A 55,404-nucleotide genomic window follows, 5' to 3' on the forward strand; every position below is an offset into this window, starting at 1 on the left:
ATTTTCGTGAGCTTTTCGCCATCGGAGCGGCGACCGTCTGAGCGGTCGCAGCGGCGTGTTTCTCAGATATAGAAATAGGACGGTGCCAGCGTCGAAGGCGCTGCTGCCGTGGTTCAGCTATCTGGAAGTCGCGCGATGGCGGGCATCTATTTCCGGACAAACTGCGTAGCCGTGCGGTTTCTCAATTACGTGGCGCCGACTGCGCTGACACGGCACCTGACCGCATCCATCGATCTTGATCCGTCGCAACGTTCTGACCCTGCCCCTCGGTTGAATACAACATACGGGTCTTCCCAGGGACTTTCGGCAGTGGTTATTCTTGTATTGCGCGACGGCTCCTACGCTTTTCCATCCGACAACCCTGCCGGTTATGGCTCTGATCTGTTGGCGCAGCCTCCGGGAGCCGTGCGCCCCCCATATCCAACTGACTGAGCATCGGAACCGCACGACCCCAATTACCAAAATGGGTTATCCGGCAAGCAGAGCGGCCGCACAAGCGGGCACCGTCCTTTGGCCAGCCGACCCGGCCACGTGCATCCACTTATTTGGGGCTTCGCGAATATTTTTCCGTTCCGCGGGAATAAAATGCATCCCCAACACGTTAGTCACGCATGAAGCTGCTGCATACCGTGGAGTGCAAATGCTTCGAACCACGGGAGGAAAGACATGAAAATCATAGAAAACGTAAAGCGTCGGCATTTCCTGATCGGATCAGCGGGCACGATGGTGGCTGCTGCAGTCGGGGCACCGGGGATGGCGCAATCAGACGGGGAGCCGTTGCCAGATTACGTCGCATGGAAAGACGCCGAGGACATGATCGTCCATTCCAAGCAGACGCTTGAGACGAAGCGCGCCGCGCAAGGTTCGGAGCTGATCACGCCCAGTACCGAGCTTTACATACGCAATAACCTGCCCGCCCCACCCGACGAGATCGTCGCAGATCGCGATGCCTGGGAGGTCGAGATCGACGGGGTCGCGAACCCGGGTAAGATGACTGTGGGCGAGATGAAGACGCTCGCGGTCGAAACCGTGGTTTGTGTGCTGCAATGCTCGGGCAACGGGCGCGCTTTTTTCGATCATGAAACCAGCGGCTCGCAGTGGTCGGTTGGTGCTGCGGGCAACGTGGTGTGGACCGGCGTGCCGGTGCGCGCCGTGATTGACGCGATGGGCGGTGCGAATGCGGGCGCCGTGTTCCTGACCGGTACAGGTGGCGAAGAGATCCCCGAAGGTCTTCCACCCGAGACGATCCAGGTCGAACGGTCGGTTCCAAAGGCCGCGATGGATCAGGCTATCCTGGCGTGGGAGATGAACGGTGAGCCTTTGCCCCTCGCCCATGGAGGCCCCCTGCGGCTGGTCATTCCGGGGTATTATGGCGTGAACAACGTCAAGTATCTCAAACGTCTGGCAATGACGGCCGAGGAATCGCCCAATAAAATCCAGCAAACCAGCTATCGCGTGCGCCCCGTGGGGGTAAAGGGCGATCCCTCTCAGCCGTCGATGTACGAGATGGCCGTCAAATCCTGGATCACCGGCCCTCTGATGGATGCGGCGACCGGCAAGGTGCAGGTCCACGGCGTCGCCATGGGCGGTGTCAGCGGTCTGGACAAGATCGAGGTGTCCACCGACGGGGGGCAAAACTGGGCAGAAGCGCAGTTCCTTGGCCCGGACCTTGGCCCCTATGCATGGCGGCCATTCGTGCTGATCACGGAGCTGTCCGAAGGCACACATATGCTGGCGAGCCGTGCCACCAACGAAGCGGGCGTTACCCAACCCGAGTTTTTTCCGCCCAACGAACGGGGTTATGGCAATAACGGCTGGCGCGCCCATGCCGTCGACGTGACTGTCAGCTGAGCTGACTGACCGGCGGCATCCTCTGCCGCCGGTTTGACAACAAAAAACCGGAGACATGAACATGACCACCCAAACGACGCCACGACTCGGCGGCGCAGTTTTTCTTGCCTTGATGGCCGGTGCTGCGAGCGCCGAGGCTGATCTGGATGCTGGCCGTAAGATCTTCACTGAAACCGCGCAACCTGCCTGCGCCCTTTGCCACGCGCTGAAAGATGTGGGTTCGGAGGCCGAGGTCGGCCCCAACCTCGATGAATTCAAACCGACAGTCGATCAGGTGCGCGCAGCCGTGACCAGCGGAATCGGAGTCATGCCAGCCTTTTCGGAAACCCTGACCAAGGAAGAAATCGAAACGGTTTCGAAATACGTGGCCCAGGTCACGGGCGGATCGGAGAACGCAGCCGGATCAGATGCCGCTACTGAAGCGACAGATTCCGCAGATGCGGAGGAGGTTGAAACTCCCGGCGCCGAGATCCTTGCGCAGGGCGACCCGGCTGCCGGCGAAAAGACGTTCAGGAAATGCAAGGCTTGCCATACGGTAGACGAAGGTGGGTCCAATCGCGTCGGTCCCAACCTTTATGGTATCGTCGGGGCACCCGTGGCAGCGGTCGACAACTTTCGCTATTCCGACGCGCTGGTTGAATACGGGGGCGATTGGACCCCAGACCGTCTTGCCGCGTTCCTTGCAAATCCGCGTGGCGAAGTCCGTGGCACCAAGATGGGGTTCGCAGGCTTGCGTGATGCGCAGGATCAGGCCGATGTCATTGCCTATCTTGACAGCTTGACGGACACCGCAAAAACCAACTGACCTAGCCGACGCAGGACCGTGCCGTCCGGGTTGCCTCCGAAAGCGACGCCATCACGCTTTCGGAAACACGTTCGCGGGTTTCAAGCATCAGATAACTGGCGATAGCATCGAACCGCGTGCGGTCCATCCCTGTCGCGACGACTATATGACGAAGGTGATCCCCGGACAGCCAGGTTGCGATCTGCTGACCGGGTGTGTCGCTGCTCTCTGGGAAAACGGACGCGCCGCGAAAATAGGTCAACCTGCATCCATTCTGACCCGCATAATGCATGACTTCGCCGTTGTCCGATGTGCGGAAGGCAACAGCCGTCAGGTTTGCGACGGACAGGTCGGGTACGCCCACCGCACCGCCTGTCGCGGCGGGCCGCAGATCGGCGGTTTCGACGTCATACATCTCAGCGGCCAGTTCAGCGTGAATGTCAAAAGCTGTCGGGGTGGCGACAAAAGCGGGTCCGAATACCACAGCCAAGGCAATTCCCGCAGCGACAGCACCGCCCGCCAGCCAGCGCCGGGGGTGCCAGCTACTATTTGCGGCACTAGTTTCCGGCATAGATTCCGAATGCACGAGGTCCGGTCGCAAGGCCGCCAAGCTGACGGACACGTTCCGCACGTCCTCAAGCGCTGCGGCAAGCGCGGGCTCGGATGCAGGCCGCCCCTCGAACGCGCGCATGTCGGCCGCGCACAACTCACCATCGTGGTAAGCGTTGACCTGTTCCCAGTCCTTGTCGTTCAGTTCATTCATGTCTTCCGCGTCACTTCCTGCTTTGCCGTTTCGGCCCCATCGACGATTTCCAGCAACGCCTTGCGGGCACGGCTGATCCGGCTCATCACCGTTCCGTTCGGCACATCCATCACTTTCGCCGCCTCGGCGTACTTCAACCCCATGATATCAACGAGGCACAGAACCTCGCGGGTCTCGGGCGGCAGTTTCTTAAAGGCCAGCCGGATCAACACATCCCGCGCGGTGTCCGACGCACCCGCTTCATTGGATAGACGTTTTTCGGCCGCGAAATATTCCCGACGCACGCGCCTTTTTCTCAGCTCATCGTAATGCAGGTTGCGAATGACACGGAACATCCAGGGCCGTAGTTCCCCGATCGGGTCTGGCCTCCCACCTGATCGCAGCCCCCGTTCCACAGCATCCTGAACAAGATCTTCAGCCTCCTCGCGGGAATGGCAAATGGCTATCGCATAGGCCCGAAGTTCAGGCAATAGGATTTCAATGGAGGTCAGCTGCGCCATGACGAACCGTACCGCGTTTGCAGGTAGGGTCAAAGCAAACAAGGCGCGCTGGAAAAATCCGGTCAGGGCTTAAAATAAATTCATACCGTCGCATATGCGAATATATGAAAGTAAAGCAGATCCAAGAAAACGCGGACAAGGCTGAGGCGCTGCTCAAGGCGTTGGCCAGCCGGAATCGCCTGTTGATCTTGTGTACGCTTGTCGAAGGCGAAAGGTCGGTCGGCGTCAGGCTGGTGCAGGTGGCTATTCCACAAGGCTTCTACGTGCGCTCGACCCCAAGCGGCAGCCATGTCGAGGAAAGAAGGGGTATGGAATGACGGGCCGTTGGTACTACCGTAAGGTGCACACCCGCCGACTGTCGACGGGGCGAACAGTCTCGGTTCGCGGCTGTTGGGCAGTTCGGGGCGATCGCAGCAGGAAGAAGGGAGCATCATTCAAGCGGACTTGTCCAATACGCGGTGCGCTGATCGTAAGCGTGGGCATGCCCAGAGGGGGCTGGGTCCACTTTGAGGGCTGCAAAGGCCTGACACGAATTAAGCACCCTTGTCTGCATCTTGGCGAGGATCTTAGCAGGCGGCGCGACAAGGATACACCCGATCTTTTCGAAAGGCTGCCATAGCTCGCTGTCGGATCACAAAGAGCGATTCTGACCAAAACACTTAGGTCGATGTTCAAACCACGACCCTTTGGCGGCATCGATGAACGTAAGCGTTGGCGGCAAGCGCTCCTCCCTCAATGAACCGAGAAGGTCTTTGTCGCTGGATCTGATCCCAACGGTCTAGTCCTTGATCCGCCACATCCTGAAGCGTCCTTGTTGCGTCACTTCTCGGATCAGGCCCCTCTCTTCCATCCAAGCGAGGTTCCTTTGAACAGCCGCGCGACTTGCGCCTGTTAAGACTTCCGCCATCGGGGCCGACACCAAAGGCCACTCTGTCAACGCCGAACGAAGAGCGGCCGGAGTCCGCCCCGAAAGCTGAGACATGACTTTTTCCGCCCGAGCACTCCATGTCTGGGTATCATCTAGATTACGCATCGCCGTTAGAATTGCGCTGTTCATCCCATCCAACCAGCGGGCCAAGCGTTCAGGTGGCAAGCCCGAAGCACGCAGCCCCCCTGCCCCGCCCATAGCGAGCGGAGCGAAAATGGCGCCGCTTCCGTCACTGGCCGCGATCCTAGACGCGGTGACGGCGGCTTCCATCTGGTCGCCGTGCTGTCCGAGGCCCGCCAGGTTCCAGAGATGAAAGCCCATGCAAGCCCGCGTGATTGGGTGGAGATTGGCCGCGGCTGCCATTACGTGCAACCATCCGCCCGCGCGATCTTCGAAACGCTCAGCGCTGTCTTCAATGCTGTCGGGATCGCGGCGATCCAAGAAGGCGGCCAAGTCACCTTTTGGTCCTGGACCGCCTGTCAGTCGCCGAATAGCCCATCCAACTCTTGCCAGGGCATTTGGGTCATCCTGTGCGCCCGAGAGCCGCATCGATACCCAGAGCGCCAGACGATCAGCACTCACCCGATCTCCTGCTGTCGCGTTGCCCTTAAATCTGAGATGCTGCGCTTTCGGCATCGAGTTTTGCCCTTAATTGCGAGATACGGCTGTCATGGGGCCTTTGCTTCTCGCGCGCTTTTGCCCGATGTGATCGACCGCGGCTAGCAATCGATGCTCCTTCTCGAAGGCGCGCAAGAGAGCAACCCTGGCAAGGTCGTCTATGGCGGAGCTGACGATGGCTGCCTTAGCCAAGGGATGAGATCGCGCGGCGGCGATTGCGGCAAGGCAAAACAGCCTCACTTCTGGTCTGTGGCTCTGAAGAGCGAACAACGGCTCCCCGTGGCAGCCCTTAAGTGACATGGCAAAGGCGACTGCACGCATTGCACGCCGAAGTTGCTTGGGGCGGCGTGATCGCGCGGCGCACTCAAGCATCCCTGCCCCGCGGCGCGCTCGGTAAATCAGTTTGTCGGGTATTTGTTCGTCACCTGTTTTGCCAAGGGTCTGCACAAGTCTCGTCCCGCAAACCTGACAGTCGAATGCCCAAGCCCGCCTCCAATGCCTGAGCGAAAGGCCCTCTCGGGAGCATTGCAGACAATGCTGGAATGGCATCTGGGCCGTCAGCGAGGCTTCTCGTGGCGTCATTGCCGGAAAGGTCAAAGATCGCACGACATCAGGGGCGACACGTGCAGCGCTGGCAATCTTCTCTGTCGCCGCCGCGTCGATGTTGAAGTCCAATGCGGTGCCATGCGCGGTATCGATTTCAATATGAGCCAGCAGTTCCGCGTCATTACAGTAGTTGGCCGCAGCCAACCGAGACAACCAACCTGACAACAACTCGTCTGGCACTGGCGCGACAGTCTTGGGGAGCGGGCGCGGTTTCAAACCCCGGACGGCTCAAACCGCCGCTGGACGGTCGCGTGGCGCGACCAAACCGGCGTCCATCTGTCGATTGCGTCATCGGTGATGCATTCCTCGCCTGTGATAATGGCGTCGATGGCTAGATCCTTGACCAGAGCGAAGATGCGCGAAGTCACCCCACCGGTCAGTGCCAAGACCTGCTTGAGAGATTTGACCTTCAAGTTGGACTTCTTTTCCAGTGGCATGGCAGCAATAAGGGTCTGGATCATGTCCGAGAACTCGGCATCGTCGCGCCAGTTTGGCAAGTGATGTTCGTCCAGCCGTCGGGCAAGCTGGATATCACCACGGATGGCGTCGACGGCCTCGCTGACCCCAAGACAGACCAGTGACACCTCGAGCTCATTGCTGAGATAACGAAGAACATTGAGAAAGCGTCGCTGTTCGCGGTGGGTCCCGGCCAAGAGGTTGTGGACCTCGTCGATCATGATCATCCGCAGGCCAAGGTCGCGCAAAAGCGCAACAACACGGACTTCGAGGGAGGCCACATTTTGAGCGCGCGCGCTCAGTGCCGTGGCCGGTGCCCCGACGGACGCCAGGATGTGCAGATAGAACCGCCGTTCGTCGGGAGCTGGCGGTGCTTGTAACAGCAAGAGCGGCGTTCGCGTAATTCCCGATGCTGGGTCATATTCCGGTGCATATCTGCGCGACAGGTTGCGGGCGATCATCGTCTTTCCGATCCCGGATGCGCCATGCACAAGAAGGCCAGGCATACGGGTTTGCCTTGGCGCTTCGATCATACCCTGCAAACGGTCCAGAACTTGTTCGGCCCGCGGAAAGCCAATCCAGATATCCGATTGAATGAGGGCGATCCGACCGTCTTCCTCTGTTGTCCCTGCCCTCAATTCACCATCTCTCCACTTTGAACAATGGGCGCGATGTATCACCCGTGTCGATCGGGCGCAGCCCTTCGGTTTTCGAGACAGCCGAGTTGGCGCCCTCCAATGTCCCTTTTCTTTCACGGGATCGGCGTTCGGCCTTCGTCAGGCCCCGGCTCTCAGCCTCGATCTGGCGTTGTTGTCGGATCAGCTCAGCCAGGACCAGCTCATTGGACCCGGACTTGCCAAGGGCACGGGCCTTCCTCATGGCTTCGCGATATTCCCAGAGCGGCACGGGCGGAATTTCCAAGTTTCTGTAACGCGCCTCAACAAATCGGCCATCGTCCAATTCGACCCAGATCATTGAGATATCGCGAGGGTCGTAGCGAACGACCACCTTCCCATCCCCGCGCCCAATGTGACCTGCAAGGGCATCGGACCAGTACCGTATTTGGAACAGATGGATGCCGTCACGCCTGACCTTACGCAATTCGCTCGGCAGGAAGCTCACCCGAAAGGCTTCCATCTCGAAGGGAATGTCGCCCATCATCTCCGCTGAGAGCGCCTCCCATTTGGCAACGGGCGTACAGCCAAGACTTGAATGAATGCTGTTGTTGTAGCGGCAGATTTCCAAGGCAAACCAGCGATCGAAGTCGCTTAAGGTCATCGTGGCCATACCTTCGGCGTCATAGTCGCCCTTGGCCGCGACTGACGATTGCGTTGTCCCCGGCAACAGGTGCACGGCCCCCATCATCGTCCCGATCAACCGTTCGATGTGACCTCCGAAATGGGGACTTCCCGGCGGCCGATAGACCAGATTTATCCCCCATTCCGCACATGCCGACCGAAAGGCACGCGACCGGAAATCGCGACCGTTATCGACGTGAATGCTGTGCGGTTTGCCCTGTGCGGGCCAAGGAACATTGCACACCAACGCCGCCAGAAGTTCCGCCTTGGGGGCCACCGCCTGTGTCAGGCAAAGCGCCACTGACAGACGCGAAGGTGCCTCGAGAGAGGTGTAATATCCGGTCACCATCCGCGTTGCGACGTCGATCGCCAGCGTGACCCAAGGCCGCCCAATTGGTTGGCGTTCAAAACTGTCGACGAGAATGATGTCCGCAGGCGTATGGTCGATTTGCACGACCTCTAGTGGCTGGTTTGCCTTGTTTTCGCCTAAGACCGGCGCAAATTTCTGGCGGGCCGCCTTTGCGCCTTCGCGTGCCTTGGCAATTTCTCGGGCGTCCATTGCATCCAGCCTGCGCTGAACCGTACGACGCGTCGGCGGTTGCAAGCCGTGCTGCCAGCAGGCGCTGCGGATTTCTGTCACGACGCGCGACAGGCTCGAACGCTCTCGGCGCAAGAAATAACGGCGAAGATGTTCTTCAATCACCGCTTCGATCTTGCTGGATATCAAGGTTGTACCGGTCGGGCGGCCCCGTTTCCGAGAAGCCAGCGCGCTGGTGCGCCCACCCTCTTCGGCCAGACGCTTTATCCAGCGCCAGACCGTCGCCCTGCTGACACCAAGCTCCCAAGCGGCGTCATTGATGCCACTTTCCAGACTGCCAGTTCCTTTGAGATATGCCTGAACAAGCGGACGCAGCACGGCGGCCCTTCGCGCCTCTTCAGCACCAGCGGCAGCGGAGTCTTCACCATCGTCATCCATCGATATTTACTGCACAATTCTGTGAACTCTGTCTCAAGTTTAAAGGCAAAAATATCGGAATTAAAGGCAAAATCTCATATTTAAGGGCAAAGGACAGCCGTTGGTTTCGTTGGATTTCTCATCTCACAATTAAGGGCTATGCGACAGTTGGGTAAGGCGACAGGAATCGGGTCGAAGCAGCTATTTTGCATAAATAGGGTTGGGGTCGGACTTCCCCCTGCATCGGACGGATTTAGCCCACGATGACGGAACGCCGTGTACCAAGAGCTTTCAAATTATTTAGAATCGCGGTGCAGGTTAGGGAAATGGTCGATATCGTTGCGCTCGCCTTACACCACGATGAGCAAGCCGTGCTGACCCCCGTAGAACTAACGCTGGCCGAGGGCTTGCCCACCAAGACCCTTGTGCTGAACCTGCTGCACCGCTTGGTCGACGCTCCTTCGGTATGGTGCGCTGGAACGCGGCGAAGCGCAAATCGTCCTCAAGACATCCAAGCGCACGGCGCGCAACACGCTGAGCAAGCTAACATAAGTCGGCTACCTGTCATCCGCCTCACCGAAGACGCCCGTGCGTTTGGCGTTTCCTCTCGACTACCGGGAGCGACTTTTCCCTAACCTGTTCGCTGACGGGGACCTGCCTCAATAATAAAAGAGGATCTGTTCCGTCAGGGGGGCAGGATGATGGTACGTTGACACCGAAAGCACTGTCCGTAAGAGGTCCCGTTCTGCGTTACAATCGCCCGTCACCCTAGACTTGGGTGAAATAGGCGACATTGGTGTGCCATATGGCTGGTACGATGAAATTCTCAGAAGCTCCTCCGTATCCGTACAACTGCCGTTGGCTGCGGCCCACACGAATTGGCAAAATGCGGGACATAGCAGGCGTTGAGTTTCCACTTCCGAAGGTTCTCTATCTGCGGCCCTAAATTCAAGGGTGTATTTCAGTCTCATCGGGCTCATGGTTCTCTCCGAGGTCGGCGATGCCGCCTCATAATGGCGTCGGGGACTGGTGCCTCAAAAAGGTCCGCTGCGAGGTCGCCTGAGTTCAGGCGCATCGACATTCGACAGCGAGGTCATCCGGCCACCGTCCCGGTGGGACGTCTTTACACCCGGACGGGCGTATTCGGGTTGGGCTATCTCATACGGGCAGCTCCTCTTTGGTCCACGCGAAGGTCGTGCCATCGCGCCAAATGCGGGTCATGATGACGGCCAGCTTTCTGGCGGTCGCAACAATTGCTTTCTTCATACCTCGGCATGCCACGAGCCGCATGGCCCATGCTTTGAGCGGTGAGAAGCGCGACACACGTTGGATCAGGATGTTGGCTGCCTCATAAAGCAGTTTGCGCATGGCCCCATCCCCGCGTTTTGAGATGCGCCCCGACCAATCCGTTTCGCCGGATTGATACCGTCTCGGGGTCAGGCCCAAGTACGCCCCAACATCGGTCGCTTTGCGGAATCGTGCGACTTCGTCGATTGTTGCGATGAAGCTCAGGCTGACGATGGGGCCTACCCCAGGGATGCTGGTCAGTCGCCGCGCCAGAGGATCGTCTTTTGCCAAGCGTTGCACCTTGGCATCGATCGCAGTGGTTTCAAGACAGACCGTTTCATGCACGGCAATCAGTGAGGCGAAGATCATTTCCAAGCTTGGAACGCCTTTGATGGCCATCCCAAGCTGATCGCGGAAGCTCTTCCTGCTGTAGCCTGCATTCACCGGACCAAGTCGGATTCCGTAAGCCTTCAAAAGGCCGCGCACTTGCCCTTCGATGTCCATCCGAATCCGGATCAACCGTTCTCGTGCCGACAGTATGAGACGCAATTGATCGCTCGCCTCACTCTTGATGTGCACTTCGCCATACCAACCCGTGCGGGCCAGTTGCGCCAGCCCGACAGCATCTGATTTGTCAGACTTGTTCATCCGCGCGGACAGCACTTTGTGGGCAGCCCGCGCGTCGATGCAAACAACTGGAGCGCCCCGTTTGACCAACTCCCTCGTCAACCAAATTGAGAGCGGGCCGGACTCGTGAACTATATTCTCTACATCATCGGCCTCAGCAGCGATGATGCGCACAATTTCGTCAGGGTCTGTCACACACGTCCCCTCGAACAGGACCGCGCCTGCATCATCCACAATACAAAGCGCACATTCTTTTTGGGCAACATCAATTCCAACGTAGCGTTTCATGGTCGTTCTCCTCTGGCTTTAGGGTTCCACCATCGACAATAGCGATGTTTGAAACCTCACAAGCTGGATTCGCCGCAGATACGCCATGTCCGCTTTTTGATCACCTATTGGTAGGGCTTATTGGCGATTTTCGATTTTCCACACCATCGCTCGACGTATGCGCCGCTCAACGCTCGGATGGGAATAAAACAACATTTCTTCCAGCCAGTGTGGCGACGGCGCCCTGTAGTTGGCCGTTTTGATCAACGCGCTCGCCAAACCATCCGGTTCATCTGACAGTCGCAGGGCGTAGACATCGGCTGTGTTCTCCAACAGGCGCGAATATGTATTCGTGACTGGAGTGGCCAAAAATAACAGTGCCGTGAATATGGCGTACATCAACGGCAAGGAACTGGGGTCTTGGATCATATGATTTAAACCGCCGGTTCGCCGATGCGCGATTGCGCAAAAAATCCGGTCCGTCAGAAAGAAGACCAACCCCGCCAAACCACTATAGAAGGCGAGCGTCAGCAAGACGTGGTGTTTAACGTAGTGTCCGAGTTCGTGAGCCACCACCGCCCGAATTTCCGCAATATCTGCGCCTTGTTGAAACATCGTATCGCTCAAAGCGATACTGGAAGTGCCAAACAGTCCGGACACATTCGCAGTGAAACGATCCGATTGTCGGCTGCCGTCATAGATATAGATCATATCGTCCGGGATGCCCGTCGATGCTGCAAGCTCGGTCACAGCACTTAAAACATCGCCCGGAGGCGCAGGCGTAAAGGTGTTCAGGCGGGGTGCGATCAATGCCGGCGCCAGAACCGTGACAAGCAACAGGCTGCTTGCCGCGAGGGCGCTGGCCCATATCCACCAGAACCGCCCCGTTCGCCTGATCAGCACGTAGATACACATGAGCAGAACCGCGCTGAACAGCGTCGTCAAACCCGAGATCAAGAACCACTGACTGGCCCAGTCCGAAAAGGGTTGGCGCGACAGATCGAACACGCGTTCCCTGTGCCAGTCGAAAAGCACTGAAAATGGGAACGTCATTAAGGCAAGCACTGCAAAGAACACCAGCGCCGCCGAGAATGCGGATAGTTTCTGTCGGTGTTTGTGTCGAAGTGGCCTTTCGACTGCCCAGCGGAACAGAGGCAGCCTCGAAATCACAAAGCAAGCGGCAAGAGTAATGATGAGCTGTACAAGCGATATCCAGTGGTTGCCTTGGGTGTAATCCACAGCACGAGACACGTCTTCGGATGATAGCATAGAGAGCCAGTTTTGTGTTTCGAAGTCTACAAGCGTCATGGTCTGGGCCTTCCAAATATGTACGACGGCGTTCAGCAAAGCAGATGTGAGTTGCATATATTGCCATGTATCTTTAATGTAAAACATGAAGTTAGAGCATGGAAAAAGTTGCCCTCGATTGCACCAGCTCGACGGACGCCTCAAAAGGACGCAGAAACAACATGACGTCATGCCCCGATAAATCTGGCGTTTCGCCCAAACGGCTCTTGCCGCTGCTGACGGCGCTGGCCGTTACGGCTTGTGCATCCAGTGCGCCACTTTCGCCCGCCGTTGTCGACACGCTGGCCCTGCGCGCGCTGTCGGACCGTGTGGACAACGGCGACTTTGGCCGCATCGCCGCTGTCGTCGTCTCAAGGAACGGGTCCATCGTGTTCGAGGATTACTTTGGCCGGCATACCGCCGAAGGTACGGTCGACATGCGATCTGTCGGCAAATCGCTGACGGCGCTTGCTGTCGGCATCGCCATAGCGGACGGTGCGATTTCTGACATCGACACGCCCGTGTTCTCTGTTTTTGCCGACTACGTGCCGATCGCCCATGACGGCGCGGTAAAACAAGCGACGACGCTGCGTGATCTGTTGACCCTGCGTTCGCCCTTGCTCTGCGACGATTGGCAGGACAGTCCGGGGAACGAAAACCGTATGTACCGCACCCGGAACTGGACGCGGTTCGCCCTCGACATTCCGGTTGATCCTGACCTCGCCGCCCGTGGCCCAGGCTACTCGCGGTTTAGCTATTGTACCGCAGGTGTCTTCCTTGTCGGCCAGATGCTCGAGCGAAAAACGGGTGTGCGTTTTGACCAATTCGTCGGGGATCGCATCTTTGCGCCCTTAGGTATTTCCGAAGTTGAATGGACCACCTCGTCCATTGGCGAAATCCAAAGCGGTGGCCAGATCAGCCTGCGCGCACGGGATGCCGAACGGTTGGGGCGCCTTGTCTTGAACGACGGGCAATGGAACGGACAGCAAATCGTCCCGCGCGCCTGGATCACTGAAATGGTGGAGCCTGTTTCCGCACCGGCGCCGGGATTGTCTTACGGATATTTGTGGTGGATTTCCAGTTTCCGCGTCGGGGATACGGAGCAGGATTTTGATGCGGTCTTGATGTTGGGAAACGGCGGGAACCTTGTCGTTGTCATCCCCGCTTTGGATGTGGTCGTCGTCGTTCAGGCCCAAAACTACAACGATCCAGCTGATCTCACGCTGTCTCGTGCGATTGTCGAACGCTTCATCCTGCCAGCCCTGATAGACCCACTAGCGGTAGACTGACGGGGCCGCGATGCCTGTTCGTCGACGGAAATCTAGTCTTCAGGTCCAGCTTTCGCTTCGTATTCTAAAAGGTCGCCGGGCTGACACTCCAGCTCCTTGCAAATCGCCTCCAGCGTATTGAACCGAACGCCCCGCACCTTACCGGACCTGAGCAGGGAAAGGTTTTGTTCGGCTATACCAATCCGTGCCGCAAGATCGCGCGATGTCATCTTGCGCAGCGCCAGCATGACATCCAGACGTACGATGATCGCCATTTCAGATCACCTCCTGATGATCTTGCCATAGCTCGACCCCGAGGGCGAACGCCTGTGCCATAAAGCTTGCGATCAACGCAGAGAAGGCGACCGAGATTTGCGGCGTTCCAAATGCTATGCTCAGGACCCGCGCCCCCTCCGGATATCCCCACGTTGCCGAAACGGACGCGATGATCTGGGACGCAAGACCCCACGCCAACATTACCCAGAGCAGATAGGCCACCGTGCGCGCGCTGCGAACGGCATCGTTCGGGTTGCCAAGCCGAAGCTGTCGGAACAGACGCCGCGCCACGACCAGTAGCGCAAACCATAACGTCAGATGCGCGCCGACGACACCGATCAGCGTCCAGGATTGCCAAAATGCAAGCGGTGCCAAGACGTATCCACTGCGCTGCGCGATGCTTTCGGCCAATTCAACCGGGGCAACTGCGCTCGCCACCACGCCGACACAGGCAAAGCCGATCAGCACGACAATCCCGGCCGTCGACACGACCTCAATCTTGCGGGCGGCAGACAGGGTGCGTCTCGGATCAATCATTTTCACTTTCCAGTCTTATAGTTTCATGTTTTACATTAAACATTAATATCGAATCATGCAGTAGGTATACTATGGCCAAACTATTCTCATTTCCAGCACTGGCAACCCTCGCCATGGCGGTATCGGTGTCGGCTTGCGACACGATGAACCCGGCAGGGCTTATCGCGGCAAGCAGACTTGACCCTTTGAATACTCCCCCGTCCGAGATCGAATTTGCGGTGGGGGTACCGCAGACATTGCGCCTGACCGATGGAGACGCCGAATTCCGCATCGCGTTTAGCGGGGGAACCGCCGTCTCTACAATCTTGATTGAAGAGACTGCGCCACTGTTGCTGATCCCTGGGGAGTCGACCGCCCCAGAGCCGAACGCGCCAGATGAAACGGTTTATATCGCGCGAATCGCGCCGCAGGACGCCGCGCGCATCGCGGCTGCACAACGCGAAATCCGGCAATTGCGCAGCACAGGCACTCAAGGAGACGGATCCCTCACCGTCAGAGTCGTCGGCGGGTGTTTCACCAGTGCGCCGCCAACGTCGATCGCCGTCAGTTCATGGCTTCAAACGGATCCGGCCGACGGGTTCGTGGCTTTGACACGCCAGCAAGACGTCGCAAGGGCCATCGGCGCGCGCGACGCAGCGATCCTTACGGCGCAACTCAGCCCATGTCCACAAGGAGAATAGATCGATGAAAATCAGCTTTATTTCAGGATGCGCCGCAATGGTGCTTCCAAGCCTTTCTGTCGCACAGACAGCGAATGAAGAGATCACGCTGACCTACGGCGCAGGCATCGTCGGCACCTCCAGTTATTATGTCGGCCAAGACGATGAATTGTTGCCGTTTCCCATCCTCACCGCGACGTATGGCAACTGGACAGCGGATGTCACGCGAGGTGTTCGATACACCGCTTTGTCGACCGACCGAACGCGCCTTGCTGTCGGTCTTGGTTACAACTTTGCCCCCGATATGCCCAATGCGGCATTGTTTGACGGGCTGGATCGCGACGGAAATGCAGAACTCGTTGCCTCCGTTTACCATCGGTTCGATCAGTTCGATGTTGGCGCCGAACTAGGTGCCGATGTGTCGTCGGTTCATGACGGGGTCCGCGCCGATGTGTCAGTCGGCAGGTCGGTGTCAGTCGGATTGTTCCAGATCGAAGGGCGGCTTGGCGTCGAATATCTAGACGCCAATTTCGCGGCACATCTTTTTGGCGTGGGCGAAAACGAGGCTACGTCCGCGCGGGCTGCGTATTCGCCCGGTGAAACATGGACACCGCACATCGAACTGTCCGCCGCGCTGCCGTTCGAGAATGGCACAACACTTGTAGGATTTTTCGAATACCGCCGCCTCCCCGGTGCGGTGGGTGACAGCCCGCTAGTGGCCGAGCGTGACCAAACCAGCGTCGGCATATCTTTCATGAGGAGCTTTTGATGCCACATCCGCGCATCGAATTCGTCAAAACAGCAGTGCTTTGCATTGGCGTCCTCGCTGGCTGTACGGCCGAACTATTCCACACACCCTCAGAAATCCGCAGCGTTTGGGATCTGCAAAATCACGGTCGGATCCTGAATATCTCCGAACGCAGCATCGCCGTTTATGATACTGCTGGCGCCACCTGCACCCTTGATTACCGGCAAGACTTTGCCGGACCAAGATTGGCGGAGTGGGAGATCTTTCTGGCACCAGACGGGCAAACACTTCGCTTTCGCGAACCGAGGTCGGATCAATTGCTCCGTGCCGTCCGCCGCGCCGCCTTGCCCGAAAGATGCGTTGCAGGGAATAAGGTTCGCCCTGCCAATGGGGAGCGCTTCGAATGACAAAGTTGAAAGAAAGTTCTCCGGCATGTCCAATTGCCGGAACCCCGTTCGTCATGAAGATGAAAGCAATCAAGCTTTCGCTTACAACGGAGACCTTAAAATCATGACACTTTCTCAAATTCTGTTCACCGGCGTCGCCGGACTCGCGGTTCTGGCAGCCGGAACGCTCCTTTTCTTGCCGCGTGACGTGACCGTGGTCCGCACGGGTCTGGTTCCCGCCACGCCGCAGGCAATTGTTGCCTTGGCCGCATCCAACACCGGATACCAAAGTTTCAATCCGTACATGTCCAGTGATCCGGATCTGAAAATTGAAACCTTCGGTCCCGGCAGCGGTGTAGGCTCCGGTTTTCGGTTCGAGGGGGCCGAAGGCAAGGGCCAACAGACGGGCGCCGATGTTCAGGATGGTGCCGTTCAATACGATATCGATCTTGGACCGATGGGGCAGCCAACCCAACGGATCAGCGCAATTCAGCGCGGCGACCAGGCCGATATGGGTTTCAATCCGATCGCCCGCATCATGGGGCTTTTCCTTGACCGCATGGTCGGTCCGACTTTCGATCGCGGCCTGGAAAATATGGTCACCGAATTCGCTGAAACCTGAACGATTGAACACAGGAGATATCCAATGAACTACACATTCCTTCTCTATTCCGATCCGACCGATTTTGCCGACATGACTGAAGACGACTGGGCACGCGAAAAAGAAGTCTACGGGGCCTGTATCGGCGCCCTGCAAGAAGCAGGCGTGTTCGTGTCTACCGACTGGCTCCAACCGGCCATGACGGCCACAACCCTGACCACCCGCGACGGCAAGGCCCGGATCGAAGACGGTCCTTTTGCGGAAACTGCGGAAACACTCGGGGGGTATTTCGTCGTCGATGTGCCTGACCTGGATGCCGCAATCGCCTGGGCTGAAAAATGCCCATCGGCACAATACGGTAAGGTCGAAATTCGGGCGACCGCAATGGGGGACGGCTGATCCCGTGGCAGATCCCGCTGCAACTTCTCACGGAACAGCGGAGGCGCGCGTGGCCCAAGTCGCGCGCGCCAGTTATGGGCGACTGATCGGGATTCTTTCGGCGCACGGTGGCGACATTGCCGGGGCCGAAGATGCGTTGTCGGACGCGCTTCGAGCCGCCTTGGAAAACTGGCCTGCCTCCGGGATTCCCGACAACCCCGAGGGCTGGCTGGTGCGCGTGGCGCGCAACCGCATGACCGATGCGCATCGCCGCGCCTTGAAACTTCACCCCACGCCGATTGAAGAGCACCATTTGACCATGCCAAACCCGATCTCTTTCCAACACGACGACCCGCGCATGGCGCTGCTGTTCGTTTGCGCGCATCCCGGTATCAATGAGGCCGCCCGCAGCCCGTTGATGCTACAGACGGTTCTGGGCTTTACCGCGGCTGAAATCGCACGCGCCTATGTCGGCTCCCCGGCTGCGATGTCCAAGGTTCTGGTGCGTGCCAAGGAACGGATCAAGGCCAACGCCATCCCGTTTCGCGTCCCCGACATGGCCATCAGATCACAACGGCTGCGCGACGTGACCGAAGCCATTTACGGCTGTTACGCCCTTGTCTGGCTTGACGGGCCGGATGCTGACAGTATCCAGCGCGAGGCGGTCTATCTTGCGGATTTGCTGGCCACCCAAATCGACGATGACGCCGAGGTCCTTGGCCTTTCGGCGCTTCTGGGCTTTCTTCATTCGCGCAGGCTGGCGCGGCTTCAGGCGGGGTCATACGTTCCGCTTACGGAGCAATCGAGTGACCTGTGGGACCATGCGCTTATCGATGCTGCCGATGCGCGGTTGCGACGGGCGTTCAATCTGGGGCGGCCCGGCCGCTTTCAGATCGAGGCTTCAATTCAATCAGTCCACGCGGCCCGCGCACGCACCGGTAAAACCGATTGGGATGCGCTTCTCGCACTTTATGAAGGTCTGACGCGTATCGCCCCCACCTTGGGCGCGTATGTCAGCCAAGCCGCAGTAATTGGCGAGGTTCATGGCCCTCCCGCCGGGCTTGCCGCTTTGGGCAATCTCAGCAACCAGCGGCTGGACAGGTTTCAGCCCTATTGGGCAACGCGAGCCCACCTGCTGGGTCGGTCTGACGCCACAGTGGAGGCCCAAGACGCCTATTCCCGCGCAATTTCCCTCACGCTTTCAACTCCCGCACGACAATTCTTGGTCAGCGCGCGCGAAAAACTCGCGCGGTTCGAAACAAGACATTGAAAGGACCAACCAAATGCATAACCAAACCAATCGCCGGAACTTTCTTTCAGCCTTATGGACCTTCGTCGCGCTCAACATCGCGTTCGCCGATATCCTTGGCCTATACACGACCGGTGTCATTCCTGAAGTCATAAGTGGCGTCATCGAAGGCGTAACGATCACGGAAAACATGATGCTTGTCGCCGCGGTCTTCATCCAGATACCCATCGCGATGATTGTCGCGATGCAACTGATGCCGCAACGCTTATGGCGGTTGGTCAACACGACCGCTATCGTCGTCACTGCGCTGTTCGTAATCGGCGGCGGATCACTGAAGCCGCATTACATATTCTTTGCCAGTTGCGAAATTCTCGCCCTAATCGGAATTGCATGGCTTGTCTGGCGGACACCAGCGTTAGGATGGACAAGTTCAGAGCAGTGAATAGCCCATAGCATTGTAGACATTTTCTTACCTACTTTTGAGGCAATGAGGCCGTTTTAGGAAGCCCACTTGACTGGAAGAACGTAGCGGCCGACACTTTTAATCTGAGTTTGCTAGTGCGTTCACCAGAGCTGGTTTTGGTGATCCTAGATCAAGACATACTTGGTTCGGGAGCGTTTGGCCTATCATGTCCTATCAATAATACAGCTTGTTTCGCCTAAACAGACGTTGGTGCAAGATGCAGCATCGGTGTCTCTGGGCTCGACGCTGACTTGCGGCGGTGCAGCATGCTGATTTACATCCGACCGGCAGCAGTGCGGGATATTTTTTGCCGTTCTCCGCTGTAGCACGAAGGCAGGCTCAGCGTGTGTGCAGTTCTGATAGCAATTTGCACCTAGCAAAAAAAATAAGCCGGGAGTACCAGAGCTCCCACGAGAGACACTTAAGGTGACCCGCAAATGGATAAACGAAAGCAATTGACTGCAAAATTGGCCGATCAGATAAATCAAATACCTACTACTCACCCCATTCGCGTTGCGGTTAACGGTCGAATTGCATCTGGGAAGACAACCTTCGCAATGGAACTCGCGAAAACCTTGGAAAGCATGGGACGACCAGTTCTTCACGTTGGGGTGGACGGGTTTCATAACCCTCGGGCCATTCGATACCGTCAAGGGCGCTCTTCAGCGCGAGGATACTACGAAGACGCTTATGATCTGGCCGCCGTTCGTCGGCGACTTCTTGATATTCTGGGCGAAAGTGATGCCGAGCCAGAAGGCTGGTTGGTACAAACCGCATCGTTTGATTTCGAGACAGATAAGCCTCTAGACCCCGACCCAATTTCTGTCACGCGCGATACGGTATTGATTGTTGACGGAAGTTTCTTGCTTGGACCTGTTTTGCGGGAATCTTGGGACTACTCCATTTTTCTAGACGTAACTCGGGATGTTGCAACCGAACGCGGGACGCGTCGAGATGCACCAAAACTTGGAGGCATCTCAGCTGCCAAAGACCTTCATGAAAGTCGCTATCAGTCTGCCTGTGACCTTTACATCCAAGAAAACCGCCCAGAACATTTTGCTCAAGTTATTATTGCGAACGACGACCCATCAAACCCAGAACTTAAAGAGATTCCCAAGAAGCGCTAACCAAGGGGTGCCTAGAGCAGCCATTCGTGCCCCACGCAGCATCAGTCACTCTGGGCTCTTTTTCCTCATTCGCTGCGTCGTGTACGAACGTCTTTTGCTAACGTACAATACGCCCACCTACCGGAGCAGACCCCATAGAGGATCTGCTGGAGGCCATAAATTTTGCTGCGGTTTTCAGTTGGTGGCGCACCACATCCGATACCGCCCTTGCCCGGTCACCTCGCGGATAAGGCCTCGCGTTTCCATCCAGGCGAGGTTGCGCTGGACGGCGGCGCGGCTGGCACCGGTCAGGGTCTCGGCCATTGGAGCGGAGACGACGGGCCATTCGGTCAGCACCGCGCGCAATGCTGTTGGTGTCTTGCCAGAGAGCGGGGCCATCATGGTTTCCGCCCGCGCTGACCATGCCTGGATATCGTCGAGGTGCCGCATCGCGGTCAGGCATGCTGTTTCCATCCCCTCGAACCAACGCTCCAAGCGCTCAGCTGGTGGGCCACTGGCACGCAACCCCCCTGCCCCGCGTATAGCCAGAGGCGCAAAGATGACCCCCCCATTCGAATTCGGGCCTTCGCTGGCGGCAATGCGTGCGGCGGTAACCGCCGCTTCCATCCGGTCGCCCTGTTGCCCGAGGCCCGCAAGGTTCCAGAGGTGAAACCCCATGCAGGCGCGTGTGATCGGGTGCAGGTCGGCGGCTTGCGCCATCAGGTCAAGCCAACCGCCCGCGCGATCCGCAAAGGGCTCGGCTTCATCCGCCATGTTTTCAGGGTCACGGCGATCGAGGAAAGCGGACAGGTCCACCTCTGGGCCGGGACCGCCTGTAAGACGCCGCACTGCCCATCCGACACGCGCGAGCGCTGCGGTGTCGTCCTGCACCCCGGACAAGCGCATGGATATCCAAAGCGCCAGCCGATCCGGGCCAATTCGGTCACCCACAAACCAGCTGAGGTCTGCCGCCTCCATCAGCGCGAGCCTGTGCCGCCAGCCCTCCGGGCCACGGTGCAGACGGTCATCCAGCGCGCCAATCCGGCCAGCCACACGGGCGAGATGGGCAGCATTGCCTGCCTCTGCCTTCCGCCAATCGTCAAGGACTGCGGTTTCACGCAGCTCTGCCCTCGGTCCGGGCGGCAGATAATCCGGCTCCACTTCCATCGGACCGGGCAGGAACCACAGGTCGTCCTCAGACGTCTCTTCAAGCCCTTCCAGATCCTCTAGAGGATCATCAAAACTACCATACTGTGTGGATACTTGAGGCTTCATATGTGCAAAATACGGCAGTTTTGCATTTTACCCAAGTGTTTTGTCAGGGTGCGCCTGCACACTTTATATAGCACGCGCGCGCGGTGGTCTGCGAGATATCTCTGATCGCGCTCAGCGTATGGAACCCAAGGGCTTTGTGATGAACAGCGCCACAGAGCACGCCCTTGCATCTGTTTACAAACGGTCGTTTAGTAACGGTATATGAAATTGCAAACGGCCGATTTTCATGCCCCTGATAGGCTATGCGCGCGTATCCACAGAGGATCAGACCCCCCTGCCCCAGTCTGAGGCCCTGCAAACTGCGGGATGCGTCGAGATCTTCGAAGAGCACGCCTCAGGCGGCAATCGTGCCCGGCCGGTGCTTGCCCGCTTGCTGGAGCGCATTAGCAAGGGCGACACGCTGGTTGTCGTACGGATCGACCGGCTCGCACGGTCTCTGTCGCACCTTCTCGAGGTGATCGAACGGTTGGAGGCCAGGGGGGCGTTCTTTCGTTCCATTCAGGACCCGATCGACACCGGATCCCCGCAAGGCAAGTTCACGCTGCAGGTTCTGGGCGCCGCGGCCGAGTTCGAGCGGGCGCTGATCCGGGAACGTACCAAAGCAGGGCTGGCGAGCGCCCGTACCAAGGGCCGGGTCGGCGGGAACCCTGGACTGCGGGCCAAAGACCCTGCTGCTCTTCGCAAAGTACGGCTGGCGCGACAAGACGGCTACATGGAGCGTCTGAACGAGACGGCACAAGATTGGGTGCCCCATGTGCGCCGGTTGCGACCCGACTTGGCCTGGGAAGACGTGGTGCGCATCATCAACGGCCCCTTGCCCGAGGCGCGTCGCTGGACCCAAAGCCGTCTCTTGCGCGCTGTGAAGGCCTATGTCGGCGACGGCTTCCTGCCGGCCGAGGTGCTGGCCCGCGCCGGGCGCCGCGAAACCGACGACCGTCTGCCCGCCATCGTCGCCGGCATCAAGGGCGCGGACCCCGACATCACGCTTCAGGCGATCTGCACCCGGCTGGAAGCGATGCGCGAACGCACGCCTCGTGGCCGAACAAGATGGCAGCCGTCTTCGGTGAAAATGCTGTTGGAGCGGGCGGAACGACTTGGCCTCATGCCGTACGAATCGAGCCAAAATCAGATGTAGCTTCTGACCCGAATCCAAAAAATTTCACCGGGAGAAAACTCCGCAGGAGGCAGAAAGTGCCATTAGTTGCTTGGGGTTAGCTGCTAATGTGCCAACTCAACAGAGTAGCGGCTCGATTTGGTTAGATCTGCATTTAATATATCTATATCAATGACTTGCTGAGTTTTTTACACGACAACACCTATAGGTGTTGTGGATAACTTTCACACTACATTTAGATTCTTCTTGCCGGACTCACTGGATCGTGGCATTCCCATTCTGACGGCAAAACGCGTCAGACACGCTGTACACCGTCAGAATGACTAAGAGCCTCAACAGAGGCCGAGAGTGGGCGGCAGGACATGGATGATCGTAACATTGGATACACGCAAGGCATAGGCTCTTCCGATATCGGAGCATTTGCCGACAATCTGGCTGAGTCTTTGGATCGCCAGATGAAGATCGCTTTCGAACCCGAAGAACGAAAGTCCCTACGTCGCTTCAGTTCCACCGAAGTCGCCGGCCTCCTGCGCGTAAGCACATCTAACCTGCGCAACCGGCACAAGGACGGCAGCTTCCCGGAAGTGCATACAGACAACCGCGGACACCGGTTCTACACAGCCCAAGAGATTGATGAGTTGCGCGATGTTCTTGGACGCACTGGAAAGAACGCAGAAAGCTACCGCCCAGGTCGACGTGATGGCGATCGTCTCCAGGTGATATCCGTCGTCAACTTCAAAGGCGGCTCATCAAAGACTACTGCAACGATTCATCTTGCGCAAAGGTATGCCTTGCGCGGTTACCGCGTGCTGGTCCTAGACCTCGATCCGCAAGCAAGTTTGACCACGTTTTTCGGCTTTCGGCCCGAGCTTGAGTTCGCCGATGGCGGCACAATCTATGATGCTTTGAGATATGAGGACCAAGTTCCTCTCTCGAACGTCATCCAAAAGACCTACTTCCATAAGCTCGACATGGTGCCCGCCGGTTTGATGCTCTCGGAGTACGAAACCGAGACCGCAAACGCTCTCGCCCGTCGCGTACAGCCCATCTTTGCAGAGCGCCTCGCCTTGGCGCTTGAAGAGGTTGAGGCAAACTACGACATCGTCCTGATCGACTGCCCGCCTCAGCTTGGGTTTCTAACCCTGACTGCGCTGGCAGCCTCGACGGGGCTTTTGGTTACCGTGGTACCTGGCATGCTTGACATCGCATCCATGAGCCAATTCCTGAAGCTTGCTTCAGAAACGGTCAAGGCCGTGGAGGAAGCCATCGGTCGGCGTGTCACATGGGATTTTGTCAAGTTCCTGATTACCAGATATGAACCGTCGGACGGTCCGCAGACCCAAATGGCAGGCTACCTGAGATCAATTCTGGCAGGTCAGGTCATGACAGAGCCAATGCTGAAGTCTACGGCGATCTCCGACGCGGGGATGACCCAGCAGACCGTCTACGAAGTCGATCCAAGCCAATTCATCAGAAAGACAATTGATCGCGCCCTGACCAGCGTGAATGGCGTTGGCGATGAGCTAGAGCAGACGATCCAAATGGCATGGGGGCGTCGCTGATGGCCCGAAACATCTTCAACCAGCCTCCAAGGAATGAGACGGAGAGCGGAGCCCCCTCCCCTACCCCGCCAAAAGCGGCAAAGCTGCCGGGATCTGTTGGAGGATTGCGCGACTCTTTGCGCGAGATCACAGCAAACTCGATTCGCGATATCGAACCCGATCAGATTGACATGGATGGGCTGCGCGATCGGTTGGTGCTGGAAGATTCCAGTATCGATGAGTTGGCCGAGAGCATTCGCAAGCATGGCCAACAAGTGCCCATCATGGTCCGTCCATCAGCCCAACCGGACAGATACCGCATCATCTACGGCCGCCGCAGGCTTGCGGCGATCCGTAAGGTCGGTGGAACGGTCAAGGCAATTGTTCGAACCTTGGACGATGACGCATCTCTGATCGCTCAAGGCCAGGAGAACAACCTCAGGCTTGATCCGTCTTTTATAGAAAAGTCTCTTTTTATCAAAGAGATGCAAGAATCCGGGTACAAACCCGGTGTCATTCAAGATGCTCTAGGTCTGACCCGGCAAGGCGTATCCAACCACAGGGTCGTCATAGAACAACTGCCAGACGGTCTTGTTCAACTCATCGGGCCAGCACATGGGATCGGACGACGGCAGTGGGGTGATCTAGCTGCCTTGTCGGTGAAGGTAGATTTGGTGGACATCGCCAAAGAGGCGCTCGCCGCCCTGCCCGACGACACTCCTAGTTCCGAAAAGTTCCAAGCGGTCTATTCGGCTTGCTCGAGCAAAGCACGTAGCGACAAGAAGCCGCCCAATCGTGGGCTGACTTCGGTCATCAATGATGAGAACGGCAGTTCATTGGGCACGCTGACAATCGATGAGAAGGCGATCGCGCTCAAGGTCACCAAGAAGGACAATCCAGAATTCGGCCAATGGCTCGAAGAGCACGCGGAAGCTACGCTTTTGCAACTCTTCGTACAGTGGCGGAATGAGAGAGGCTCTGGGTCCTAACCCAGGCCACACAGAGCAACACGAGCAGAGGAGAAAAGCGAAGACCCGAAAGAAAAGAGCCCCCCAAAGTTTCCCCTGGAGAGCCCTCATCATCTGATTAGCATCTTTGATGTAGCAACCTCCAGCATACCGGTCAAGAGTCACCGATTCGGTGGACTGATATTTTTTGCCTTTTTCCGCGAAAATTCGAGGAAAGAGACGGGGAAGTTGTGGGCCGAACGGTCGTCGTGAACAAGCCATGGCATTTACAAAACTCTCGATCGAAGCCGCAGGTGCTGATGCAACCCGCGGCTCATTTCCCCCATCTGAAACCGACGTCTGGACCATCTTCAGAGCCCTGAGAGATGCACGCAGCGTGTTTGGTCTACGTCCTGGCCACATACAGACACTTCAAGCAATGCTCAGTTTTCTGAAACCTGGCCATGGCGAAACGGTTTTTGCGTCTAACAATTCACTTTGCCAGCGCGTTGGCGGAATCGACGAACGGACACTCCGGAGGCACATCAACCGCTTCGTTGAACTCGGATTCATCAAGCGCAATGACAGCTCGAACCGAAAGCGCTACCGCGTTCGCTCATCCGGCGGGGAGTGCATCAGTTATGGATTGTCTCTCACCCCCCTGCTCCAACGTGCGAGCGAGCTTATAGCCATCGCGCAAGAGATGGAGAATAACCGGCGAGATCGGATATTTGTCCGCAAACAGATCCTTACAAAGCTCGCCCATTTGGAAGAGCACGATCCTAGCAACGCATTCATCAACCACGCACGGAAAGCTCTACGCAGGAAGCTGAGCCTCCCCGAATACCACGCTCTGCTCGCCAATACAGATGCAGAATGCCAGAGTTTGTCTACCCCGGATGACCCGCCTGAAACTATGGAATTGCCCGCCAATGACGGACAAACTGTCCGGCATCAATCTAAGTCTGAAGAAGAAAAAAAAGATTTAGATAGCAACATAGGCCTTGAGGCCCTGAAACCAGACTTGCTGACCTCAGTCTGCGATCAGGCGACATCGTTCTCCACAGAGAGACTTAGAAACTGGTTGGACATTGAAAACCATGCTCGAACACTTGCACCCATGATGGGCATTCACCCAGAGACTTTCGAGAAAGCCAAGAATGCTGTAGGAGCTCAGAAAGCGTCATGCGCGATCTTCATCATGCTACAGCTTGGAAAACGCATCAGGGATTTTGGAGCGTATTTTCACAGTATCACCCTGGGTCAAAGGCAAAACCAATTTGATCCATTAGCTTTGATCAAGCGACTGTCCGAAAACAATGAGCGAACTGTCTAATGTCCACCGCGGTGGACTTCGAGCGAGAAGCGGCGCTTGTGGCAACCAAAACTGTCCAAACGCACATAGCGGCGCGTGGTGGTTCTTCAGTTTATCTCAGACCAGCAGATGTCCACCGCGGTGGACAAGTGACACACGAGCAAGCCTTGATGAAAATCTGGCCGCTCATGGAAGAAATCGGCGGCCAGGCATTACACCCTAAATGCCTAAAGTTATTGTGGAAGGTCACCGTCTCCAAAGAGGTTTGGAAAGAGCCGCTCTCGATAATCCAACGGAAACGCCAACCGAACCGGCGTCTTCGGCGAGGCGGACGTCATGTATCCGGCGGCGGTCAGTTTACTCAGCGTGTTGCGAGCAGTACGCTCGGACGTCTTGAGCACAATCTGCGCATCGCCTCGTTCCAGTGCCCCATGACGAAGAACCGCCGAGATTAGTTCCGGCGCTCGCTTGTCATCGATGGTATCTGCAACAAGACGACGATACCGTTGGTCCAATCCGCCGAGATCGAACAATCTTGCTGAGAAGCTGATCTGGTCGAGCGTCACCTTTAGGAACCATTCACTAAACGTCTTCAGTGCCGCTTCTGACAGGTTCCCCCGTCCGTCGCGGTCTCCGCGGCGTGGACTGTCGGCCAGATCCATCATCCGTTTGTACTCGCCCCGATCGGTTAACCCGCGGGCCAGCCCACGTGATACGGACCAGAGCCCTTGGCCACCAATCCCCGCTGTGAGGCCCATGGCATGAGACATCAGTCTGCTGACACGGCCGTTACCATCCGGGAAAGGGTGGATGTAGTTGAGCCGGTGATGCGCAGAGGCGATCGCGATGATCCGTCCGCTCGAAGACCGCGCCGCAATCTGAAATCGTTTGTCGAAATGGTCCATGAATGCGGCGACGCGCGACGATGAAGGAGGTAGGTGGCGCCCGACCGCAACTTCCCGATCATCATCCTGGCGCATGCGTCCCGGAACGATGGGCTCTTGTGTGCCGTCGGGATGTTCGATGACCCGAAACTCATCCGGCATCTCGTCGTAGAAGCTCTTATGGACCCAAGTCAGGAATTCGACGGATGTGGGGCGGGGCAGGGTGCCCTTGCGATGCATCTCGTCGATGGCCCGTTGAACGATGACGTGCGCCCGGGCCTCAAGGGCGAGGGGACGGGTTTCTTCCTCAAGCTCGGCACCAGCCAGCGCCCTTTCGATGTCGCGGGGGCGCGTGTTGTGTCCTTCGATCAGGTTGGAGTAGTAGCAGTTCATCACACGGACGAGATCGGCAAGTTCGGCTGCGCTGTCAGGATGCAACCCTTGTCCCAGCCCAGTGGCTTCCCTCTGGATGTCGACCGAAAGGTCTGCCAGTTCTGTAGGAATATGCTCCTCGAAGAAGCAGGGTTCGATCCTGGCGGGTGTTTCCAGCATTTTTGCCGATCTTCCATGTTTGCAAAGTAATTGAAAAATAAACACATTTCGTACTTTCAAGCAAGGTTTTGCCGATATGCGTTGCCGATCTTGCCTGCCGATCTGGAATTGCTGCATGAAATCAATGGCTTCGGCAGAAGGGCCGGGCTTTTCGGTTTTGTTGTGTGCCCAAAGGGGCCGGAAAAAGAGAAAGTGTTCTTCGGGTTTTGTGACTGACGGATGAGGGCCTTTGGGGTCCCTCAGATGGGTCCGGGCCGGGTTCCGGTCTGCCGTTCCGGATGAAGGGCGCTCCCATGCAAACAGGTGTCTTGCGCGTGCTCCGCGCAACCGCCGCCTCCTGGTGGCGGCATAGAGAGCTGCGCCGAACTGGCCAGACGGCGCTGGCACAGCGTCTCGAACGCCAGACCGTCCTGCGTGATCTCGGCTATCTGAAGCAGGCGGCGTCATTGCCAAACGCGCATGTGATCTGCGGGGATGGCGGGACATTCCTCCATCTCGGTTGGACCACCGTTTCGACTCTCGCGCCCATCGAGCGCTTTCCCTTGGCCGCCCTCGCGGTCGCACGAGGAACGCCGTTCATCGATATCCGATCCGTCACCGATGTCACCGCCTTCGCGAACTTGCCGTGCGTGGCGCGGGACGGATCGGTCGACCCTGACCCTTGCGGTCCTGGCAGGTCCGTCTCGCTGACCACCTACATCGACATGGTCGAAGGGCTCGGCGCCAGGATCATCAACGATCCGAGGCCCCGTCAGTCAATCTGATCACCACTCCCTCTCATCAACACTCGAAAGGACGCCAGCCATGGCCCGATCCCGCACGCCCAAATTCGATGCCTCCGAGGTCATCACAAACGAAATCATCCGCATCATCGAGCGCGGCGTCCTGCCGTGGCGCAAGCCATGGACCGCAGGTGGCAGCTCTCGTCCCCTGCGCGTGGGCGGAGAACCCTACCAGGGAGTGAACAACTTCCTGCTGACGATGCGGACCGTGATGGCGGGCCACAGCTCTCCCTTCTGGATGACGTTGCCGCAGGCCAATGCCTTGGACGCAAAGGTCCGCAAGGGCGAGAAATCCTCTGTCGTCGTCTATTACGGTCAAAGCCGGAAAGACGCGGGCGGCGATGAGCATGACCGCAGCGACGGGGATGATCACTCCGAGGAAGCCCGCATCTTTCGCTTTCAGAAATCCTACCGCGTGTTCAATGCCTGCCAGATCGATGGCCTGCCCGATAGCTTCTTCCCCGACCCGGAGCCCGCGCCCGAGCATCCGCCGTCCGAGCCCATCCCGCATATGCAGGCGTTTTTCGATGCCCTCGATATCACGACCGTCTTCACGGGGACGGAAGCCTACTACCTGCCGCCCGTGGACAAGGTGTTCATGCCGTCGATCGCGCGGTTCGAGAACCCGCGGAACTTCTACGGGGTCTGGGCGCATGAGCTGGCTCATGCCACAAAAGCTCCCCATCGACTGAAGCGTGATTTCGGTCTCTCAAAGTTCGGTAACACCTCATACGCGCGCGAGGAGATCGTCGCCGAACTGACCTCGGTGTTTCTTGGGCAGACGCTCGGCTTTACGGCGCATACGCTCGAGATGAACGCGGCCTATCTCTACAACTGGCTGCGCGTTCTGCGCTCTGACAAGAACGCGATCTTCAAGCACGCCGCCGATGCGCAGCGCGCATGTAATTATCTGATCGCCAGATCAGAGGCGGGCAGGGCAGAGCGCAGCGCCAAGGCCGCTTGACCTATGCTTTGCCGCAAAGCAGAAAATGGCAGCTGTGAGCCCGAGTTGTGGTGTGCTGCAAATCCGTAAGATGTCCGCTGCTCGTCCGTGGGCCGTTGGTCTGTTCATGCTCTCGGTGGGTGGTCATCTGAAATTTGGACCTATTTAACTAAAAGCATACAAAACGCAGAATTGAAGTTCTGCATATGAAACAAGGAAAAACTCATGACTTCTTTTGATCTTTCGCGCCGTGGATTGATTCTGGGCGCCGCGGGTGGCGCCGCCCTTCTTGCCGCCGGACGCCCACACCCCCTGCAAGCCGCGGGCCATGCAACGGCACCACTTCCAACCTTCTATGATCGTATGGTAGGCAATCTGCGCGTGACGACATTGCTGGACGGGTATTTCAAGCTCGATCAGAATCTTGTGACGAACCTCGGGGACGAGCAAATCGCGGAAGGAATGAAGGCGGCCTATCTTGACCCCGCGAATCCGATTCCGCTGGCAATCAGTACTCACGTCATTCGCCAAGGAGACCAGGTCAGCTTGGTCGATGCTGGTGCGGGCAGTGCCTTTGGACCAACAGCAGGCAGGTTGCGCACATCGCTGGAGTTGCTTGGCGTTGCACCTGAAGACGTGACGCGCATTGTGTTGACGCACATGCATCCGGATCACATCGGGGGATTGATCGCAGATAATGGCCCGGTCTTCCCGAATGCATCGTTGCATGTCAGCGAAACCGATCATGCCTTCTGGACGGACGAGATGATCGCATCGGGTGCGCCGGAGTCTTCGCAAGGTTTCTTTGCCTTGGCACGTGCTGTCAGCGAGGCCTACACTCAGCGGACCGAAATGTTTGGCGACAATACCGATCTTGGTGGCGGCCTCACCACTTTGGCAATGCCGGGGCATACCCCAGGACACAGTGGGGTCCGTGTGTCGGATGGCTCTGATCAGTTGATCATATGGGGAGACAGCACAGCTGTGGCGTCGCTGCAGTTTAGCCACCCTGATGCCGGTATCGCCTTTGACGCAGATGGCGTGCAGGCCGCCGAGACGCGCCGCCGTGTCTTGGATATGGTGGTTGCCGACAAGATCGCCGTTGCGGGCACCCATTTGCCGTTCCCTGGTATCGGTCATGTCGAAGAAAAAGACGGGGCCTACGCTTGGGTTCCAGAAGAATGGCAGCACATATAAAGCAGTCGTCCCACCAAGCTGAGAGCTGGTCGCGGATTTTCGGACCGGTCGTTACACTTAGGTAGCTACTCAAGACCTCGGCGAAGATGACGAACCGGACACGCTACGCCTGCTGAATGGCGCTGTCGGACCAATTCCAATTTGTCCGACAGCGCTACTAGGGCGACATCATGCTGACAACCCGCGCGATTGGTTCCCAAGGGTTCGGGCACGAGAAAATGCCCTGTCAGAGATGTCAGATTTTTCAAATTCACGAAAACAAAACAGCACATTGCGCCACCCCTCTTTGTTCCAGCCTAGATTTTCGTCATCCCGTCGGATCTCAATGAGGTGTAGAGGGCCGTGCCTAGGATCTTGTCATCGCCATGATCTTTTCTTTTTGAGCCGGTTGCATATTGGCGAGGAAATCATAGGCATTGTCATTGCCGAAGCGGACAATCGAATTGGTGACGCGAACCGCAGTTTCGTCCCGCTGAGCGGACTGTCGGAACTGTTTGGTTCGGGCAGGTTTGGACCGGGTTTTCCGACATGCGGAAAAGAAAAAGCGGGCTTTGAGAAGGGTGTTTTAACTTCTCAAAGGAGATCCCCATGTCCATGACCGTTCAACCCCTGCCAGACCGTCCGGATCCGACCGTGATCGCGGCGCAGAACGACGCGTTTCGCAAGCTCGCATGCCTTGGAGTGCCGCCCGCGCGGCCCATCCAGGGCCGGATGCATGTCACCCGCGCGCTTATGGAGGCCGGTGACGGCTTCATGGCCGAGGCGGTGAAGGCGACCGGTGAGTTTGCCACATTCGAGCCTGAGAATGATCCCGAGGGATGGCACGATTTTGGCGCGGTCGAGATCCGGGGCGAGACCGTGTTCTGGAAAATCGATCTCTATGAAGCAGACTCGGATTTCCGCTACGGGGCTGAGACCCCGGACAATCCCGCCACCACCATGCGCGTGCTGACCATCATGCTGGCGCGCGACTGGTAGGGCAGGGGACACCCCCTGCTGAAACCCCAGGCGATGAAGGCCCACTGACCCCTCAAAGGGAGAGTGGGCCTTTTGTCGTGGTGATCCCTGAAGCCGGGGATTGGTCACGCGGGTGAAGGCGCGGGCCACACCTCACCCACCTGGAAGGATACCCCATGACCACGAACTTTGCCCCTCTCACCGTCGCCATCGGCGATCTGGTCCCGCATCCCGCCAATGTGCGCAGCAACTCGCCGGAAACCTATGATCCCGAGAACATCGCGCATCTGAAGGCCAGCATCGCCGTTCTGGGCCTCTTGCAGCCGATCCTGGTCCAGAAGTTCGACGGCAAATACGCCGTGCTGGCCGGTGGCCGGCGGCATGCCGCGCTGAAGGAGCTGGTCGCTGACAAGGCCATCAAGGGCTTCACGGCGAAGACCAAGGTGGACTGCCGCCTTGTGCCAGAAGACTGCGACGTCACCACGGCGCTGTCGCTCGCCGAGAACGTCACCCAGGCGCCGATGAACGCCATTGACGAGTTCGAGGCTTTCGCCCGGATGATGGAGGTCGATGGCCAAACGCCCGAGACGATCGCAAAGACCTTCGGCACCACGGTGGCCGCCGTGAAAGGCCGGTTGCGCTATGGCCTTATCCACCCCGACATCCGCGCCGCGGCCCGGGGCAAGGTGATCACGCTCGACACGATGAAGGCCTTTGCTGAGCATCCAAGCCAGGAGGCGCAGCGCGAGGTCTTCGAGGCGCTCACGAAGGACGGCGGCTATCTGCAGGCCTATACCGTCCGTCAGGCCCTCAAATCCCGCGGCGTGCAGGTCAGCGACGATATCGGGGCTTTCGTGCGCGTGGACTACGAGGCGCGTGGCGGTGCCGTCGCAGCCGATCTGCTGGATGAGCATTCCGTGCTTGAGGATGCGGCTCTGGTCGAGACCATCTTGCTCGAGAAGCTTGGTGCAGCCGCCGAGGACGCCCGTATGAGGCTGGGCTTTGCTTGGGCCGATGCGATGGTCCGCTATGATTACGCGACCATGGCCGATTACGGCCGCGTCTATCCCGGCCCGATCGAGCCTGATGAGGCTGCGCAAAAGCGCGTGGATGAAATCACCGCCGAGCTTGAGAAACTGCAGCTCGAGATGGAGGATGAGGGGCTCGAGGACGGTGCCTACAACGCCCTTTACGAGCGCGTGGACGCCTTGGAAGAGGAAGCCCGCGATCTGCAGGAGGCCTACAGCGCCGAGGACCTCGCCCGCGCTGGTGTGATTGCCTCGTGGCAGGGTGGGCAGATCACGCTCCATATTGGCCTCGTGCGCCCGGAGGACACCGTCAAAGAGGAGGGTGCGCGCGGCTCCTCGGCTAACCCGACTGGGGAGGAGGCCCCAGACGCCGGAGAAATCACCTATCCAGCCTCGCTGGCAGAGGACCTCAAGACCGAGCGGGCCATGGCCCTTGGCGCCGCGATGGCGCTGCATCCGGAAGCCACGCTCGATCTGACGCTCTTCAAGCTGGTCAGTGACGTTCTGGCCAGCGGCATGAGTGTCACACAGGCGATCAAGATCGATGCCCGCAAGGAATACCGCAGCCATGCCAAGATGGACGAGATCGACGAGACCTCGCTTGAGCAGGTGGCGGCGGCGCATGATGCGCTTGACCTCTCCTGGCTCGATGATACCCGCCCGCCCGCCGATCAGTTCGCGGCGTTTCGCGCGCTGAAGACTGGGGAGAAGGCCAAGCTCGTGGCCTATGCCACGGCCAGCACCACGCAGTCCTGCTTCGCGCGGGACCGCCAGCGCGACAGCCTGATGCATGCGTTCGAGATCGAGATCATGCCCGACATCCGCGCCCACTGGACGCCGAATGCGGCGCTCTTCAACCGCTTCAAGAAGGCCTGGCTCCTGAAGATCCTCGGTGAGGATCTGGGTCTCGCCCAGGAGGCTGTGACGCTCGCCTCGTCGAGCAAGAAGGAGATCGTCGCCTTCTGCGACAAACTCTTCGCTGAACCCTTCGCCACGCTCACCGACGCGCAGCGCGCTGCCGTGGCCGCCTGGTGCCCGCCGATGATGCAGACCGCCGGTGTCGCCTGTGATGAGGCGGAGCCCACTGCGGAAACCCCGGAGCCTGACAGCGAGGTCGCGCAAGCGGCCTGAGCCATTACGCGACCCGCGCGTGGACCACGTCGCCCGCGCGGGTCGACCCTTCCAAACCGAACAGAAAGACATCCCCATGGCTATTCTCAAGTTCTCTGCCTCCGCAGTTGCGGCGCAGATCGCCCATGCGCGCGCCTGCAAAACCTTCCTGCCCAACTGGAACGGGCCCGTGGACAGGCCCGCCCTGATCCTGATCGTCGGCAATGGTGTGCATCTGCGCTCAAACGGCATCGATGGCACGACCACCCGTATCGTCACCACCGAACAGGCCGATCCGTCCTTCGCCTTCGCCGACGGCATGAACCCGTTTCGGGACACCGACTGGATGGCGCAGCGCCGCATGGCGTTTCGCGATCTGACCGGCCAGTTCTACACCGACACCCTGGATGACGTGCAGGTGCTCATCGACCGGGGGCGGGGGGCCATCCGGCTGGCCACCGATGGCCACAGCATCCGCGTCTTCGTGCGCCGGGCCTCGGACTATCTCATCGGCGGGACCTACGAGGTGCCCTCGGGCCTCGGCGGCACCTTCCGGGTCATCCTCGAGGATGCCTGCGACACCTTCGCGATCGTGCAGAACTGCGGCAATTGCGAGGATTTCGACGCCATGCAGCCCTACCGCGTGCCGCTCGATGCGCTGATGGAAATCGATGACCGGAGGGCGGCGTAACGCGCCCTTTCTCAAACAAGCATCGCCAATACCCTGCCAGGCCTGCGGCCTTCTCGGGACATTGGCGACAACAATTCCCCCAATTAGAGAAAGGACTCTGAGATGGGATGGCTCTTCTACACCGACCGCCGCGTCAAAACCTACGCGGATGAGAAAGCGGAAATCGCCCGGCTCTGCACCTCTCATGGCGACACGCGCAAAACCGAACTGGTCAAAGCCTGCAAGGTCGGCTCCACCTGGTATGCGGCGGCAAGGGTCACCAATCTCGACGGCACCGCTGTCGAAGACGCGACCTATGTGACCGATGTGGATGGCTCCATCACGTTCGGGGCTGTCTTCCTCACCCGATATGATGACGGCTGCTGGGGCTACAAGGACATGGAGGAAAGCGCTGGCCCGAACGAGTCTCGTGCTCCCCTTGCGTTGATCGGGCTCCTCTCCAACCTGAAAGACCCGGACAGCTACGCCCAGGACTGGCGCCAGCGCTGCCGGGATTGGGCTGCGATCCCGGACTACGAGGAAGGCGACAAGATCAGGCTCGCCACCCCTGTGACGCTCACCGATGGCAGCACTTGCCAGATCGTGACCGCGACGCACTACAGGCGTGGGCGGCAAAAACGCCGCTGCTACCGCATCGAGGAAACCGGTGGGCTCGTACGCCTGTCGAAGGCCTCGCTTGCGGGCTCGGAGCTGCTCAGTTTCGCGAAGGGTGCGGCCAGTCCTGTGCTGGCGGAGTATCTCGCGGGGCGAGACTAGGTGCTGCGCCGGACGGTTCATCGACCTGCCCGGCGACAGCAGATCCTGCGGCTTATCTTGACAGAGCAATGCAAATGCATTACCTATCGCAGGCAGCAAAGACCCCCATTCTTTCAGGAGACTGCCATGACAGCGCTCGCACAAGATGTCTCGAAACTCACGGATCGGTATCAGACGACCGTGCCGGCGGGTGTGCGCAAGCAGCTCAAGCTGGGCAAGGGCGACCAGATTCGCTACTGCACCGAGCCGAGTGGCAGGGTCTATATTGAGCCCGTGCGCAGCGACGAGGAAGATCCTGTGCTCGGCGCCTTTCTCGATTTTGTCGAGGCCGATATCAAGGCGCATCCGGACCGCATTCGGGCGTTCGATGGGGCTTTGCATGACCGTCTTGCAGCACTGGTCGGAGACGTTGACGTCGATCTCGATGCGCCGCTATCGCTCGAGGATGAATGAGCGGCGATAGCGTGCCCGCTCAAGCGCCCCTTGTCGTAAACGGATGGTCGATTTATGCGCATCCGCTCTTTCTGGACCAGCTCGAAGGGCTGACCCTGGAGGTCGAGGCGCGTAAGGCACGCGATCCCAAGACCTGGCGCAAGAAGAATTCCACGAAACGGCTGGCCGCCATCTTCAAGCTGGTCACCGAGGCCATACCGGCAGATCCGGGTGCCGCCGCCTTCCGGCAAGGCGGCACACTCGGCGATCACCGCAAGCACTGGTTCCGGGCGAAATTCTTCCAACAGTATCGGTTGTTCTATCGGTTCAACAGCGATGCGAAGGTCATCGTGGTGGCCTGGGTGAACGACGACAAGACCCTGCGCGCCTATGGCAGCAAGACGGATACCTATGCGACGTTCAAAGGGATGCTGGAAGATGGCAACCCACCTGACAATTTTGACGCGCTCCTGAAAGAAGCCGCGGCGGCGGACAAGCGGTTCGAAACTTCCCTTGAAGCGGCGCCCGATCGGTAAGTGGCCTAGGATGATTTTCTGCGACCCTAACGGCACCGCCGTTTACGGTATCACGCAAGGTGATGTAACCTCACGCCTTAACACGGTTGGAGAAAACGCAATGGACGAAACGGGAAAGGAAGGGCCACTTCTTGGTCTCGATGAGCAATGCGCGTCCCAGATGAAGCGGGGCCGTTTGCCAGTCGCGGTGCACGTTGCAGACATGCCCCATGGCCTTGGCAAGCTTCTGGATAAAGCTCTCGAGGAGCATTTCCATGGCCGCTGAAGCGAATTCTTATGACGCCTGGTTTTGCGCGCAGGTGCAGGCCGCGCTGGAGGATGCACGCTCGGGAACATCTCAGGTTCAGGTGATGCAGGCCGCACAGGCATTGATTGATGCGAAACGGGAGGTCGAAGCCAAGTCCTGACCAAGCCTTGGAGGTCAGCGCGGTCTGACCCCCGTCACCATGAAAAGTGAAAGCGGGCTTTTTGTCCTTTGGAACTCAGACCCTGATCCAAAGGAAAATCCCATGTCCAAGCCCAATCCGGCAAGCCCGGCTCTCTCAACCTCCGACGCTGATTTCACCTCTGCGCTGGCGCAGATCGGCGCGGAGATCGACCATCAACCCCTGCGCAGTTCAGCGCTGGCGCGCATCATGCGCGAGACGTTTCATGGCAGCGATGCCGGGGGCGCCTGGGACTGGCGCATAGCCTATGACCTGATGCAGGCCGCAGCCATCCAGGTTGTGCTGCGTGGGGACGGCGCGGCAGGTGACTTCGCTGCTGCAAAGCTGCTTGCCTCACGGCTGCTGACGGAAACCCGCCGCTCCGAGCAGCAGATCCGGCTGCAGCAGTTTTCCACGCCGCTGCCATTTGCGGCGCTGGTCTTGCGGGCCGCGGCGATCCGCAAGGGCGAGACCGTTCTGGAGCCCTCGGCTGGCACCGGTGCCCTGGCAGCTTTCGCCGCCCGGGCTGGTGCCACGCTTTTGCTCAACGACATCGACCCCTTTCGCCAGTGCCTCCTGCGGGCCCTCTTCGGTGGCGATGTGACGGGCCATGACGGTGAGCATATCGACGATCTGCTGCAGACGCCGGTTCTACCCGACGTCGTGGTGATGAACCCGCCCTTCGCCTCCTCGGTCGATCGTTCCCGCGACAAGCACATCGCTGCAAAACATCTCATCGGGGCTGCAAAGCGTCTCGCGCCCGGCGGGCGGCTGGTGGCGATCATGCCGCCGGGATTCACGCCCGAACGCGATGCCGCGCATTGGTCCCGCGCCTGCGGTCTCCTGACGCCACGCTTGGCGCTGACGATGCCGGGGCAGGTCTACCGCAAGCTCGGCACCTCTGTCGAAACCCAGCTGATGGTCTTCGACAAGGTGCAGGAGGACGGCGAAATGATCCGCGCCGCGGTTCAGGATCTGGAGGAAGTCCTTCCTTTCGTTGACGCCGTGGCCGCGACCCGGACCGAGATGCGCCCAGTCCAACGGGCGGCAGCGATCCCTCATACTCGGTCGAGCGTTCCATCATCTGCCCCGCGCAAGGCCGCCGCTGCGCCTGTCGCCCCCTCCAAACCCCGGGCCAAGGCCGTTGTCCCGCTCAGCTTCACAAGCCTTCAGACCCCGCGCGACAACACGCCCATCTCGGACATCTATGCGCGCTACCGTCCGCAACGGATCGAGATTGCGAGTGCGCAGGAACATCCCACGCCGCTCGTTGAAAGCATCGCAATGGCCTCGGTTGCCCCGCCCATGCCCTCAAACACGGGCAGTGATGACTTGCGACTGCCCGCGAAGCTGATCGAGGAGGGTCACCTCTCCGAGGCGCAGCTGGAAACCATCATCATGGCGCATGACGCCCATGGGCGCGACCTGCCCGGTCGGTTCACTATCGATTACGACCAGACCAAGCTGACGCGCGCCGATGATGACCAGGATGCACGTGCCTATCGCCTTGGCTATTTCCTCGGCGACGGCACCGGTTGCGGCAAGGGCCGCGAATGCGCGGGGCTCATCCTTGTCAACTGGCTGGCCGGGCGCAGAAAGGCGATCTGGGTCTCCAAATCCGCCACGCTTATTGAGGACGCGATCCGCGACTGGACCGATCTCGGCGGCTCGCCTGCCGACATTCAGCCGCTTTCCAAATGGAAATCGGACCAGCCGGTCCCGATGGGCGACGGTATCCTCTTCGTCACCTACGCCACGCTGCGGTCCGCGGGCAAATGCGGCACCACGCGACTGAGCCAGATCCTCGAATGGATGGGCGCGGAGTTCGAAGGCGTGCTGGCCTTTGATGAGGCCCATGCCATGCAGAACGCAGCAGGGTCCGAGCAGGGCAGGGGGGTCAAACCCTCCCAGCAGGGCCTTGCTGGCCTGCGGCTGCAACTGGCAGCACCCCGCGCCCGCGTCTTCTACATCTCGGCCACGGGTGCCACGAGCGTGCACAATCTCGCCTATGCCGCGCGGCTGGGGCTCTGGGGGCAGGGCCCCGAATACCCCTTCCCAAGCCGCGAGAGTTTCGTTTCTGCGATGGAAGCCGGCGGCGTGGCTGCCATGGAGGTGGTCGCGCGTGATCTTAAGACGCTCGGCCTCTACACGGCGCGCGCCCTCAGCTTTGATGGCGTGGAGTATGACGTGCTCGAACACGCGCTCACCCCGGCCCAGATCGAGATCTACGACGCATACGCGGGTGCGTTTCGGACGATCCACCACAATCTCGAAGCGGCGTTGACTGCGACCGGCGTCAACGATGCCTCGGGCGAGACCAATGCGTCGGCAGCACGCGCCTCGGCCAAATCTCGCTTCGAGAGCACGAAGCAGCGCTTCTTCAACCATCTCCTGATGGGCATGAAGGCTCCAAGCATCATCCACGCCATCAAGGACGATCTGGCAACGGGCAAGGCTTGCGTCATCCAGGTGGTTTCGACAGGTGAGAGCCTGCTGAAACGTCGACTTGAGACAATGGACCCGGAGGATGAACTCGTTGAGGGGGCCTTGACGCCGCGCGACTATGTTCTGGGCTACCTCGAACAGGCCTTCCCGATTCATGCGCAAAAGCTGGTCGAGATCGACGGCAACATGGTGGCCGAACCTTTGCGGGATGAGACCGGCGCGCTCGTTGTCTCGCGCGAGGCGCTCGCCCTGCGAGATGCGGCCATGATGGAGTTGATGACGCTCGCCCCGATCCCTTCGGCGCTGGATCAGATCCTCTGGGCCTTTGGCGACGAGGCCGTGGCAGAAGTCACGGGGCGGTCCATCCGGCCCCTCAAGTCCGAGGATGGTCATCTCTTCATCGAAAAGCGCGCCGCCAGCAGTAATTCATCCGAGACCCAAGCCTTCATGGACGGCGAGAAGGATATCCTTATCTTCTCCGATGCAGGCGGTACGGGCCGGTCCTATCACGCGGCGCAAACGGCGAAGAACCAGAAACGGCGCCGGCACTACCTGTTGGAACCCGGCTGGCGCGCCGATGCGGCCATCCAGGGGCTGGGCCGCACCCATCGCTCGGCCCAGGTCAGCGCGCCCTTCTTCCGCGTCTGCACCTCGGATGTGCATGGCGAAAAGCGTTTCACCTCGACGATTGCCAAACGCCTCGACCAGCTGGGGGCCTTGACCAAGGGTCAGCGCGAAACCGGCTCGCAGGGCATGTTCCGCGAGGAGGACAATCTGGAAAGCCCGATCGCGCGGGCCGCACTACGTGGGTATTTCGCCGATCTTGCCGCCGGACGCGCTGAGGCGATGAGCTACGAGAGCTTCACCGACTGGACGGCCCTGCGGCTGATCGACAAGGACGGGGTGCTGCTCGAGGAGCTGCCGCCGATCCAGCGGTTTCTCAACCGGGTGCTTGCCCTTCCCATCCACATGCAGAACGCGCTCTTTGCCGAGTTCATGCGTCGGATCGCTGATCAGACGGAACGGGCGCGCGCGGCGGGCACGCTCGATCTCGGCGTGGAAACCCTGCGCGGCGAAAAGATCGAGCAGGTCTCCACCGAGGATCTCTGGACCTGCCCGAAATCCGGGGCGGTGACGCGGATCATCGGACTTGAGGTGACGGACCCGGTCCACGTGCTGTCGGCGGATGACGCCCTGTCGCGCAATCCCGACAAGCTACCGATGGTTAACCGTGCTTCGGGACGCGCAGCGCTCATCTCGGCGCGCCCCATGCAGATGTATGACGAGGACATTGTCACGCTGATGCGCAAGGCGGTGCGGCCAAACGGGTCCAGCTATCTGGAGGAGACGCGGTTCGAGTCCTCGGCCTGGGAAGACATCGGAAGGCCTGAGTTTGCAAGGCTTTGGGATGCCGAGGCTGCGTCCCTGCCAAAAACCACCACGATCAAGCTCTACCTGCTGACCGGGCTCTTGTTGCCTATCTGGAAGGACATTCCGACCACCAATGAGCGCATCTACCGGGTCACGCCCGACGGGGCGACCGCGATGATCGGGCGGACGCTGAGCGAAGAAGGGGCGGCCGCGCTGCGCGCCCGCTTCCTCGTCTCCAATCCGCAAACACCGCAGGAGATGCTGACCGCCGCCCTCGGCACCACCGCGCCGGTCGATCTGGGCCGGGGTCTGACTCTGACCCGTCGTCGTGTCGCAGGCGAGATGCGCCTTGAGTTGGGCGGTGCGGATCGGGGCATGATCGACGGCCTCAAGGCCCTCGGCTGCTTCACGGAGATCATCGCCTTTCAGTTGCGGGTGTTTCTGCCGCACGGGGACGGGATCGACACAGCGGGCATCCTCTCCCGGATTGTTGGAACCGGACCAGACGCCACTTGGGACGTAACTTCAGTGGCAGCAGAATAGGCGAGGGGACGATCATGACTCTCGGAGAGATCAAAGCCGCCATCGATGCAGGTCAGACCGTACATTGGGCCAACACCGGCTACCGCGTGCACAAGGACAGCCTCGGCCAATACCTGATCACGTTTGAGCCGAACGGTAGCACCATCGGGCTGACCGACCGGAGCGGGCAGCGGTTGAACGGGGAGGAAGCAGAGTTCTTCATTGCGGGATCGGAGGAGGGCGACGAGAATACCCAGGACAGCCATCCGAGGCCAGACGGGCAGGGGAGGGGCGTCGTACCCGGCGGGAAGGTGGCACAGTCTTTCAGGCGTCAGCGCTAAACTGAAGGTTGGGAAGAAAGGAAAGCGAGCTTTCTGGTTTGTGATCCCTCAAGGGGTCGAGAAAGCAATCCCGGATGCGCTGGCAAGAACGTCAGGCACCGAACAATCTGAAAAGGAACCATCCCATGTTCGCAGGAACCCTCACCCGCAATGTCGAGACCGCAGCCGCTCAGTACACCGGCATGATCCACTCGACGCGCTTTGACATCGCCATCCAGTTGGAGGCGCGGGCCAAGATGTCCGAACGCAGCCCGGATTTTGACGTGACGGCAGTCAACAAATCCGGTCGCAAGGTGCGCATCGGCACGGCCTGGAACGAGACCGGCAATACCAGCGGCAACCCCTACGTCTCGATGCAGATCGATGTCGGCTTGGGCCCGTTCCGGGTCAACGCGGTGCAGACGAAAGAGGCGCGCGCGACCCAAAGCGGCGACTTCGAGATCATCCCGCTGGTCTCGAACGGCCTGATGAAGTCCGGCTCGATCTCGGGCGAGTTGACCGCCATGGACGCTGACAACGCCTTCACCGGCTACATCGCCAACATGATGTTCGATCTGGAGTTCATGCTGATCGAGAACAGCTACAAATCCGAGGAGACCCACCCGGATTACCGCGTCGAGGTCAGCTCGCCCCGGGGCACACCGATCCGCGTCGGATCGGCGTGGATGGCCAAAAGCAGCCGCACGGGCAATGACTACCTGTCGCTGCTGATCAACACGCCCGATGGCGATCTGCGCGTCAACGCCGTGCAGAACGAAAAACAGCGCGGCGGGCAGACCTTCTCGATCATCCCGTTCATCGACAGCGGTGAGCAACCGCAGGACGCAGGCGCGGGGCTGTCGCTGGTTGCCTAATCGGCGCGCGAGGGGGAGACGATCTGAACCGAAAGGGGAGCCGTGGGACCACGGTTCCCCTTTTTCTGTACTGGTGTGGTTGAATGAACCCGGCGTACATTGCTGACGTTCGTGTCGCCCGCAGCTAATGCTACCGAAGAGCCCAGAAGATCCAATGCTGCACGTTGCATCAATGTCCGCTCTTTTGCGCAGATGAAAATGTAGGTCTTTTTGTTAAGGAATCTCAAGCCGGTTGGCATTGACGCAAAGCTTTTTGCCCGTAGAAATACGGATTGGTGTTTGCGCCGACACCTGCGATGAATGCAAATGGCCGTCTCATATCCAACAAACTTCTGGCGGAACACTTTGCTATGGGCGCTTGCCGTCATGCTCGCTCTCGGCGGGGTGGCGTTTTTTGAACGACAGAACTTGGTGCGTGAACTGACGATCAAAAGTGAAACGCTGCATCGTCTGGCCTCACAGCGGGCTGATCAGCACGATGCGCATCTGACATCGTTGTCTGCAATTTTTGTGGCTGGTGGGATGGAGCGGCAGGACTTACTGTTAGACGTGGCCGCGACGATCAGGCGGTTTTACCCACGTATTACGTCGGTGAATGTTGTCCCATACGTTCCGTCCCAAACCGCCATAGAAACGCAGCCCGGTCTTTCGTTACAGGCGAGGGAACGCGTCATTGAATTGGCCCGCCGCTCGACCGGGGCTTTGCAAATTGGGCCAATGCCGGACCTGCCGGATCACTATCTGCTAGTGAAACGCACCCCTAATTCTGATGCGGCACGGCACGGTTTAGCGCTGGTGATTGACGCCCGCGCGCTGATTGCCACAGATGATCCGTTTTGGGACACGCCATCAGCTTCTTTGCGTCTGTCGACGCCTGATGGTCAAACGGCATTGGTCGGTGAGGTTTCATCGGGTGAGACTGGGTTTTCCAAACCGCTCGGCAGTGCGTCTCAGCCTTTGGTGTTTGAGACCTCTTTGACAATTGGGCTGTCTGACCTGTTGCCGGTCGAGACAGTGGTCTTTGTTATCGCACTGGTCACGGCCCTCTTTTTGCTGTCAGCCTTCGGTCTAAAGCAACGCGCGCGCACCAAAGATGCAGAAGACCGCGCCAAGCTGAGCGCGCAGGAAACGCGGCTAGCCCACGCCTCCCGCGTGAATGCAATGGGCGAAATGGCCAGCGGCATGGCGCATGAACTGGCGCAACCTCTGACCGCAATCCTGAGTCAAGCGCAGGCTGGCCGCCATTTGGCGCGGCGTGGTGAGGTCGCACGTCTTGGCACTGTGTTGGACGACACGGTATCCCAAGCACAGCGCGCGGCAAATCTCCTTGATCGCCTGCGAAGGTGGAGCAAACCGAACCGTGCCCCGTCTGAGGCCTGTTCCGTCCATGAAGCCGCGCAAAGCGTTAAAAATCTGTTGGCATTGGAGGCCAAGACGAAGGGGGCTGGCATTACCCTGTCGCTGTATGATCACCCACTTTTCATTGACGCCGATCCGGTCGAGTTGGAACAGGTTGTGTTTAATCTGATGCGCAACGCGCTTGATGCCTCGGACGAGGCACAGGTCACGATCCGCACGTATGTCGATGGCCCGTCGGTCATTTTGGATGTCAGCGATACCGGGCCGGGGGTGTCTGACGACCTTAGGCCTCGCGTCTTTGAGCCTTTCGTGACAGGCAAACCGGATGGAACGGGGCTTGGCCTTGCGCTGTGTCAAAGGCTGATTGAGGAAATGGGCGGTGATATCAAGCTGCTCGACGACACCGACCAGACCACGTTCCGTTTGTCCCTGCCGCGCTCAATCAAGACGGTGAGACCATGACCAACCATGTTTACCTCGTTGATGATGATGAGGCTGTTCGCAACGCGCTGAGCCTTTTGTTGGAAACCGTCGGGCTGAATGTGTGCAGTTTTGCCTCGCCCGAGAAATTCCTGAGCCAAGTGGCAGACTTGACGCCGGGATGCCTGATCCTTGACATCAGGATGCCTGCTATTTCGGGGCTGAAACTGCAAGAAAAGCTAACCGAGAAAGGCGTGTCATGGCCCACCGTCATTATCAGCGGACACGGCGATATCGAGGCGTGCAGGCGCGCGTTTCGCAATGGGGCGATTGATTTTCTGAGCAAGCCCGTCGACGAACAAAACCTGATCGACGCAATCCAGAAGGGTCATGCAGAGCTGGAAGCTAACCAGCAGGCTTTGGAAGAACGCGCAGAAGCGGTGGCATTGGTGCGCAATCTGTCCACACGCGAACAACAGGTTCTTGAGATGATCGCAAAGGGTCTGACGACCAAGCAAATCGCTGACGCGCTGACCCTGTCACCCCGCACAGTTGAAAGTCACCGCGCGGCTATTGCGGCCAAAGCGGGCACGTCCTCGGCGGCGGAATTGACCCGTTATTGGTTGGATGCACAGGCAGACTAACACACTTATCAGTAGAACTACGGACACCTTTGCGGATGCTACGAATATCGCCGATCACAGCGGCGAATTAGAACTGGAGCATCAGTTCAACAAAAGGAAATACACAATGATCCGTTCCATCGCACTTGCCACAGCTCTGCTGACACCCGCTGCAGCCTTCGCCCAAGACCTGCCCACAGCTCCTTACTTGCCGCTCGATATGGCAACCACAGCAACACAGGCTGCCGTCGCTGCATGTTCTGCCGAAGGTCACAATGTCAGCGTCGCAATCGTTGCGCGCAGCGGCGAGACCAAAGTGCTATTGCGTGCCGACAACGCGGGCCCGCATACCGTTGGGTCCAGCACAGGCAAAGCGTTCACATCCGCCAGTATGGGCCGTGACACGGCAGGTCTTGCGGGGTTTATCGGTGGTAACCCTGAAAACGGTGGTCTGCGCGATATGGACAGCCGTCTGGTGATCCAGGCTGGCGGCCTGCCCATCCGGATCGGTGGCGCATTGGTCGGTGGCATCGGTGTCGGTGGCGCACCATCTGGCGCAATTGACGAGACATGTGCCCGCGCAGGTCTTGACGCAATCGGTGCTGAGTAAAGTACATGGCCCGTCCCTCGGGGGGCGGGCCCCTCTTTCTGAAAGGCAACATCATGTTTCGTTTCCTGCTGCTCGCTTTGGTAATTGGTTCTTTTGGGTCTGCCCATGCGCAGACAGCCCCGTCAGCATCAGACATTGCGTCCTACACAGGTCTGCATCTTGCCGCCCACGAAGGCGACGTGGATGTAATTAACCGACTGATCGGAGCAGGTGCCGATGTGGACATCCGAGATCGATCCCAGCGCACGCCTGCTCATGTCGCGGCGTTCGCATCACACGATGACGCGCTGACGGCACTTGCAAACGGAGGCGCGGATATGAATGCGCTGGAAAACCGCGTCTATGACGTGCTGACCATCGCCGCTGTCGCGAACGATCCTGAAATGGTGTCACTTGCAATGGAACTCGGGAACGCCCCTGACCTGATCACCAGTGTCTACGACGGGACAGCCCTTATCGCGGCCGCCCACCTCGGGCATCACGACGTTGTTGCACGTTTGGTGGATGGCGGCGCACCACTGGATCATATCAACAATCTGGCGTGGACGGCTTTGATAGAGGCTGTCGTTTTAGGAGACGGCGGCCCAGATCATATCAAGGCGTTGCAAATCCTCGTTGATGCAGGAGCAGATAAATCCATCGGTGATCGCGATGGCGTCACACCGCTGCAACACGCCACGTCGCGCGGCTACGCCGAAATGGTCGAAATCCTGCAATAGGATGTGGGGCAATGACCTTACCAAATCGTGCTATTTTGAAGGCTGCCGTGCCCACCAACCTCAATGCAACCTTCCCATAGCAGCCGTTGGCGCAACCGCAGCGAAAGGGCACTTTGTCCCGCATCCTACCAGTTCGCGCACGGCGCAGCGAAGGTCCGGTCTACAACTTCCCGGCCACTCCATGGCTCTAAGGCTAGTCAGTGAAGACCTGTCTCGCTGACGCCAGTCTCATCCAATCCCGGCCGCCGAACGCGACAAGAGCGAGATATATCTGTGCGGCGTCTACATGCGGTTTGAATACGATGGTCAGTCGCTGACCGGTGCCGCCATGGCGCACCAGCCATCCGTCCAACTTGCCGCTGAGGCGAGCACCAGATTTTGGGTTTGCGGCAATGTTCTGGATAAGGGCATCGATTTCATCTAGTCGACGGCTCGCCGCTGCAAGGTCACCGTCAGTCACGTCGACAATATGATCAACGATACCGATAAGGTCCCGTTCGAAGAACGGATGCCTGATAAATCGCATCAGGTCTTTTTGGCCATCGCCGCAAGATGGGCCCGTGCGCTGGCCGTGACGTCGGACGCTTCGCCGACGGGTTCCCATTGGTCGAGTGGCAGAGACAGGCGGCGTTCCAATTCAGCCTCAAACAAAGACCGTTCACGATCTCGCTCTGCCTTGGCCTTCGCCAATTCACCCGAAACAGCCGCGCTCATATTTGGGTACTCTCCAGCTTCGACCAGTTCCTTGGCAAATGTGTAGGCCGTGTCGGTGAAACTGACAGATTGCTTTTGAACGCTCATGGCAAACTCCTTGGTGCTCCAATAGACTACCGAATTTTGCCGCTTCTGGCAAGCAGGTCGGGCCGACCGAGCGAAATGCGTCAATAGCCTTGCGGCCTCCCCGCTCGGCTGCGCGTGTCGCAGGGGAGAACGGCCCTTCGGTCCGTCGCGCATTCGGCCATGCGGCCTCACCGCGGCGTCGCACCCGGCATCCCGGTTTGCCCGCCTCGCGAGCACGTCCCACCCCGGCCGCTCCGCCGGATTGCGCTCTGGTCTGTTTTGGCCCGAGGCCAAAACGATCCCGCCACTGCATCCGTCTCCCGCGTCCGGTCGGGCCGTTTGCCTGCTCGGGTCGGCCAAACCTACCGTCAAAACACACACACATGAGTGCGGAAGCATATCCTCCGGATGGCCCCCAAATCAGCCCGCGTCAAGGATCGCAAAACTTTTCGGCGAGGGCGGCGCTTGTGGTGCGGGGCGGTCCCGTGCGTGAGCGCGCGCATGTGTCGGGTGCTGCGCGCGGAAAACTTTTGCGCCCGGCAAGCCGGCGGCTGCGCCGTCCCTGACCCGGGCAGATTCGGAAACCAGACATTCGGCCATGCCCCCACACTCACGTGGTGGCTCTATAACCGAACACTGGAGACCAGACATGGCTTACGACACCGCAAACACCTACGAGACCATCGAGCTTTTCGGACTGACCGAGAAGGACGCACAGCTGCCGATCCCGGAGGATCACGTCCTGACCGACCGCATCATCCGCGAGAGCTTCGAGGCTTTGCTCGGGCAATTGCGCAACACCGGCCTCGAAGCGGAGATCGAACCGCTCGCGCACGGGCTCGCGACGATCCTGCAGCGCCGCAAGTTGGCGCTTGGCAAGGAGGTCGACCGCACCGCCGACAAGATCGGCGCCCTGGCAAAATCCCACGATGGATCGGAGATCGCCGAGACCGCCATTGAGGAGGCGCAGGCGCGCTTTGTGCAACTGCGCGAGATCGTCGGCGCCATCGAGGTGATGAGCGAGGCGGCGGCGGAATGCTACGAGATCGAGACCGGTCACGCCTTCATCCCGGCAGCCGGGTCGCGCGCAAGCGTCCGCGCGCAAGAGACCGGGGCGGTCTTCGAGGCACGGCAGCTCCTCGAGCAGCACGACCGCGAAACCGCCGAGAAGTCGAAAGTCGCGGGGGTTCCCCTGATCGTCTCAGGCGCTACCGACTGGACCGATGTCGATGTGGTCTTCAACACGCTCGACAAGGTTCGCGAACGGATCAAGCAGAACCGCAATCAGGAGATCTTCCTCTGCCACAAGGGTGGCAAGCACGGGGCGGAGATGATTGCGGCCCGGTGGGCCCGGGCACGCGGGGTAGCGCAGGCGCGCTTCGATCCGCGCTGGTCAGCGCATGGCCGGGCGGCACCGTTCAAATGCAACGACGAAATGCTCGACGACAAGTTCGCGGCGACGGGGGTTGTCCTCTTCGGCGGCAACGGGGTCGCGCTGAACCTCGGGCAGAAGGCGGAAGCGAAAGGTCTGACGGTCATGCGGGTTGCGGACCCGGCTAAGAAGACTGCACAGGATTGAAGAGAGGGGGTCGCGCTTGGCGCGGCCCTTTCGTCATGTCTCATGGCGCGTGCAATCGGTCACGCGTGATCGGCAGTCTGCGGCGTCCAGTACCGTTATCCCTCTACCCGGTCCGTCAGAGTGCGGCCCATCCGCATCGGTACGGGCTGGGGATGGTGCGCGCCTTACGTGGATCGTCAGCAGCGCAAGACGCGAGGGGTCGAGACGTCCCACTTGAGGCTGAAGACTTGCGCGTTCCTCGGGTGGTGTTTCGGAACATCGCATCCACGCGGGCGGGCTCCGTCAGCACCCCGGCCAGGCTCGGCGGGACGCGGCCGCGGATGGTGGCGGCTGCGTGATGGCAAGGGTCATCCGGATCACTCCTTTTTGCTCATCGATGTGGATCGCACGGGGTCGGCCCAATCGTGCCCTCAGCTCACGCTTCGGCAAGCACAAATACGGCTTCCACGGCTGGCCGCGGACCCTCCGCATTTGCGCTTGCGACCGGGCCTCTTGCCCCCGTGCTGGGTGATCCCCATCGCAACAAGGAGTGACCCAAATGACCAACCACTACGTCGCCACCGTCCCCGTCAAGTTCACCGACACCGATGGCCAGGAGCGCACCCGCTTCCAACGCGTGGGCGCCATGTTCCGCAACACCCGCAACGGGGATGGTTCGGAGTTCTTCAGCCTCAAGCTCGACTTCCAGGTCGCGGTCTCGGAGCTGGTGATGTTCCCGCCGAGCGCGAAGGATCCCCAGGACTAAATCCTCTGACGAGGATGGGCCGCCCCAGGACGATCTTGGGGCGGCCCGATCCCTGTTCCAGGGATGCCGTCACCGGCGCGTGTGATCGCCTACAGCGACCTCCTCTTGGTGTCGGCCGCTGCGCGTTCAAGGGACGCACTCCCCTCGGAATAGTCTGGCCGCGACAGACCGGTCAGTCAGCCTCAAGGGGGCCATCCACAAAAACCTATCGGCCAGGGCCTCCCGGTTTTTGCGGCAGAGATTTGGGGACCCAAATCTGGCCCTCCTTGACCCTGCCTGTCCGCCCTGTCGGTGGGGTTTGCGCCCGCCCGCGGTTCCGTCCGAACACGTGGCGTTCGGCCAGACCCTCGCGCGGGGCTGGTGGACGGGACCCCTAGGACAGGTGTCGCCCGGTGGTGAGGGGCAAACCCGCGTCCCTGCGGGCCGCGGGGGAAGCGGACACCAAGGCAGCCTGAGCCTGAATGCAACGTAAGTATATAATTGACAGCTTGGTATATTATCGTAAGGTAGGGGCAGCCTTGGTGGAAGGTGGCAGGAAATAGGGGGTCTTTCTTCGCATGTCTCGCTCGAAACGTCTCACGGATGCGCAACGTATGGAGATCGTGCGCGAAGCCGCGGACGGAGTCTCGACGTCCGTGCTTGCGAAGCGGTTCGGGGTGACACCGCGGGCGGTGCAATACACCTTGAAGAGTGACGATCAGCGCCAGCGCGATACGGCCGTGCCGGTCTTGGCGGTGAGTGTGAAAGTGACCCCTGACGAGATGGCGGCATTCGATGCGGTGCTGGCGTCGGCGGGGATCGAGACCCGCTCGGAAGGGCTGCGCCGCTTGATGCAAGCGGCAGGTGGCACCTTTGTGGCGGACACATCGTTGGCGGCAGAGATGGCGCGCTATCGCGCCTCATTAAATGATGTTGGAAACGGTGTCGCCCAGATTGCCAAGCAGATGCAGAAGGCCAACAGGGAGGGACAGGGAACTGGTGCTGAGTTCTCAGAATTGCGGCTTGCACAGATGCGCGGGTTGGCGCGATTCATCCTCGATAGTGCAGATGAGATTGACCTGCTTGTGCGCCGCCGGCGTGACGCGATGCAGCTGAAAGCAACGGCTGCCTTGAAGGAGTTCGCCCATGCGGCTGAATGATGCGGTTGGTGCCGTCACCGGAGAGATATTTGAGGATGGGTGGAGCCGGATCCGTGGCTCGATGCAGGGTCTGTATGCCTCCAAGCAAAAGCAGATGGTGCGCGCCGCTGCGGGACATCGGGCCGCTGTGTTCAAAGCGATCCGGGGCGGGGGCACGCATAATAAATCCCAGCTGTCCAACCAGCTCGAATACCTCACGACAAAGTCCACCCATATCGTCGACAGCAGCGGGTTCCTGGATGGCAAATCCAAGCTTGAGCGCGGCGAGATCAAAGACCTGACCGAGCGCTTTGCCAAGCGGTGGGACGCGGGGTTCAAACCCAAACTTGGGCAAACCACACATCTGCTGATGTCCTTCCCGATTGGAACGCGCGGAGAGGACGTGCGCGACATCGCGACTGACGTGGCCGAGCGGTTCTTCCAGAAAGATGAAGGCCACTTTGATTATATCATTGCTGTACATGAGGACCGCGAGCATCCGCATGCGCATCTCGTATTGAATCGCCGCTCTCAAGAGGGCGAGTTTTTCTATTTGGCGCGCAATCATCGGTTCAACTATGACGACTTCCGGTTGGCGATGGTCGAAGAGGCCGAGACCTACGGCGTGCGGTTGGAGGCAACGCGGCGGATAGATCGCGGCGAGGTGCATTACCCGGCCAAGACCCGCGAGGTCTATGCCGCCAAAGAAGAGGGCAGGACGCCAGTGGAGCGCGAACGGGTGGGTAAAGACCTGACCCGCACGCTTGCCGAGATCGCAAACACCAAAATCATATTCCACTCGCTGGCTGCCGAGGCGTCCTCCGAGAACCGCGAAGACATTGCTGAGGTTCTGTTCCGTGCGGGCGAGGTTCTGGCGAAGGGTGGTCACGTTGAAACCGCAGGAGGCATTTACATGGCCGAAGACGAAACGTTCGAGGATCTGCGCAGCCGCTACGCGGAGAAGGTCGCAAACATCACAGATTTGATCGCGGCAAAGCCGGATGCAGAGCGACCCGCGCTGGAGAAGTCTCTCAACGCAATTCAAGCGCGGGTGCAGCATATGCAGCCCCTTGGGCTACGGTCCAATTCCCTCTCGGAGGTCCCATCAGAAGGCGGGGTTTATTCTGAAGCCAATATTCAGCAAAGCCAGTTGGAGCGTCTGTCTGAGCCACGGGTGCGCGCCCGCGTCGATGCAGCACTGCGCGGCACGGGGATCAGCACATCCGAGGTTGTGGCCCGGATGGAGACGGGGGCGCAAAACGCGGCTCTGGAACATCAATGGATTGCGGATGATTTGTCCAAGGTGGCCGAGGCGAAGGATTTGAACCTTGAGCGCCGCGCGGATTTGGAACAGGCGCGGGATATCCTCAATGATGTACATGTGCAGCTGGGGACCATGCTGGAACGGGAAGGTGTGCTGCGCCGTGACGGGGTCATTGAAGACGCCCGCGAGGTGCAGGCGCATGTCACGCAAGCTCAGATCGAAACCGCTGCCAATGCCGTTCGCGTCGAGACTCAGATTGAAGCTCAGAGTGAGGACCTTGATGAGGCCGTGATCGAAAGCCTTGCCGTAGAGCGTTTGGAGGACGAACAGCGGGACTATCTGCGCGACCATCCAGATCTGATTGCGCGCCCGACCGATGTGATCCGCACGGATGAGGAGGGCAGGGCGGTGATCGTAGATCAGGCCGCAGCAGACTGGGTTATCAATGAGGTCGAAGCGGCGCGTTTGGGGGCGCACAGCAGCACGCCAATCTCCGTTTCCGTCGCGCGCGATCTACAGACGCGATATCCTGATATGCCCGAGCAGCTGGCGGAGGGTCTCGGCGACACTTACGCGCGTGTCTATGAAGCGCGCGGCGCTGAACGGGAGGAAAACCTGACGGAGCGCGAGACAGTCCAGAATGAGACGCCCGAACTGTCCCGTGTTCTCGCCCATGAACGGGCAGGGGAGTTGTCTTCGCCCTTTGAGACCAACCAAGAACGTGAGGCCTTCCGCAGCGATGTGGCGCGGGTTTTGGACGCGGCGCAGCTCGATCGCCTGAAGGAGGGTGACAGTGACGCTTTGGAAAATGTGATCGAAGATCGCCTTGATCGGCTCTATGTCGCAAAGGTCTATCTACAATCGGATGCGGCAACGGCAAACTCGGAGGCGTTGCGACAGGTTGTCGATGAGTTGGCAGACGTAGAAGTCGAGAGACACCGCGCGGCGGACGTGGACGGCGAGATTGAGCGGGGCCAGGTCCATTGAGTGGATCCATGGGAAAGGCTTGGATTGCCATAGGGGTGGTTCTGGTCACCTTGGTGGCAGGGGCGATGGGCTACACCATTGCCTCGGCTGTGCTGACCTTTAAGGCGCTTGGGTTCAGCGCTGATATCGATTTTGGATATATCGCGCAAAATTACCTCTGGATCAGAGATAGACGGCCTGATGATTTCCAACTGATCAACCTGATCATTGGCGGTGCCGGCGTCGCGGGGCTAATGATGAGCCTTGCCCTTTCCGGCTCGGCCCTCACGCGCTTCGGGCAGACCCATTGGCAAAAGCGCGGTGAGATGAAAACCAACGGGTTCTTTGGCAAGCCAGGGACCGGGTTTATTCTGGGAAAATTGGGCAGCCCAAAGTCGCGGGCCCGCTACATCACATCTAAGGTCTTTCCCCATGCCCTGATCGTGGCACCAACGGGGCGCGGTAAAACCAGCGGCTTTGTGATCCCGAACCTGCTCACATGGCAGGGGTCTGCCGTTACGTTGGATGTGAAGGGCGAGTGTTTTGAAGCCACGGCGCGTCACCGTGCCGCCCAGGGCGACAAGGTCTACCGCTTTGCGCCCACGGACTGGGAAGGCAAGCGCACCCATCGCTACAATCCGCTGCTGCGCATCTATGAATTGGAAGACCCCGCGCGCCAGCAGATGGAATTGCAGCTGCTGGCGACCTTGTTTCTGCAAAGTGACAATGATCGCGTGCAAGGGCTTTTGAAGGGCGGCATTGATTTGTTTGTGGCCGCGGGCTTGCTGGCGTTCCAGCGCAAGAAGCCCAACTTGGGCGAGATCTACCGGATCGCGGCTTCGGGGGGCAACAAGCAGAAAGAATATGTGGCGCGGGGCCACGAGATCGACAACAAAGCCGCGAAGTTGATCTTTACGCGGCTGGCGTCCACCAACAACGACACGCTAACCTCCTATGTCTCGCTTCTGATGACCTCAGGTCTGGATCAATGGCAGAACCCGGCGATTGACGAAGCGACGCAGGTTTCCGACTTTGATTTCCGCACGATCCGCAAGAAGCCCTTCACGGTCTATCTCGTTGTCCAACCGCTGATGGTGAAACCACTCGCGCCGCTAATCCGGTTGTTTTTCTCAGACCTTCTCTCGGCGATGCAAGAGAAGGAACCGGGCAAAGATGAGCCTTGGCCTGTGATGATCATGCTCGATGAGTTCAACCGCCTTGGCAAAATGCCCATTGTGGTCGAGAGCATCGAAACTCTGCGCACCTATCGCGGCCACTTGGCGGTGGTGACCCAAACCATCCCTGCCCTTGATGAAATCTACGGTGAAAACACCCGCCGCGCGTTGCAGGGCAACGCAGGTGTGAAGCTCTACCTCACTCCCTCAGATGAAAAGACCATCGAGGAGCTCAGCAAGGCAGTTGGGAAGACAACGAAGACAGTTATCACTCGATCGCGGTCCATTGGGAAGAACCCGTTTGAGGGGCGCAGTCAGTCCACACGGACGGAAGAGACATCGTTGTTGCCTGAAGACGAAGCGCGCCGGTTGCCGCTTGATGAAATTATCATGGTCGTGGATGCGCAAATGCCAGTGCGGGCGAAGCGGATCCAGTATTTTGATGATCGGCTGTTTGCGGCGATCCATGGCGCGCAGCGGGGCGAGTTGCCGTTTCCGGTGATGGGCGGAGGTGGCGGCAAGGCGGATGGTTCAGAATTCGGCGGAACAGAGCGGAGTCCGAGCCAAGCTGGAACGAGTGCGGAGCCCCAGGTGCATGATGAGCGTCTGGATGGTCCAAACGAGGTCGGTTCAGGTAAATCAGTGCCGCCAGCCAAGAAAAGTTCGAAGGCTGTTCAAGCCGTTATCGAAGAGGAGCAACGGCAGATGGAAATGAGCTTTGCCGACCAGGTTGAGATGCAAATTGAGGAAATCGATGGTGGCGGTATAGATCGACTCGATACAGTGGTGGATGATTTGGACGGGCTGGAAAGCCGGTTGAAGCAAGGGGAGGGGGTGTCTGGCTGAGATGGGTAAGGCGTAGCGCAACCATTGAATGCACGTAGATCACTGAACCAGTCGTTCGCCGCACCAGATTTGAAGGACAACAAAGCGGATAAGGACGAAACCGCTCTGGCGGTATTGGCGCTTGTGGCAGGCGTAGCGCGTTGATTTGTGCGTTGTGATTTTGTGAACTGACGAACCTGTTGGACGATTGGGAGCTTTTTAATCTGACGACAGGAAGTTTCAATGTCAGACCAATATGTACCGGCTCTGCGCCAGCGATTTTTCGAAGACATGCAGATCAAGGGTCTGCAACCAAAGACGCAGACGATGTATTTGCGAGGGATGCGCGACTTCTTGTTATTCAAATTGAATGCACCGGTATTGAGGGAGCCTAAGAATTACCGGACGCCAGCTAATGGACAATACCAAGCGCCTGTTTTTGCTGTTAGCAGTGATTGCCTGGCTCGTTAGAACAAGAACTGGCATCCCAACGTCTCGCGCAATGCAGCGATCAGCTGGTCCAAAGTTTCGGCACTGGTATAAGTCCCGCCCGTCCGGTCGGCGAGGCACCGGGATGTACTTTCCGACGTATTGTAGTCGTTGTCGGTCTGCCGGTCCCATGAAAAGAACGTACCGCGCACTTTGAAACCGATCACATGGACGGTGGTGTTAAACCCGTCTGTTGCCAATTCGGCGGCCAGCATACAGGGCATGCCGCCACAGGTCTCCTTACCGTCTGTGACCAACACTACGGTCGCGGGTTGCGTTTTGTAATCCAGCGTTTGCGCCGCCAATTTGACGGCCTGCGTCAACGCGGTGCCGCCACCGGGTTCAAGTGCGTTGATGGCTGAAATGATCAGCGAGGCGGCATTGGCTTCGGGCGCGAACCGCATGTCGACGCCCGAACACTCATCCGCGCCGTTGGGACCGTAGACGACAAGGCCAAGGCGACGGTTCTGCGCAATTTGTGGCAGTGCATCGGCCATCGCCCGGCGCGCCTCAAAAATGCGCGGCTCGTCAATGTCGTTGAAGCCCATCTCGGCCATGGAACCCGAACCGTCAACGACGATCATCGCGTCGGCGGTGCAATCGTCTGTCGCCATGGCATTTGTGGCGCCGAGAAGTGTGAAGATGAAAGTGAGGCATAATCGCATAACGCAAGCGTGTCACGGCACCTTCAAGCTGTCCAGAAATTTGCCGCTCTCAGGCATGAGACGATGGTCGGAGGTATCTTCCAAAAGCATCGCGGGCGGGAATGCGCCGACAATGGGAGGCTCTGATGGGTAAGATCCGCCGTCATTTGAA

At 59.1% G+C, this 55,404-nt stretch carries 54 protein-coding genes and 3 pseudogenes; 41 read left to right on the forward strand and 16 right to left on the reverse strand.

Features of this window, described 5'->3' with window-relative positions; translation table 11 throughout:
• The first annotated feature begins 666 nt into the window (after positions 1-666).
• Both AADW22_RS15465 and AADW22_RS15470 read left to right on the forward strand, forming a co-directional pair.
• Complete coding sequence (locus AADW22_RS15465) at positions 667-1,851, forward strand: sulfite oxidase (RefSeq protein ID WP_132998139.1); 1,185 nt, start codon at positions 667-669, stop codon at positions 1,849-1,851.
• 61 nt (positions 1,852-1,912) lie between these two features.
• A complete protein-coding gene (locus AADW22_RS15470; protein ID WP_132998140.1) occupies positions 1,913-2,656 on the forward strand; it encodes a c-type cytochrome in 744 nt (247 codons plus the stop codon).
• Position 2,657: 1 nt separating this feature from the next.
• Here AADW22_RS15470 and AADW22_RS15475 read toward each other — a convergent pair whose 3' ends face one another.
• Both AADW22_RS15475 and AADW22_RS15480 read right to left on the reverse strand, forming a co-directional pair.
• Entirely contained in the window at positions 2,658-3,398 is a 741-nt protein-coding gene (locus tag AADW22_RS15475) for a hypothetical protein (RefSeq protein ID WP_132998141.1), read from the reverse strand.
• On the reverse strand, positions 3,395-3,898 hold the full coding sequence (locus tag AADW22_RS15480; RefSeq protein ID WP_132998142.1) for an RNA polymerase sigma factor: 504 nt from the start codon (positions 3,896-3,898) through the stop codon (positions 3,395-3,397). Before AADW22_RS15480 ends, AADW22_RS15475 begins: the two co-directional genes overlap by 4 nt.
• A 104-nt stretch (positions 3,899-4,002) precedes the next feature.
• Between AADW22_RS15480 and AADW22_RS15485 the strand changes: the two genes are divergently transcribed.
• The gene (locus AADW22_RS15485; protein ID WP_206338418.1) at positions 4,003-4,215 is read left to right on the forward strand and encodes a hypothetical protein; all 213 of its coding nucleotides are present in this window, start codon (positions 4,003-4,005) and stop codon (positions 4,213-4,215) included.
• Positions 4,216-4,676: 461 nt separating this feature from the next.
• Here the strand turns inward: AADW22_RS15485 and AADW22_RS15490 are convergent.
• The 4 genes and pseudogenes from AADW22_RS15490 to AADW22_RS15505 all read right to left on the reverse strand — a co-directional run.
• Positions 4,677-5,417 (reverse strand): annotated as a pseudogene (locus AADW22_RS15490) (hypothetical protein); the annotation flags it as partial.
• A gap of 57 nt (positions 5,418-5,474) precedes the next feature.
• Positions 5,475-6,230: a TniQ family protein gene (locus AADW22_RS15495; RefSeq protein WP_407474633.1), complete on the reverse strand. Its 756-nt coding sequence runs from the start codon at positions 6,228-6,230 to the stop codon at positions 5,475-5,477.
• Positions 6,231-6,262: 32 nt separating this feature from the next.
• Positions 6,263-7,186, reverse strand: a complete 924-nt coding sequence (locus tag AADW22_RS15500; RefSeq protein WP_407474634.1) for a TniB family NTP-binding protein — start codon at positions 7,184-7,186, stop codon at positions 6,263-6,265.
• Positions 7,146-8,780 carry a Mu transposase C-terminal domain-containing protein gene (locus tag AADW22_RS15505; RefSeq protein WP_407474635.1) on the reverse strand — a complete coding sequence of 545 codons (1,635 nt, stop codon included), beginning with the start codon at positions 8,778-8,780 and terminating at the stop codon, positions 7,146-7,148. Before AADW22_RS15505 ends, AADW22_RS15500 begins: the two co-directional genes overlap by 41 nt.
• A gap of 299 nt (positions 8,781-9,079) precedes the next feature.
• Here AADW22_RS15505 and AADW22_RS15510 point away from each other — a divergent pair.
• Together AADW22_RS15510 and AADW22_RS15515 are read left to right on the forward strand one after the other, a co-directional pair.
• A pseudogene (locus AADW22_RS15510) lies at positions 9,080-9,265 on the forward strand (IS21 family transposase); the annotation flags it as partial.
• Positions 9,210-9,425, forward strand: a pseudogene (locus AADW22_RS15515) (Fic family protein); the annotation flags it as partial. The pseudogenes AADW22_RS15510 and AADW22_RS15515, both read left to right, overlap by 56 nt.
• 492 nt (positions 9,426-9,917) lie before the next feature.
• Here AADW22_RS15515 and AADW22_RS15520 read toward each other — a convergent pair.
• Both AADW22_RS15520 and AADW22_RS15525 read right to left on the reverse strand, forming a co-directional pair.
• On the reverse strand, positions 9,918-10,961 hold the full coding sequence (locus AADW22_RS15520; protein WP_407474636.1) for an IS110 family transposase: 1,044 nt from the start codon (positions 10,959-10,961) through the stop codon (positions 9,918-9,920).
• 117 nt (positions 10,962-11,078) lie between these two features.
• Positions 11,079-12,248, reverse strand: a complete 1,170-nt coding sequence (locus AADW22_RS15525) for a M48 family metalloprotease (RefSeq protein WP_407474637.1) — start codon at positions 12,246-12,248, stop codon at positions 11,079-11,081.
• Between the two features lie 161 nt (positions 12,249-12,409).
• On the opposite strand from AADW22_RS15525, the gene AADW22_RS15530 reads away from it, so the two are divergent.
• Positions 12,410-13,516 (forward strand): serine hydrolase domain-containing protein, encoded by a 1,107-nt coding sequence (locus AADW22_RS15530; protein ID WP_407474638.1) that lies wholly within the window; start codon positions 12,410-12,412, stop codon positions 13,514-13,516.
• 32 nt (positions 13,517-13,548) lie between these two features.
• Here the strand turns inward: AADW22_RS15530 and AADW22_RS15535 are convergent, their stop codons facing one another.
• Both AADW22_RS15535 and AADW22_RS15540 read right to left on the reverse strand, forming a co-directional pair.
• A complete protein-coding gene (locus AADW22_RS15535; protein WP_407474639.1) occupies positions 13,549-13,770 on the reverse strand; it encodes a helix-turn-helix domain-containing protein in 222 nt (73 codons plus the stop codon).
• 1 nt (position 13,771) lies between these two features.
• Entirely contained in the window at positions 13,772-14,308 is a 537-nt protein-coding gene (locus tag AADW22_RS15540; protein ID WP_407474640.1) for a hypothetical protein, read from the reverse strand.
• A 71-nt stretch (positions 14,309-14,379) separates the two neighbouring features.
• On the opposite strand from AADW22_RS15540, the gene AADW22_RS15545 reads away from it, so the two are divergent.
• The 8 genes from AADW22_RS15545 to AADW22_RS15580 all read left to right on the forward strand — a co-directional run bounded on the left by AADW22_RS15545 (position 14,380) and on the right by AADW22_RS15580 (position 19,919).
• A complete protein-coding gene (locus tag AADW22_RS15545) occupies positions 14,380-14,988 on the forward strand; it encodes a hypothetical protein (protein ID WP_407474641.1) in 609 nt (202 codons plus the stop codon).
• Between the two features lie 4 nt (positions 14,989-14,992).
• Complete coding sequence (locus AADW22_RS15550; protein ID WP_407474642.1) at positions 14,993-15,736, forward strand: MipA/OmpV family protein; 744 nt, start codon at positions 14,993-14,995, stop codon at positions 15,734-15,736.
• On the forward strand, positions 15,736-16,122 hold the full coding sequence (locus AADW22_RS15555; protein ID WP_407474643.1) for a hypothetical protein: 387 nt from the start codon (positions 15,736-15,738) through the stop codon (positions 16,120-16,122). Before AADW22_RS15550 ends, AADW22_RS15555 begins: the two co-directional genes overlap by 1 nt.
• Positions 16,123-16,225: 103 nt before the next feature.
• Positions 16,226-16,723, forward strand: coding sequence for a hypothetical protein (locus AADW22_RS15560; RefSeq protein ID WP_407474644.1), 498 nt, complete (start codon positions 16,226-16,228; stop codon positions 16,721-16,723).
• A gap of 24 nt (positions 16,724-16,747) precedes the next feature.
• The gene (locus AADW22_RS15565; protein WP_407474645.1) at positions 16,748-17,101 is read left to right on the forward strand and encodes a YciI family protein; all 354 of its coding nucleotides are present in this window, start codon (positions 16,748-16,750) and stop codon (positions 17,099-17,101) included.
• Positions 17,102-17,150: 49 nt separating this feature from the next.
• On the forward strand, positions 17,151-18,350 hold the full coding sequence (locus tag AADW22_RS15570; protein WP_407474646.1) for an RNA polymerase sigma factor: 1,200 nt from the start codon (positions 17,151-17,153) through the stop codon (positions 18,348-18,350).
• Positions 18,351-18,363: 13 nt separating this feature from the next.
• Positions 18,364-18,771: a DUF6326 family protein gene (locus tag AADW22_RS15575; protein WP_407474647.1), complete on the forward strand. Its 408-nt coding sequence runs from the start codon at positions 18,364-18,366 to the stop codon at positions 18,769-18,771.
• Between the two features lie 458 nt (positions 18,772-19,229).
• Positions 19,230-19,919, forward strand: coding sequence for a hypothetical protein (locus AADW22_RS15580; RefSeq protein WP_407474648.1), 690 nt, complete (start codon positions 19,230-19,232; stop codon positions 19,917-19,919).
• Between the two features lie 174 nt (positions 19,920-20,093).
• Here AADW22_RS15580 and AADW22_RS15585 read toward each other — a convergent pair whose 3' ends face one another.
• Positions 20,094-21,173: a hypothetical protein gene (locus AADW22_RS15585; protein ID WP_407474649.1), complete on the reverse strand. Its 1,080-nt coding sequence runs from the start codon at positions 21,171-21,173 to the stop codon at positions 20,094-20,096.
• 226 nt (positions 21,174-21,399) lie between these two features.
• On the opposite strand from AADW22_RS15585, the gene AADW22_RS15590 reads away from it, so the two are divergent.
• The 4 genes from AADW22_RS15590 to repC all read left to right on the forward strand — a co-directional run bounded on the left by AADW22_RS15590 (position 21,400) and on the right by repC (position 26,111).
• Positions 21,400-22,308, forward strand: coding sequence for a recombinase family protein (locus tag AADW22_RS15590; protein ID WP_009807966.1), 909 nt, complete (start codon positions 21,400-21,402; stop codon positions 22,306-22,308).
• Positions 22,309-22,649: 341 nt separating this feature from the next.
• Positions 22,650-23,849 carry a plasmid partitioning protein RepA gene (gene repA / locus AADW22_RS15595; RefSeq protein WP_009807965.1) on the forward strand — a complete coding sequence of 400 codons (1,200 nt, stop codon included), beginning with the start codon at positions 22,650-22,652 and terminating at the stop codon, positions 23,847-23,849.
• Positions 23,849-24,817 (forward strand): plasmid partitioning protein RepB, encoded by a 969-nt coding sequence (gene repB / locus AADW22_RS15600; protein WP_024099295.1) that lies wholly within the window; start codon positions 23,849-23,851, stop codon positions 24,815-24,817. Before repA ends, repB begins: the two co-directional genes overlap by 1 nt.
• A gap of 238 nt (positions 24,818-25,055) precedes the next feature.
• Positions 25,056-26,111 (forward strand): plasmid replication protein RepC, encoded by a 1,056-nt coding sequence (gene repC, locus AADW22_RS15605; protein WP_009807963.1) that lies wholly within the window; start codon positions 25,056-25,058, stop codon positions 26,109-26,111.
• A gap of 212 nt (positions 26,112-26,323) precedes the next feature.
• On the opposite strand, the gene AADW22_RS15610 is transcribed toward repC, so the two are convergent.
• A complete protein-coding gene (locus tag AADW22_RS15610; protein ID WP_009807962.1) occupies positions 26,324-27,526 on the reverse strand; it encodes a Fic family protein in 1,203 nt (400 codons plus the stop codon).
• Positions 27,527-27,819: 293 nt separating this feature from the next.
• On the opposite strand from AADW22_RS15610, the gene AADW22_RS15615 reads away from it, so the two are divergent.
• The 9 genes from AADW22_RS15615 (at position 27,820) to AADW22_RS15655 (ending at position 35,958) form a co-directional block, all read left to right on the forward strand.
• Complete coding sequence (locus tag AADW22_RS15615; RefSeq protein WP_009807960.1) at positions 27,820-28,290, forward strand: hypothetical protein; 471 nt, start codon at positions 27,820-27,822, stop codon at positions 28,288-28,290.
• Positions 28,291-28,330: 40 nt separating this feature from the next.
• Positions 28,331-29,272 (forward strand): ArdC family protein, encoded by a 942-nt coding sequence (locus AADW22_RS15620; RefSeq protein WP_009807959.1) that lies wholly within the window; start codon positions 28,331-28,333, stop codon positions 29,270-29,272.
• 204 nt (positions 29,273-29,476) lie between these two features.
• Positions 29,477-30,448, forward strand: a complete 972-nt coding sequence (locus tag AADW22_RS15625) for an MBL fold metallo-hydrolase (protein WP_009807958.1) — start codon at positions 29,477-29,479, stop codon at positions 30,446-30,448.
• Between the two features lie 588 nt (positions 30,449-31,036).
• Positions 31,037-31,426, forward strand: a complete 390-nt coding sequence (locus AADW22_RS15630; protein WP_009807957.1) for a DUF3768 domain-containing protein — start codon at positions 31,037-31,039, stop codon at positions 31,424-31,426.
• Between the two features lie 155 nt (positions 31,427-31,581).
• Positions 31,582-33,564 (forward strand): ParB/RepB/Spo0J family partition protein, encoded by a 1,983-nt coding sequence (locus tag AADW22_RS15635; RefSeq protein ID WP_009807956.1) that lies wholly within the window; start codon positions 31,582-31,584, stop codon positions 33,562-33,564.
• Positions 33,565-33,640: 76 nt separating this feature from the next.
• A complete protein-coding gene (locus tag AADW22_RS15640; RefSeq protein WP_009807955.1) occupies positions 33,641-34,234 on the forward strand; it encodes a hypothetical protein in 594 nt (197 codons plus the stop codon).
• A gap of 102 nt (positions 34,235-34,336) precedes the next feature.
• Positions 34,337-34,990 carry a DUF6927 domain-containing protein gene (locus AADW22_RS15645; RefSeq protein WP_009807954.1) on the forward strand — a complete coding sequence of 218 codons (654 nt, stop codon included), beginning with the start codon at positions 34,337-34,339 and terminating at the stop codon, positions 34,988-34,990.
• Between the two features lie 126 nt (positions 34,991-35,116).
• The gene (locus AADW22_RS15650; RefSeq protein ID WP_005668772.1) at positions 35,117-35,443 is read left to right on the forward strand and encodes a type II toxin-antitoxin system PrlF family antitoxin; all 327 of its coding nucleotides are present in this window, start codon (positions 35,117-35,119) and stop codon (positions 35,441-35,443) included.
• Entirely contained in the window at positions 35,440-35,958 is a 519-nt protein-coding gene (locus tag AADW22_RS15655) for a type II toxin-antitoxin system YhaV family toxin (protein WP_009807953.1), read from the forward strand. Before AADW22_RS15650 ends, AADW22_RS15655 begins: the two co-directional genes overlap by 4 nt.
• A gap of 70 nt (positions 35,959-36,028) precedes the next feature.
• On the opposite strand, the gene AADW22_RS15660 is transcribed toward AADW22_RS15655, so the two are convergent.
• The gene (locus AADW22_RS15660) at positions 36,029-36,214 is read right to left on the reverse strand and encodes a hypothetical protein (protein WP_009807952.1); all 186 of its coding nucleotides are present in this window, start codon (positions 36,212-36,214) and stop codon (positions 36,029-36,031) included.
• Between AADW22_RS15660 and AADW22_RS15665 the strand changes: the two genes are divergently transcribed.
• The 8 genes from AADW22_RS15665 to AADW22_RS15700 all read left to right on the forward strand — a co-directional run bounded on the left by AADW22_RS15665 (position 36,213) and on the right by AADW22_RS15700 (position 45,647).
• The gene (locus tag AADW22_RS15665) at positions 36,213-36,365 is read left to right on the forward strand and encodes a hypothetical protein (protein WP_009807951.1); all 153 of its coding nucleotides are present in this window, start codon (positions 36,213-36,215) and stop codon (positions 36,363-36,365) included. The two genes, AADW22_RS15660 and AADW22_RS15665, sit on opposite strands and share 2 nt — an antisense overlap.
• A 102-nt stretch (positions 36,366-36,467) precedes the next feature.
• Positions 36,468-40,742 carry a strawberry notch-like NTP hydrolase domain-containing protein gene (locus AADW22_RS15670; protein WP_027238620.1) on the forward strand — a complete coding sequence of 1,425 codons (4,275 nt, stop codon included), beginning with the start codon at positions 36,468-36,470 and terminating at the stop codon, positions 40,740-40,742.
• A 14-nt stretch (positions 40,743-40,756) separates the two neighbouring features.
• A complete protein-coding gene (locus tag AADW22_RS15675) occupies positions 40,757-41,062 on the forward strand; it encodes a hypothetical protein (protein WP_009807948.1) in 306 nt (101 codons plus the stop codon).
• A 125-nt stretch (positions 41,063-41,187) separates the two neighbouring features.
• Positions 41,188-41,916, forward strand: a complete 729-nt coding sequence (locus tag AADW22_RS15680; RefSeq protein ID WP_027238619.1) for a DUF736 family protein — start codon at positions 41,188-41,190, stop codon at positions 41,914-41,916.
• Between the two features lie 306 nt (positions 41,917-42,222).
• The gene (locus tag AADW22_RS15685) at positions 42,223-43,737 is read left to right on the forward strand and encodes a sensor histidine kinase (RefSeq protein ID WP_036783984.1); all 1,515 of its coding nucleotides are present in this window, start codon (positions 42,223-42,225) and stop codon (positions 43,735-43,737) included.
• A complete protein-coding gene (locus AADW22_RS15690) occupies positions 43,734-44,339 on the forward strand; it encodes a response regulator transcription factor (RefSeq protein WP_009807945.1) in 606 nt (201 codons plus the stop codon). The genes AADW22_RS15685 and AADW22_RS15690 overlap by 4 nt, the downstream gene beginning before the upstream one ends.
• 106 nt (positions 44,340-44,445) lie before the next feature.
• Entirely contained in the window at positions 44,446-44,928 is a 483-nt protein-coding gene (locus AADW22_RS15695) for a heme-binding protein (protein ID WP_009807944.1), read from the forward strand.
• A 53-nt stretch (positions 44,929-44,981) separates the two neighbouring features.
• On the forward strand, positions 44,982-45,647 hold the full coding sequence (locus AADW22_RS15700; protein WP_027238618.1) for an ankyrin repeat domain-containing protein: 666 nt from the start codon (positions 44,982-44,984) through the stop codon (positions 45,645-45,647).
• 193 nt (positions 45,648-45,840) lie between these two features.
• Here AADW22_RS15700 and AADW22_RS15705 read toward each other — a convergent pair whose 3' ends face one another.
• A complete protein-coding gene (locus AADW22_RS15705; RefSeq protein ID WP_009807942.1) occupies positions 45,841-46,173 on the reverse strand; it encodes a type II toxin-antitoxin system RelE/ParE family toxin in 333 nt (110 codons plus the stop codon).
• Positions 46,173-46,448, reverse strand: a complete 276-nt coding sequence (locus AADW22_RS15710; protein WP_009807941.1) for a hypothetical protein — start codon at positions 46,446-46,448, stop codon at positions 46,173-46,175. Before AADW22_RS15710 ends, AADW22_RS15705 begins: the two co-directional genes overlap by 1 nt.
• Positions 46,449-47,076: 628 nt before the next feature.
• Here AADW22_RS15710 and AADW22_RS15715 point away from each other — a divergent pair.
• From AADW22_RS15715 to AADW22_RS15740, 6 genes are all read left to right on the forward strand, one after another.
• On the forward strand, positions 47,077-48,006 hold the full coding sequence (locus AADW22_RS15715) for a DUF2493 domain-containing protein (protein WP_407474650.1): 930 nt from the start codon (positions 47,077-47,079) through the stop codon (positions 48,004-48,006).
• Positions 48,007-48,544: 538 nt separating this feature from the next.
• Positions 48,545-48,751: a hypothetical protein gene (locus tag AADW22_RS15720; RefSeq protein WP_354546230.1), complete on the forward strand. Its 207-nt coding sequence runs from the start codon at positions 48,545-48,547 to the stop codon at positions 48,749-48,751.
• A gap of 557 nt (positions 48,752-49,308) precedes the next feature.
• Complete coding sequence (locus tag AADW22_RS15725) at positions 49,309-49,890, forward strand: helix-turn-helix domain-containing protein (protein WP_037941661.1); 582 nt, start codon at positions 49,309-49,311, stop codon at positions 49,888-49,890.
• The gene (locus AADW22_RS15730) at positions 49,877-52,120 is read left to right on the forward strand and encodes a relaxase/mobilization nuclease domain-containing protein (RefSeq protein WP_037941662.1); all 2,244 of its coding nucleotides are present in this window, start codon (positions 49,877-49,879) and stop codon (positions 52,118-52,120) included. The genes AADW22_RS15725 and AADW22_RS15730 overlap by 14 nt, the downstream gene beginning before the upstream one ends.
• A gap of 8 nt (positions 52,121-52,128) precedes the next feature.
• A complete protein-coding gene (locus AADW22_RS15735) occupies positions 52,129-54,120 on the forward strand; it encodes a type IV secretory system conjugative DNA transfer family protein (protein WP_407474651.1) in 1,992 nt (663 codons plus the stop codon).
• Between the two features lie 222 nt (positions 54,121-54,342).
• Positions 54,343-54,570, forward strand: coding sequence for a hypothetical protein (locus tag AADW22_RS15740; RefSeq protein ID WP_407474652.1), 228 nt, complete (start codon positions 54,343-54,345; stop codon positions 54,568-54,570).
• Here the strand turns inward: AADW22_RS15740 and AADW22_RS15745 are convergent.
• Positions 54,567-55,202, reverse strand: a complete 636-nt coding sequence (locus AADW22_RS15745) for a vWA domain-containing protein (RefSeq protein WP_407474653.1) — start codon at positions 55,200-55,202, stop codon at positions 54,567-54,569. The genes AADW22_RS15740 and AADW22_RS15745 overlap by 4 nt on opposite strands.
• Positions 55,203-55,404: the final 202 nt, after the last annotated feature.

Source organism: Sulfitobacter sp. PM12 (genome assembly GCF_045586035.1).
In the GTDB taxonomy this organism is placed as follows: Bacteria; Pseudomonadota; Alphaproteobacteria; order Rhodobacterales; family Rhodobacteraceae; genus Sulfitobacter; species Sulfitobacter pontiacus.

What these genes read in the sequence shown, in the direction of transcription:
- AADW22_RS15465 (WP_132998139.1), top strand. Translation starts at nt 667, where the DNA reads ATGAAAATCATAGAAAACGTAAAGCGTCGGCATTTCCTGATCGGATCA.
- AADW22_RS15470 (WP_132998140.1), top strand. Translation starts at nt 1,913, where the DNA reads ATGACCACCCAAACGACGCCACGACTCGGCGGCGCAGTTTTTCTTGCC.
- AADW22_RS15475 (WP_132998141.1), bottom strand. Translation starts at nt 3,398, where the DNA reads ATGAATGAACTGAACGACAAGGACTGGGAACAGGTCAACGCTTACCAC.
- AADW22_RS15480 (WP_132998142.1), bottom strand. Translation starts at nt 3,898, where the DNA reads ATGGCGCAGCTGACCTCCATTGAAATCCTATTGCCTGAACTTCGGGCC.
- AADW22_RS15485 (WP_206338418.1), top strand. Translation starts at nt 4,003, where the DNA reads ATGAAAGTAAAGCAGATCCAAGAAAACGCGGACAAGGCTGAGGCGCTG.
- AADW22_RS15505 (WP_407474635.1), bottom strand. Translation starts at nt 8,780, where the DNA reads ATGGATGACGATGGTGAAGACTCCGCTGCCGCTGGTGCTGAAGAGGCG.
- AADW22_RS15520 (WP_407474636.1), bottom strand. Translation starts at nt 10,961, where the DNA reads ATGAAACGCTACGTTGGAATTGATGTTGCCCAAAAAGAATGTGCGCTT.
- AADW22_RS15525 (WP_407474637.1), bottom strand. Translation starts at nt 12,248, where the DNA reads ATGACGCTTGTAGACTTCGAAACACAAAACTGGCTCTCTATGCTATCA.
- AADW22_RS15530 (WP_407474638.1), top strand. Translation starts at nt 12,410, where the DNA reads ATGACGTCATGCCCCGATAAATCTGGCGTTTCGCCCAAACGGCTCTTG.
- AADW22_RS15535 (WP_407474639.1), bottom strand. Translation starts at nt 13,770, where the DNA reads ATGGCGATCATCGTACGTCTGGATGTCATGCTGGCGCTGCGCAAGATG.
- AADW22_RS15540 (WP_407474640.1), bottom strand. Translation starts at nt 14,308, where the DNA reads ATGATTGATCCGAGACGCACCCTGTCTGCCGCCCGCAAGATTGAGGTC.
- AADW22_RS15545 (WP_407474641.1), top strand. Translation starts at nt 14,380, where the DNA reads ATGGCCAAACTATTCTCATTTCCAGCACTGGCAACCCTCGCCATGGCG.
- AADW22_RS15550 (WP_407474642.1), top strand. Translation starts at nt 14,993, where the DNA reads ATGAAAATCAGCTTTATTTCAGGATGCGCCGCAATGGTGCTTCCAAGC.
- AADW22_RS15555 (WP_407474643.1), top strand. Translation starts at nt 15,736, where the DNA reads ATGCCACATCCGCGCATCGAATTCGTCAAAACAGCAGTGCTTTGCATT.
- AADW22_RS15560 (WP_407474644.1), top strand. Translation starts at nt 16,226, where the DNA reads ATGACACTTTCTCAAATTCTGTTCACCGGCGTCGCCGGACTCGCGGTT.
- AADW22_RS15565 (WP_407474645.1), top strand. Translation starts at nt 16,748, where the DNA reads ATGAACTACACATTCCTTCTCTATTCCGATCCGACCGATTTTGCCGAC.
- AADW22_RS15575 (WP_407474647.1), top strand. Translation starts at nt 18,364, where the DNA reads ATGCATAACCAAACCAATCGCCGGAACTTTCTTTCAGCCTTATGGACC.
- AADW22_RS15580 (WP_407474648.1), top strand. Translation starts at nt 19,230, where the DNA reads ATGGATAAACGAAAGCAATTGACTGCAAAATTGGCCGATCAGATAAAT.
- AADW22_RS15585 (WP_407474649.1), bottom strand. Translation starts at nt 21,173, where the DNA reads ATGAAGCCTCAAGTATCCACACAGTATGGTAGTTTTGATGATCCTCTA.
- AADW22_RS15590 (WP_009807966.1), top strand. Translation starts at nt 21,400, where the DNA reads ATGCCCCTGATAGGCTATGCGCGCGTATCCACAGAGGATCAGACCCCC.
- repA (WP_009807965.1), top strand. Translation starts at nt 22,650, where the DNA reads ATGGATGATCGTAACATTGGATACACGCAAGGCATAGGCTCTTCCGAT.
- repB (WP_024099295.1), top strand. Translation starts at nt 23,849, where the DNA reads ATGGCCCGAAACATCTTCAACCAGCCTCCAAGGAATGAGACGGAGAGC.
- repC (WP_009807963.1), top strand. Translation starts at nt 25,056, where the DNA reads ATGGCATTTACAAAACTCTCGATCGAAGCCGCAGGTGCTGATGCAACC.
- AADW22_RS15610 (WP_009807962.1), bottom strand. Translation starts at nt 27,526, where the DNA reads ATGCTGGAAACACCCGCCAGGATCGAACCCTGCTTCTTCGAGGAGCAT.
- AADW22_RS15615 (WP_009807960.1), top strand. Translation starts at nt 27,820, where the DNA reads ATGCAAACAGGTGTCTTGCGCGTGCTCCGCGCAACCGCCGCCTCCTGG.
- AADW22_RS15620 (WP_009807959.1), top strand. Translation starts at nt 28,331, where the DNA reads ATGGCCCGATCCCGCACGCCCAAATTCGATGCCTCCGAGGTCATCACA.
- AADW22_RS15625 (WP_009807958.1), top strand. Translation starts at nt 29,477, where the DNA reads ATGACTTCTTTTGATCTTTCGCGCCGTGGATTGATTCTGGGCGCCGCG.
- AADW22_RS15630 (WP_009807957.1), top strand. Translation starts at nt 31,037, where the DNA reads ATGTCCATGACCGTTCAACCCCTGCCAGACCGTCCGGATCCGACCGTG.
- AADW22_RS15635 (WP_009807956.1), top strand. Translation starts at nt 31,582, where the DNA reads ATGACCACGAACTTTGCCCCTCTCACCGTCGCCATCGGCGATCTGGTC.
- AADW22_RS15640 (WP_009807955.1), top strand. Translation starts at nt 33,641, where the DNA reads ATGGCTATTCTCAAGTTCTCTGCCTCCGCAGTTGCGGCGCAGATCGCC.
- AADW22_RS15645 (WP_009807954.1), top strand. Translation starts at nt 34,337, where the DNA reads ATGGGATGGCTCTTCTACACCGACCGCCGCGTCAAAACCTACGCGGAT.
- AADW22_RS15650 (WP_005668772.1), top strand. Translation starts at nt 35,117, where the DNA reads ATGACAGCGCTCGCACAAGATGTCTCGAAACTCACGGATCGGTATCAG.
- AADW22_RS15655 (WP_009807953.1), top strand. Translation starts at nt 35,440, where the DNA reads ATGAGCGGCGATAGCGTGCCCGCTCAAGCGCCCCTTGTCGTAAACGGA.
- AADW22_RS15665 (WP_009807951.1), top strand. Translation starts at nt 36,213, where the DNA reads ATGGCCGCTGAAGCGAATTCTTATGACGCCTGGTTTTGCGCGCAGGTG.
- AADW22_RS15660 (WP_009807952.1), bottom strand. Translation starts at nt 36,214, where the DNA reads ATGGAAATGCTCCTCGAGAGCTTTATCCAGAAGCTTGCCAAGGCCATG.
- AADW22_RS15670 (WP_027238620.1), top strand. Translation starts at nt 36,468, where the DNA reads ATGTCCAAGCCCAATCCGGCAAGCCCGGCTCTCTCAACCTCCGACGCT.
- AADW22_RS15675 (WP_009807948.1), top strand. Translation starts at nt 40,757, where the DNA reads ATGACTCTCGGAGAGATCAAAGCCGCCATCGATGCAGGTCAGACCGTA.
- AADW22_RS15680 (WP_027238619.1), top strand. Translation starts at nt 41,188, where the DNA reads ATGTTCGCAGGAACCCTCACCCGCAATGTCGAGACCGCAGCCGCTCAG.
- AADW22_RS15685 (WP_036783984.1), top strand. Translation starts at nt 42,223, where the DNA reads ATGGCCGTCTCATATCCAACAAACTTCTGGCGGAACACTTTGCTATGG.
- AADW22_RS15690 (WP_009807945.1), top strand. Translation starts at nt 43,734, where the DNA reads ATGACCAACCATGTTTACCTCGTTGATGATGATGAGGCTGTTCGCAAC.
- AADW22_RS15695 (WP_009807944.1), top strand. Translation starts at nt 44,446, where the DNA reads ATGATCCGTTCCATCGCACTTGCCACAGCTCTGCTGACACCCGCTGCA.
- AADW22_RS15700 (WP_027238618.1), top strand. Translation starts at nt 44,982, where the DNA reads ATGTTTCGTTTCCTGCTGCTCGCTTTGGTAATTGGTTCTTTTGGGTCT.
- AADW22_RS15705 (WP_009807942.1), bottom strand. Translation starts at nt 46,173, where the DNA reads ATGCGATTTATCAGGCATCCGTTCTTCGAACGGGACCTTATCGGTATC.
- AADW22_RS15710 (WP_009807941.1), bottom strand. Translation starts at nt 46,448, where the DNA reads ATGAGCGTTCAAAAGCAATCTGTCAGTTTCACCGACACGGCCTACACA.
- AADW22_RS15715 (WP_407474650.1), top strand. Translation starts at nt 47,077, where the DNA reads ATGGCTTACGACACCGCAAACACCTACGAGACCATCGAGCTTTTCGGA.
- AADW22_RS15720 (WP_354546230.1), top strand. Translation starts at nt 48,545, where the DNA reads ATGACCAACCACTACGTCGCCACCGTCCCCGTCAAGTTCACCGACACC.
- AADW22_RS15725 (WP_037941661.1), top strand. Translation starts at nt 49,309, where the DNA reads ATGTCTCGCTCGAAACGTCTCACGGATGCGCAACGTATGGAGATCGTG.
- AADW22_RS15730 (WP_037941662.1), top strand. Translation starts at nt 49,877, where the DNA reads ATGCGGCTGAATGATGCGGTTGGTGCCGTCACCGGAGAGATATTTGAG.
- AADW22_RS15735 (WP_407474651.1), top strand. Translation starts at nt 52,129, where the DNA reads ATGGGAAAGGCTTGGATTGCCATAGGGGTGGTTCTGGTCACCTTGGTG.
- AADW22_RS15740 (WP_407474652.1), top strand. Translation starts at nt 54,343, where the DNA reads ATGTCAGACCAATATGTACCGGCTCTGCGCCAGCGATTTTTCGAAGAC.
- AADW22_RS15745 (WP_407474653.1), bottom strand. Translation starts at nt 55,202, where the DNA reads ATGGCGACAGACGATTGCACCGCCGACGCGATGATCGTCGTTGACGGT.